The organism is Ramlibacter sp. Leaf400 (assembly GCF_001424545.1).
GTDB lineage: Bacteria > Pseudomonadota > Gammaproteobacteria > Burkholderiales > Burkholderiaceae_C > Ramlibacter.
Genome location: NZ_LMQL01000015.1, coordinates 1 through 50,912 on the forward strand (window position 1 = coordinate 1; position 50,912 = coordinate 50,912).

61 protein-coding genes and 3 pseudogenes (1 of these 64 running past the window's edge) are annotated in these 50,912 nt (G+C 70.8%); 37 read left to right on the plus strand and 27 right to left on the minus strand.

Going from position 1 to position 50,912, the window contains the following annotated elements:
- Together ASG30_RS21050 and ASG30_RS21055 are read left to right on the plus strand one after the other, a co-directional pair.
- Positions 1 to 287, plus strand: a pseudogene (locus ASG30_RS21050) (ketol-acid reductoisomerase); the annotation flags it as partial.
- Between the two features lie 13 nt (positions 288 to 300).
- Entirely contained in the window at positions 301 to 1,095 is a 795-nt protein-coding gene (locus ASG30_RS21055; protein ID WP_055901783.1) for an SDR family NAD(P)-dependent oxidoreductase, read from the plus strand.
- 29 nt (positions 1,096 to 1,124) lie between these two features.
- Here the strand turns inward: ASG30_RS21055 and ASG30_RS21060 are convergent, their stop codons facing one another.
- Both ASG30_RS21060 and ASG30_RS21065 read right to left on the minus strand, forming a co-directional pair.
- Positions 1,125 to 1,442, minus strand: a complete 318-nt coding sequence (locus ASG30_RS21060) for a hypothetical protein (protein WP_055901787.1) — start codon at positions 1,440 to 1,442, stop codon at positions 1,125 to 1,127.
- 164 nt (positions 1,443 to 1,606) lie between these two features.
- On the minus strand, positions 1,607 to 2,398 hold the full coding sequence (locus tag ASG30_RS21065; protein WP_082522243.1) for a DUF2182 domain-containing protein: 792 nt from the start codon (positions 2,396 to 2,398) through the stop codon (positions 1,607 to 1,609).
- Positions 2,399 to 2,520: 122 nt separating this feature from the next.
- Here ASG30_RS21065 and ASG30_RS21070 point away from each other — a divergent pair, with 122 nt between their 5' ends.
- Positions 2,521 to 3,135: a DUF1326 domain-containing protein gene (locus tag ASG30_RS21070; protein ID WP_055901795.1), complete on the plus strand. Its 615-nt coding sequence runs from the start codon at positions 2,521 to 2,523 to the stop codon at positions 3,133 to 3,135.
- Positions 3,136 to 3,160: 25 nt separating this feature from the next.
- Here ASG30_RS21070 and ASG30_RS21075 read toward each other — a convergent pair whose 3' ends face one another.
- Positions 3,161 to 3,886: a S1 family peptidase gene (locus ASG30_RS21075; protein WP_055901798.1), complete on the minus strand. Its 726-nt coding sequence runs from the start codon at positions 3,884 to 3,886 to the stop codon at positions 3,161 to 3,163.
- A gap of 192 nt (positions 3,887 to 4,078) precedes the next feature.
- Here ASG30_RS21075 and ASG30_RS21080 point away from each other — a divergent pair, with 192 nt between their 5' ends.
- Both ASG30_RS21080 and ASG30_RS21085 read left to right on the plus strand, forming a co-directional pair.
- Positions 4,079 to 4,300 carry a hypothetical protein gene (locus tag ASG30_RS21080; protein ID WP_055901801.1) on the plus strand — a complete coding sequence of 74 codons (222 nt, stop codon included), beginning with the start codon at positions 4,079 to 4,081 and terminating at the stop codon, positions 4,298 to 4,300.
- A 214-nt stretch (positions 4,301 to 4,514) separates the two neighbouring features.
- Complete coding sequence (locus ASG30_RS21085; RefSeq protein ID WP_055901804.1) at positions 4,515 to 4,817, plus strand: hypothetical protein; 303 nt, start codon at positions 4,515 to 4,517, stop codon at positions 4,815 to 4,817.
- Positions 4,818 to 4,874: 57 nt separating this feature from the next.
- On the opposite strand, the gene ASG30_RS21090 is transcribed toward ASG30_RS21085, so the two are convergent.
- Entirely contained in the window at positions 4,875 to 6,002 is a 1,128-nt protein-coding gene (locus ASG30_RS21090) for an extracellular catalytic domain type 1 short-chain-length polyhydroxyalkanoate depolymerase (protein WP_055901807.1), read from the minus strand.
- A complete protein-coding gene (locus tag ASG30_RS21095) occupies positions 5,999 to 6,238 on the minus strand; it encodes a hypothetical protein (RefSeq protein ID WP_055901810.1) in 240 nt (79 codons plus the stop codon). Before ASG30_RS21095 ends, ASG30_RS21090 begins: the two co-directional genes overlap by 4 nt.
- Before the next feature lie 146 nt (positions 6,239 to 6,384).
- Here ASG30_RS21095 and ASG30_RS21100 point away from each other — a divergent pair, with 146 nt between their 5' ends.
- Entirely contained in the window at positions 6,385 to 7,029 is a 645-nt protein-coding gene (locus ASG30_RS21100) for an MEDS domain-containing protein (RefSeq protein ID WP_055901812.1), read from the plus strand.
- Positions 7,030 to 7,172: 143 nt separating this feature from the next.
- Positions 7,173 to 8,003, plus strand: a complete 831-nt coding sequence (locus ASG30_RS21105; protein ID WP_055901815.1) for an SGNH/GDSL hydrolase family protein — start codon at positions 7,173 to 7,175, stop codon at positions 8,001 to 8,003.
- A 21-nt stretch (positions 8,004 to 8,024) separates the two neighbouring features.
- Here the strand turns inward: ASG30_RS21105 and ASG30_RS21110 are convergent, their stop codons facing one another.
- Positions 8,025 to 9,536, minus strand: a complete 1,512-nt coding sequence (locus tag ASG30_RS21110; RefSeq protein ID WP_082522244.1) for a glycine betaine ABC transporter substrate-binding protein — start codon at positions 9,534 to 9,536, stop codon at positions 8,025 to 8,027.
- A gap of 110 nt (positions 9,537 to 9,646) precedes the next feature.
- On the opposite strand from ASG30_RS21110, the gene ASG30_RS21115 reads away from it, so the two are divergent.
- Positions 9,647 to 10,867 (plus strand): M20 aminoacylase family protein, encoded by a 1,221-nt coding sequence (locus ASG30_RS21115; RefSeq protein WP_055901818.1) that lies wholly within the window; start codon positions 9,647 to 9,649, stop codon positions 10,865 to 10,867.
- On the plus strand, positions 10,864 to 11,844 hold the full coding sequence (locus ASG30_RS21120) for a Bug family tripartite tricarboxylate transporter substrate binding protein (protein WP_055901821.1): 981 nt from the start codon (positions 10,864 to 10,866) through the stop codon (positions 11,842 to 11,844). Before ASG30_RS21115 ends, ASG30_RS21120 begins: the two co-directional genes overlap by 4 nt.
- Positions 11,845 to 11,874: 30 nt before the next feature.
- Here the strand turns inward: ASG30_RS21120 and ASG30_RS21125 are convergent, their stop codons facing one another.
- The 6 genes from ASG30_RS21125 to ASG30_RS23165 all read right to left on the minus strand — a co-directional run bounded on the left by ASG30_RS21125 (position 11,875) and on the right by ASG30_RS23165 (position 15,546).
- The gene (locus ASG30_RS21125; protein ID WP_055901825.1) at positions 11,875 to 12,663 is read right to left on the minus strand and encodes an SDR family NAD(P)-dependent oxidoreductase; all 789 of its coding nucleotides are present in this window, start codon (positions 12,661 to 12,663) and stop codon (positions 11,875 to 11,877) included.
- A gap of 47 nt (positions 12,664 to 12,710) precedes the next feature.
- Positions 12,711 to 13,379 (minus strand): maleylacetoacetate isomerase, encoded by a 669-nt coding sequence (gene maiA, locus ASG30_RS21130; protein WP_055901829.1) that lies wholly within the window; start codon positions 13,377 to 13,379, stop codon positions 12,711 to 12,713.
- 101 nt (positions 13,380 to 13,480) lie between these two features.
- On the minus strand, positions 13,481 to 13,648 hold the full coding sequence (locus tag ASG30_RS22895; RefSeq protein WP_156385646.1) for a hypothetical protein: 168 nt from the start codon (positions 13,646 to 13,648) through the stop codon (positions 13,481 to 13,483).
- A 136-nt stretch (positions 13,649 to 13,784) separates the two neighbouring features.
- Entirely contained in the window at positions 13,785 to 14,795 is a 1,011-nt protein-coding gene (locus tag ASG30_RS21135; RefSeq protein WP_082522245.1) for a M23 family metallopeptidase, read from the minus strand.
- 2 nt (positions 14,796 to 14,797) lie between these two features.
- A complete protein-coding gene (locus ASG30_RS21140; protein ID WP_055901832.1) occupies positions 14,798 to 15,286 on the minus strand; it encodes an acyl-CoA thioesterase in 489 nt (162 codons plus the stop codon).
- 137 nt (positions 15,287 to 15,423) lie between these two features.
- Positions 15,424 to 15,546 carry a hypothetical protein gene (locus tag ASG30_RS23165; protein WP_327212941.1) on the minus strand — a complete coding sequence of 41 codons (123 nt, stop codon included), beginning with the start codon at positions 15,544 to 15,546 and terminating at the stop codon, positions 15,424 to 15,426.
- On the opposite strand from ASG30_RS23165, the pseudogene ASG30_RS23170 reads away from it, so the two are divergent.
- Both ASG30_RS23170 and ASG30_RS23175 read left to right on the plus strand, forming a co-directional pair.
- Positions 15,527 to 15,616, plus strand: a pseudogene (locus ASG30_RS23170) (DUF899 domain-containing protein); the annotation flags it as partial. The gene ASG30_RS23165 and the pseudogene ASG30_RS23170 sit on opposite strands and share 20 nt — an antisense overlap.
- Positions 15,617 to 15,686: 70 nt before the next feature.
- Positions 15,687 to 16,115 (plus strand): DUF899 family protein, encoded by a 429-nt coding sequence (locus ASG30_RS23175; protein WP_327212942.1) that lies wholly within the window; start codon positions 15,687 to 15,689, stop codon positions 16,113 to 16,115.
- A gap of 9 nt (positions 16,116 to 16,124) precedes the next feature.
- Here the strand turns inward: ASG30_RS23175 and ASG30_RS21150 are convergent, their stop codons facing one another.
- On the minus strand, positions 16,125 to 16,571 hold the full coding sequence (locus ASG30_RS21150) for an SRPBCC family protein (RefSeq protein WP_055901835.1): 447 nt from the start codon (positions 16,569 to 16,571) through the stop codon (positions 16,125 to 16,127).
- Between the two features lie 136 nt (positions 16,572 to 16,707).
- Between ASG30_RS21150 and ASG30_RS21155 the strand changes: the two genes are divergently transcribed.
- A complete protein-coding gene (locus ASG30_RS21155; RefSeq protein ID WP_055901837.1) occupies positions 16,708 to 17,034 on the plus strand; it encodes a hypothetical protein in 327 nt (108 codons plus the stop codon).
- Positions 17,035 to 17,073: 39 nt separating this feature from the next.
- On the opposite strand, the gene ASG30_RS21160 is transcribed toward ASG30_RS21155, so the two are convergent.
- The gene (locus tag ASG30_RS21160; protein WP_055901843.1) at positions 17,074 to 17,904 is read right to left on the minus strand and encodes an isocitrate lyase/PEP mutase family protein; all 831 of its coding nucleotides are present in this window, start codon (positions 17,902 to 17,904) and stop codon (positions 17,074 to 17,076) included.
- A 69-nt stretch (positions 17,905 to 17,973) separates the two neighbouring features.
- Here ASG30_RS21160 and ASG30_RS21165 point away from each other — a divergent pair, with 69 nt between their 5' ends.
- Positions 17,974 to 18,819 (plus strand): 5'-3' exonuclease, encoded by an 846-nt coding sequence (locus ASG30_RS21165; protein WP_055901846.1) that lies wholly within the window; start codon positions 17,974 to 17,976, stop codon positions 18,817 to 18,819.
- Between the two features lie 25 nt (positions 18,820 to 18,844).
- Here ASG30_RS21165 and ASG30_RS21170 read toward each other — a convergent pair whose 3' ends face one another.
- Positions 18,845 to 19,738 (minus strand): LysR family transcriptional regulator, encoded by an 894-nt coding sequence (locus ASG30_RS21170; protein ID WP_055901850.1) that lies wholly within the window; start codon positions 19,736 to 19,738, stop codon positions 18,845 to 18,847.
- Positions 19,739 to 19,839: 101 nt separating this feature from the next.
- Between ASG30_RS21170 and ASG30_RS21175 the strand changes: the two genes are divergently transcribed.
- Positions 19,840 to 20,259 (plus strand): cupin domain-containing protein, encoded by a 420-nt coding sequence (locus tag ASG30_RS21175; RefSeq protein WP_156385647.1) that lies wholly within the window; start codon positions 19,840 to 19,842, stop codon positions 20,257 to 20,259.
- Here ASG30_RS21175 and ASG30_RS21180 read toward each other — a convergent pair.
- Positions 20,219 to 21,184 carry a LysR family transcriptional regulator gene (locus ASG30_RS21180; RefSeq protein WP_055901856.1) on the minus strand — a complete coding sequence of 322 codons (966 nt, stop codon included), beginning with the start codon at positions 21,182 to 21,184 and terminating at the stop codon, positions 20,219 to 20,221. The genes ASG30_RS21175 and ASG30_RS21180 overlap by 41 nt on opposite strands.
- 116 nt (positions 21,185 to 21,300) lie before the next feature.
- Between ASG30_RS21180 and ASG30_RS21185 the strand changes: the two genes are divergently transcribed.
- The 4 genes from ASG30_RS21185 to ASG30_RS21200 are packed head-to-tail and all read left to right on the plus strand — an operon-like array spanning position 21,301 to position 24,594.
- Complete coding sequence (locus ASG30_RS21185) at positions 21,301 to 22,281, plus strand: Bug family tripartite tricarboxylate transporter substrate binding protein (protein WP_055901859.1); 981 nt, start codon at positions 21,301 to 21,303, stop codon at positions 22,279 to 22,281.
- A 10-nt stretch (positions 22,282 to 22,291) separates the two neighbouring features.
- Entirely contained in the window at positions 22,292 to 23,095 is an 804-nt protein-coding gene (locus tag ASG30_RS21190) for an alpha/beta fold hydrolase (protein WP_055901864.1), read from the plus strand.
- A 57-nt stretch (positions 23,096 to 23,152) separates the two neighbouring features.
- On the plus strand, positions 23,153 to 23,581 hold the full coding sequence (locus ASG30_RS21195; RefSeq protein ID WP_055901866.1) for a VOC family protein: 429 nt from the start codon (positions 23,153 to 23,155) through the stop codon (positions 23,579 to 23,581).
- A 29-nt stretch (positions 23,582 to 23,610) separates the two neighbouring features.
- Positions 23,611 to 24,594, plus strand: coding sequence for a Bug family tripartite tricarboxylate transporter substrate binding protein (locus ASG30_RS21200; protein WP_055901869.1), 984 nt, complete (start codon positions 23,611 to 23,613; stop codon positions 24,592 to 24,594).
- Positions 24,595 to 24,870: 276 nt separating this feature from the next.
- Here ASG30_RS21200 and ASG30_RS21205 read toward each other — a convergent pair whose 3' ends face one another.
- Complete coding sequence (locus tag ASG30_RS21205; RefSeq protein WP_055901872.1) at positions 24,871 to 25,314, minus strand: hemerythrin domain-containing protein; 444 nt, start codon at positions 25,312 to 25,314, stop codon at positions 24,871 to 24,873.
- Positions 25,315 to 25,459: 145 nt separating this feature from the next.
- Between ASG30_RS21205 and ASG30_RS21210 the strand changes: the two genes are divergently transcribed.
- The 8 genes from ASG30_RS21210 (at position 25,460) to ASG30_RS21245 (ending at position 33,255) form a co-directional block, all read left to right on the plus strand.
- The gene (locus ASG30_RS21210; protein WP_055901875.1) at positions 25,460 to 25,753 is read left to right on the plus strand and encodes a KTSC domain-containing protein; all 294 of its coding nucleotides are present in this window, start codon (positions 25,460 to 25,462) and stop codon (positions 25,751 to 25,753) included.
- 94 nt (positions 25,754 to 25,847) lie between these two features.
- Positions 25,848 to 26,690: an ABC transporter ATP-binding protein gene (locus ASG30_RS21215; protein ID WP_082522247.1), complete on the plus strand. Its 843-nt coding sequence runs from the start codon at positions 25,848 to 25,850 to the stop codon at positions 26,688 to 26,690.
- Between the two features lies 1 nt (position 26,691).
- Positions 26,692 to 27,582 carry a branched-chain amino acid ABC transporter permease gene (locus ASG30_RS21220; protein ID WP_055901880.1) on the plus strand — a complete coding sequence of 297 codons (891 nt, stop codon included), beginning with the start codon at positions 26,692 to 26,694 and terminating at the stop codon, positions 27,580 to 27,582.
- Positions 27,582 to 28,622: a branched-chain amino acid ABC transporter permease gene (locus ASG30_RS21225; protein WP_055901883.1), complete on the plus strand. Its 1,041-nt coding sequence runs from the start codon at positions 27,582 to 27,584 to the stop codon at positions 28,620 to 28,622. The genes ASG30_RS21220 and ASG30_RS21225 overlap by 1 nt, the downstream gene beginning before the upstream one ends.
- A gap of 39 nt (positions 28,623 to 28,661) precedes the next feature.
- Positions 28,662 to 29,846 (plus strand): ABC transporter substrate-binding protein, encoded by a 1,185-nt coding sequence (locus ASG30_RS21230; protein ID WP_055901886.1) that lies wholly within the window; start codon positions 28,662 to 28,664, stop codon positions 29,844 to 29,846.
- Positions 29,846 to 30,670, plus strand: a complete 825-nt coding sequence (locus ASG30_RS21235) for an ABC transporter ATP-binding protein (protein ID WP_055901888.1) — start codon at positions 29,846 to 29,848, stop codon at positions 30,668 to 30,670. The genes ASG30_RS21230 and ASG30_RS21235 overlap by 1 nt, the downstream gene beginning before the upstream one ends.
- Before the next feature lie 25 nt (positions 30,671 to 30,695).
- Positions 30,696 to 32,498, plus strand: coding sequence for an AMP-dependent synthetase/ligase (locus tag ASG30_RS21240; RefSeq protein ID WP_055901890.1), 1,803 nt, complete (start codon positions 30,696 to 30,698; stop codon positions 32,496 to 32,498).
- Entirely contained in the window at positions 32,467 to 33,255 is a 789-nt protein-coding gene (locus ASG30_RS21245) for a TetR/AcrR family transcriptional regulator (protein WP_082522248.1), read from the plus strand. Before ASG30_RS21240 ends, ASG30_RS21245 begins: the two co-directional genes overlap by 32 nt.
- Here ASG30_RS21245 and infA read toward each other — a convergent pair.
- From infA to ASG30_RS21260, 3 genes and pseudogenes are all read right to left on the minus strand, one after another.
- Positions 33,194 to 33,430 (minus strand): translation initiation factor IF-1, encoded by a 237-nt coding sequence (gene infA / locus ASG30_RS21250; protein ID WP_235579871.1) that lies wholly within the window; start codon positions 33,428 to 33,430, stop codon positions 33,194 to 33,196. The genes ASG30_RS21245 and infA overlap by 62 nt on opposite strands.
- 152 nt (positions 33,431 to 33,582) lie before the next feature.
- Positions 33,583 to 33,888 (minus strand): annotated as a pseudogene (locus tag ASG30_RS21255) (RNA recognition motif domain-containing protein); the annotation flags it as partial.
- Between the two features lie 190 nt (positions 33,889 to 34,078).
- Positions 34,079 to 34,330: a hypothetical protein gene (locus ASG30_RS21260; protein ID WP_055901901.1), complete on the minus strand. Its 252-nt coding sequence runs from the start codon at positions 34,328 to 34,330 to the stop codon at positions 34,079 to 34,081.
- 170 nt (positions 34,331 to 34,500) lie between these two features.
- Between ASG30_RS21260 and ASG30_RS21265 the strand changes: the two genes are divergently transcribed.
- A complete protein-coding gene (locus ASG30_RS21265; RefSeq protein WP_156385648.1) occupies positions 34,501 to 34,875 on the plus strand; it encodes a response regulator in 375 nt (124 codons plus the stop codon).
- A 10-nt stretch (positions 34,876 to 34,885) separates the two neighbouring features.
- Here the strand turns inward: ASG30_RS21265 and ASG30_RS21270 are convergent, their stop codons facing one another.
- The 3 genes from ASG30_RS21270 to ASG30_RS21280 all read right to left on the minus strand — a co-directional run bounded on the left by ASG30_RS21270 (position 34,886) and on the right by ASG30_RS21280 (position 36,829).
- Entirely contained in the window at positions 34,886 to 35,566 is a 681-nt protein-coding gene (locus tag ASG30_RS21270) for an SRPBCC family protein (RefSeq protein WP_235579864.1), read from the minus strand.
- 104 nt (positions 35,567 to 35,670) lie between these two features.
- Positions 35,671 to 35,877, minus strand: a complete 207-nt coding sequence (locus ASG30_RS21275; RefSeq protein WP_055901910.1) for a hypothetical protein — start codon at positions 35,875 to 35,877, stop codon at positions 35,671 to 35,673.
- Between the two features lie 112 nt (positions 35,878 to 35,989).
- Positions 35,990 to 36,829 (minus strand): MipA/OmpV family protein, encoded by an 840-nt coding sequence (locus ASG30_RS21280; protein ID WP_055901914.1) that lies wholly within the window; start codon positions 36,827 to 36,829, stop codon positions 35,990 to 35,992.
- A 148-nt stretch (positions 36,830 to 36,977) separates the two neighbouring features.
- Here ASG30_RS21280 and ASG30_RS21285 point away from each other — a divergent pair, with 148 nt between their 5' ends.
- Both ASG30_RS21285 and ASG30_RS21290 read left to right on the plus strand, forming a co-directional pair.
- Complete coding sequence (locus ASG30_RS21285) at positions 36,978 to 37,538, plus strand: histidine phosphatase family protein (protein ID WP_055901917.1); 561 nt, start codon at positions 36,978 to 36,980, stop codon at positions 37,536 to 37,538.
- A complete protein-coding gene (locus ASG30_RS21290; protein ID WP_055901922.1) occupies positions 37,538 to 38,779 on the plus strand; it encodes an MFS transporter in 1,242 nt (413 codons plus the stop codon). Before ASG30_RS21285 ends, ASG30_RS21290 begins: the two co-directional genes overlap by 1 nt.
- Positions 38,780 to 38,782: 3 nt before the next feature.
- On the opposite strand, the gene ASG30_RS21295 is transcribed toward ASG30_RS21290, so the two are convergent.
- Positions 38,783 to 40,045, minus strand: coding sequence for a phospholipase D-like domain-containing protein (locus ASG30_RS21295; protein ID WP_055901926.1), 1,263 nt, complete (start codon positions 40,043 to 40,045; stop codon positions 38,783 to 38,785).
- A 273-nt stretch (positions 40,046 to 40,318) separates the two neighbouring features.
- Between ASG30_RS21295 and ASG30_RS21300 the strand changes: the two genes are divergently transcribed.
- The 4 genes from ASG30_RS21300 to ASG30_RS21315 all read left to right on the plus strand — a co-directional run bounded on the left by ASG30_RS21300 (position 40,319) and on the right by ASG30_RS21315 (position 42,506).
- A complete protein-coding gene (locus ASG30_RS21300; RefSeq protein WP_082522250.1) occupies positions 40,319 to 40,939 on the plus strand; it encodes a DedA family protein in 621 nt (206 codons plus the stop codon).
- A gap of 89 nt (positions 40,940 to 41,028) precedes the next feature.
- Positions 41,029 to 41,298, plus strand: coding sequence for a hypothetical protein (locus ASG30_RS21305; RefSeq protein ID WP_156385649.1), 270 nt, complete (start codon positions 41,029 to 41,031; stop codon positions 41,296 to 41,298).
- Between the two features lie 172 nt (positions 41,299 to 41,470).
- Positions 41,471 to 41,905 (plus strand): helix-turn-helix domain-containing protein, encoded by a 435-nt coding sequence (locus ASG30_RS21310; protein WP_055901935.1) that lies wholly within the window; start codon positions 41,471 to 41,473, stop codon positions 41,903 to 41,905.
- 4 nt (positions 41,906 to 41,909) lie between these two features.
- A complete protein-coding gene (locus ASG30_RS21315) occupies positions 41,910 to 42,506 on the plus strand; it encodes a DUF2889 domain-containing protein (protein ID WP_055901938.1) in 597 nt (198 codons plus the stop codon).
- Here ASG30_RS21315 and ASG30_RS21320 read toward each other — a convergent pair.
- Positions 42,472 to 43,134, minus strand: a complete 663-nt coding sequence (locus ASG30_RS21320; protein WP_156385650.1) for a class I SAM-dependent methyltransferase — start codon at positions 43,132 to 43,134, stop codon at positions 42,472 to 42,474. The genes ASG30_RS21315 and ASG30_RS21320 overlap by 35 nt on opposite strands.
- A 122-nt stretch (positions 43,135 to 43,256) precedes the next feature.
- Here ASG30_RS21320 and ASG30_RS21325 point away from each other — a divergent pair, with 122 nt between their 5' ends.
- Positions 43,257 to 45,284 (plus strand): penicillin-binding protein 1A, encoded by a 2,028-nt coding sequence (locus tag ASG30_RS21325; RefSeq protein ID WP_055901941.1) that lies wholly within the window; start codon positions 43,257 to 43,259, stop codon positions 45,282 to 45,284.
- 182 nt (positions 45,285 to 45,466) lie between these two features.
- Here the strand turns inward: ASG30_RS21325 and ASG30_RS23140 are convergent, their stop codons facing one another.
- The gene (locus tag ASG30_RS23140) at positions 45,467 to 47,065 is read right to left on the minus strand and encodes a WD40/YVTN/BNR-like repeat-containing protein (RefSeq protein WP_156385651.1); all 1,599 of its coding nucleotides are present in this window, start codon (positions 47,063 to 47,065) and stop codon (positions 45,467 to 45,469) included.
- Between the two features lie 225 nt (positions 47,066 to 47,290).
- Positions 47,291 to 48,430 (minus strand): WD40/YVTN/BNR-like repeat-containing protein, encoded by a 1,140-nt coding sequence (locus ASG30_RS21335; RefSeq protein ID WP_235579866.1) that lies wholly within the window; start codon positions 48,428 to 48,430, stop codon positions 47,291 to 47,293.
- Positions 48,431 to 48,783: 353 nt separating this feature from the next.
- Here ASG30_RS21335 and ASG30_RS21340 point away from each other — a divergent pair, with 353 nt between their 5' ends.
- The 3 genes in view from ASG30_RS21340 to ASG30_RS21350 are tightly spaced (at most 60 nt apart) and all read left to right on the plus strand, a layout consistent with a single transcriptional unit that may run on beyond the window.
- Positions 48,784 to 49,608, plus strand: a complete 825-nt coding sequence (locus ASG30_RS21340) for a hypothetical protein (RefSeq protein WP_055901950.1) — start codon at positions 48,784 to 48,786, stop codon at positions 49,606 to 49,608.
- A gap of 60 nt (positions 49,609 to 49,668) precedes the next feature.
- Entirely contained in the window at positions 49,669 to 50,121 is a 453-nt protein-coding gene (gene trxC, locus ASG30_RS21345; RefSeq protein ID WP_055901952.1) for a thioredoxin TrxC, read from the plus strand.
- Between the two features lie 24 nt (positions 50,122 to 50,145).
- Positions 50,146 to 50,912, plus strand: the 5' portion of a protein-coding gene (locus ASG30_RS21350; protein ID WP_055901955.1) for an aldo/keto reductase. The gene runs 235 nt beyond the window's last position; only the first 767 of its 1,002 coding nucleotides appear in the window; the start codon lies at positions 50,146 to 50,148; its stop codon lies off the right edge, out of view.

The window sequence follows — 50,912 nt, forward strand, 5'->3', positions numbered from 1 at the left end:
CGAACATGAACTACTCGATCTCCAACAACGCGGAGTACGGCGAGTACGTCACGGGCCCGAGGATCGTGGACGAGCGCACCAAGGACGTGATGCGCCAGTGCCTCAAGGACATCCAGACCGGCGAATACGCCAAGAACTTCATCCTGGAAAACCGCGCCGGCGCGCCGACGCTGCAGTCGCGCCGCCGCCTGATGGCCGAGCACCAGATCGAGGTGGTGGGCGAGAAGCTGCGCGCGATGATGCCCTGGATCAAGGCGAACAAGCTGGTCGACAAGGCCCGCAACTGAGAAGGGGACGGCCATGCCTGGGGAAGTGATCCGCGTCGCCGTCGTCACCGGCGCCGCGCGTGGCATCGGGCTGGCGATCGCCCGGATGTTCCTGGACCGCGGCGACGCGGTGGCGCTGCTGGACATCGATGCCCCCGCGCTGGCGAGCGCGGCCGCCGAACTCGCCGCCGACCACGGGGATCGCGTGCTGCAGATCCCCTGCGATGTCTCCAACCCCGAGCAGGTGCGCAACGCCGTCGCGCAGGCCGAGCAGAAGTTCTCGCGCATCGACGCGCTGGTGAACAACGCCGGCGTGGCGGTCTTCAAGCCGCTGACCGAGACCAGCTTCGAGGAGTGGCGCCACGTGATGGCCACCAACCTGGACGGCGTCTTCCTCTGCAGCCAGGCCTGCGTTGCCGCCATGCGCAAGGTGGGGGGCGGCAGCATCGTCAACATCGCTTCCATCTCCGGCCTGCGCGCCAGCACGCTGCGCGTGGCCTACGGCACGAGCAAGGCCGCGATCGTGCATTTCACCAAGCAGCAGGCCGTGGAACTCGCGATGCATGGGATCCGGGCCAACGCGGTGGCGCCCGGACCGGTGGAGACAGCGATGGCCAAAAAGGTGCACTCCGCGGCCATCCGCAAGGACTACCACGACAGCGTCCCCCTGGCGCGCTATGGCACGGAGGAGGAGATCGCGGCGGCCGTGGTGTTCCTGTGCTCCGCGCAGGCCAGCTACGTCACGGGGCAGGTGCTGGCCGTCGACGGCGGCTTCGACGCCGCGGGGGTCGGACTGCCGACGTTGCGAAGGCAGTCCGGCCTGGAGTGAAGCGCGGCCGGGGCCGCGCGGCTTTTGCTCTAGTTGCGGTCGGCGCGCGCCGGTCTTTCGGCGTCCGCGGCCGGTCCGGCACCGGAGCGGCGCGTGTCGTTGTCGCCGGGGTTGCGGCGCGTGTTGCGGGCATCCACGTCGACGCCCGGCACGCCGGCGCGGGCGCCCCGGTCACGCGTGCCGACGTCCACATCCACGCCCGGCACGCCGCGGCGCACTTCCTGGTCGCTGCTCGCCGACCCGGTACCGCCACGGGTGGTGGGCCCGGTCTGCGCGGAGGCGAGGCCCGACGCGGCCAGCAGCATCAGGGCGGCGGCCGGTGCGATAAAACGTTTCGTGGCTTGCATGACTTGCTCCTTTCGACTTCGAGGAGACCATGCTGGACCGACGGGGGAGGCCCCCCCGTGGGATCAGGCCGTCCGCGGCTGTGGGAACGCGCACCGCTTTGCGATGGGGCTTGCGCCGACGGCCCTGAAGGCGCGCGCCGGACCGCCGTCGACTCCGCTGCGGCTCAGATGCCGCCCACGATCAACTTGACCGTGGCCGCGACGATCAGGCCCACGCCCAGCGCGGTCGCGACGCGCTCGCCGCCAGGCGCGAGCTTCTCGATCGCCACGGCGATGGCCAGCGCCGCCACCCAGGACAAGTTCATCATCCCGCCGATGAAGAGCAGCCCCATCAGCGCCCAGCAGCAGCCCAGGCACAGCATGCCGTGCCGCAGCCCCATGGAGAACGCGCCGCGCACGCCGGGCCGCCAGTGGCCAAGCAGGAAGCCCAGTGGCGTCCGGCAGGACCGCAGGCAGGCCCGCTTGAGCGGCGAGAACTGGTAGACGCCGGCCAGGAGCAGCAGGAGCACGGTGAGCCCCGTGGACCGGCTCACCGCCATCGGATCGACCAGGCCCGACCGCTGCAGCAGCCATTGCGCCACCGTCCCTGCCGTTGCGAAGCCGAGCCACACGAGGCCGTAGGCGGCCACGAAGGCCCGGGCGCGGCCGTGCTCGCCATTGCGCCGGGCGACCTGCACGAACGTCAGGACCATGGGCAGCGCCGACGGCAGCATCATCGCCACCATCATCACGCACCACATCGCCCACACCGCGAGAAGGTTGGCCGAAGTCCAGGCGCGCGACGTCGGCATCGCCAGCTGCGCGAGCGGCGTCTCCATGTCGATGGCGAGCCAGGCGACGAACAGCCAGCAAGCCACGCTGGTGCCGAGCAGCGCCAAAGCTGTCCCGCGGTGGGCCCGCATCAGCGGACCGGGTCCTGGCGCCGGGTCGGCCGGCGAGGGAGAGCCCTGCAGCATGGTGCCCAAGATGATCCGCCCCAGCCCTGCGGTCAATCCGCCGCGGGTTACAAGTTGCATTTGCAGCCGGGGGCCGCAGGGCCTACCTTGGAGGCGGCGTTCACCACACAAGGAGCACAGCCATGGCCGGCTTCAGCATCAAGGGGCAGTACATGGAGACCTGCAACTGCACACTCCTGTGCCCCTGCATCTGGTCCAACCTCACCGCGCGGCCGACCGAAGGCGCGTGCGATGCGGCGGTGGCGATGCGGATCGACGAAGGGCAGAAGGACGGCGTGAAGCTGGATGGCCTGGCCTTCGTGGTCATGCTGCATTCGCCCGGGCCCATGGGGCAGGGCAACCTCACCGTGGGCCTGATCGTCGACGAGGCCGCCAACGACCAGCAGGTCGAAGCGATCCGCACCATCGCCACCGGCGAGGCCGGCGGCCCGATGGCCGCGCTGGCGCCGCTGGTGGGCAAGATCGCGGGCATCGAGAAGCGGCCGATCCGCTTCACTCAGCAGGGGCTGAACTTCACGCTCACGGCGGGCGAGCTGGTGGACCAGGCCTGCGAAGGGCTGGAAAGCGCGGTCAAGCCCGGCGAGGCGATCAGCATCGACAACGTCGCGCATCCCGTGAACTCCCGCCTGTCGCTGGCCCGGGCGACCCGCAGCAAGTTCCACGCTTTCGGCATCGACTGGGAGGACCTGACGGGGACCCGCAACGGGCACTTCGCGCCGTTCTCCTGGCAGGCCTGACCGCAGCGGGCGGCCGGCGAGCGGATCACCCGCTCGTGAGCGTCATCAGGATGTCGGCGTACCAGGCGCAGTTGAGCCCCAGCGATTCGTCGTGGACCGAGTCGCGCCCGCCCATGTCCATGCGCGAGGAGTGCACGCCCAGGAGCTTCCAGGGCATGTCGCCGTCCGCGGCGCATTTCATCAGCACCGGGCTGCCACTCGATCCCCGGTGGGCGCGCCCGTCGGTCAGGAAGTAGCCCTGGCGCTGGAACCGCACGCCGAAGGCCGAGGCGATGATCGCGTGCCGCGCCACCGGAAGGTGGTGCACGGTGTCGTGGAAACCGAGCGGATAACCCAGGAGCACCAGCGGGGCGCCGATTTCGGCCGAACGCAGTTCCTGCAGCAGGTGCCCGGGCGTGAACCACCGGAGGTGCACGTCCGCCGGCAGCGTCGACTGGTCGATCTCCAGGGCCGCGACGTCGATCGCCCCCGCCGAGTCCTGCCCCTGGTGCCAGTTGGCCGTGCCGTTGTTGAACAGCAGGCAGGAGTGCACCGAGAACCGGGTCAGGTCCTCCCGGTCCGTGTGCATCAGCAGCTCGACGCGATCGGGAAAATGCCGGCTCGCCTCGTCCGACAGGACGTGCCGGCTGGTCACCACATAGAGCCGCCCATCGCGCTTGAAGAAGAAGCCGCTCGCACGGGTGAGGAGGACGTTGCCCGAGAACGTCGAGACCTGCGTGGCCGTGAGCAGCAGGGGTTCCACTTCCACCATTTGCACCTCCTGGAACGCGGCGTCAGGAAGAGCCACTTCGAAAAGCCAGTCTACTTGCATCGGCACGGTCGTGCCCTGTTACGTGCCGCGTAGCGGCCCCGGGGAGGCGCCGGGCGCATGATGGGTCAGGAGGTCTTCCATGAAGCCACCGCACAAGCCCCCGCGACCCCCCCAGGGCCGGGGGCAGTTCCCGTGAAGGCGAACGCACTGCGCACCGTCCGCAAGCTGGCCATGACCGACATCCTGCAGTTCGCGAACGATCCCCACCTCTATCGCGTGGTGGCCCTGGAGCAAATGCTGGGCGGACGCTGGAAGGTGATGCTGCGGTCCCTGGACGAGGCCGCCACCCTGATGCTCGTCCGGTCGGGGACCGACCAGGTGTTCGTGGTCCCGGGTGGTGCCCTGATGCATTGATTCGGTGCCTGCGCACCACAGCACAATGAGTTGCCAAACAGGCTTTGGCACGCGCTGACGGCAAGCGCAACATGGTCTGGGAGGTCTTCGCCATGAAGACGAAGGGGGCCGCGAATGCGCAGGCCCTTGCGCCACCCGCCGGCGCATTTCCCATCCCAGCAGCAGCCTCATACCGGGCTGACTCGGACCGAGGACCACCTAGAAGGAGTCCGTCATGACCTACCGCATCCTTGCCATCGCCGCACTGGCCTGGGGCCCCGCGCTCGCGCAGGCGCCTGCGCAGCCCGAGCCGATGCCCCTCTCGCCGAGCGCGGCACCGGCCAAGGCCGTGCGCAGTTCGGCGTCGGGCGAACCGGGGACTTCGGAGCGGCAGGTCGGCGGCCCGCCTGCCACCAGCATCATGGGCGCGGGCCCGGCCCGGCCGATGGAAGACAGCGCGAACCGGGCACCGGTCCAGGCGGTGCCGCTGCGGCTGCCCTCACCCTTCAACGAGACCCCCAACGGCGGTCCCAACTGAAGCTGCCGCCAGGGCCGCCCTCCGGGCGGTCTTTCCGTGGGGGAGACACCCAGGGGATCACGCCTTTCGCGGGTGTTCGAGGAAGAAGCGCAGCATCTCGGCACTGGCATCCGGCCCCGTGGGGTCCGTGTAGCTGCCGCGGGCGCTGCCGCCCGACCACGCATGGGGCGAGCCGTGCACCGACCAGTGCTCCATCGTCACGGCCCCCGTCGCATCTCGCTGGATCTGCCGCGTCGCCTTGCGCCGGCCGTTCGCCTGCACTTCATCGGATTGCGCGCGGCCTCCTGCCGGGCCGGCCGATTCGAAGACCTGCCGGCCGTTGACCGGGTGCACGGTGGTGTCGGCATCGCCGTGGAACACGATGGTCGGCACGCCGGGCGCGCGCGGCTTGCGCTCGCCCCCCTTCTTCATCGCCTCGAGCGCGGACGGGACGTCGTGCGCGACGCCCGGCGCCAGGCCGGAATGGACGCCCGCGGCAGCGAAGAGCTCCGGATAGGCCTCCGCCACGATGGCCGCCATCGCGCCCCCCGCGGACAGGCCCGCCACGTACACCCGGTCCGCGTCGATCGAATGGCGGGCCATGACCTCGCGCACCATGCCGGCGAACAGCGCCGGCTCGCCTCGCCCGCGCCCCTGGTGGTTGGACTTGAACCAGTTCCAGCAGCGCTGCGGGTTGGCGCGCTGCGACTGGCTGGGGTAGAGGACGAAGAAGCCCTGGGCCGCGGCCAGCTCGTTCATGCGGGTTCCCGCGGCGAAGTCGTCCGGGTCCTGGGTGCAGCCGTGCAGCATCAGCACCAGGGGCATGGGGCGGCTGCCGGCGCCGGGCGGGACGTACAGCTTGTAGTCGCGGCCCGCCAGGCCGGCGGCACCATGGCGCCCCCGCACGAAAGCGCCCGGCGCTTCAGGCTGCGCCGCGGCCGGGCCAGGGCCCCATTCGGTCGACTTCGATGCCGGCTTGCTGGCGGGGGAAGGCTGCCAATCCCCTGCGGGCGGCAGCGCGGGGCGGTCGGCATCGGGCACCTCACGGGCCTCCACGTCGATCACGTCGCCATCGCCATCGCCGTCGGCATCGGCGCCTCCCGTGGGGCGCAGGGCCTGCTGGATGGCACGGGTGGCGGCCTGCAGATCACCCAGGCGGGTGAGGTGGGTCGCTTCCTGGAGGAGGTGCTGGAAGTCGGGATTCATGTTCTTTCGCGGCAAAGGGCGCGCCCGGAGCGGGCGGCGAGAACCGCAGGTGGGCCCGGCCCGGGGACGCTCAAGGCGCGCAGAAGAAACAATCGGTGTGCCGCGGCGAAGGCGGCGTGCGCGGCAGGCGGAGGACGCAGAACCGAAATCCTGATGTCGGCGCGGGTGCGGGCGAACTCGACCCCCTGGGCGACGAGGAGGTCCGCCTGGTGCTCCATGAAATCGGAGATGCTCATCGCCCTTCCAGCTCGACGCCACGCCTGGCTCGTCCACGCCCCCCTGCAAGGACCAACGAGGAAGGCTCGGCACTTTTGCAATCGGCTCGCCGGCCTACACCGGGCTGCGGCGCCTGGTGACATCCTCGCAACTCATACCGCTTTCCATGAAGCTCATCCAAGACGGCTGCCGCACTCCCCGAACCTTCTGGGGCGAGGTCGCACCGTGTGACCACCTGGTCCAGATCTACGAGGACGAGGCCGTCTTCCTGGACACGCTGGGACGGTTCATCGCCGCCGGGCTTGAGTCGGAAGAAGCCGTGGTCGTCATCGCCACGGAGCCGCACCGCCGGGCGCTCGAACGCATGCTGCAGGAGTATGGATTCGATCTCGCGGCCGCCCGCGAGTCGAATCGATTCGTCGCACTCGATGCCGTGGAGACCCTGGGGCGGTTCATGGTGGGGGGCTGGCCGGACGATGTCCTGTTCAGGGAAACCGTCGGCGGCCTGCTCAAGCGTGCCGGCAGCCAGACGCGCCTGGTGCGGGCCTTCGGCGAGATGGTGGCGCTGCTCTGGGCGCAGGGCCATTGCGCGGCCACCGTGCGGCTCGAACACCTGTGGCACCGGTTCTGCGCGGAGGAAGGCTTCTCCCTGCTGTGCGCCTATCCGAAGAGCGGCTTCACCGGCAGTGCGGCGGAGTCGATCCGGCAGATCTGCGACGCGCACTCCCACGTCGTGGAGAAAGCCGGCGTCGTCTCCCGCGGCGTGAACTCCATGCGCGAGCTGTCCAAGAGGATCGACACGCTGGCCTGAACAGCGTTGCGGGCCCTCGGGTTCCACCTGAACGCATCAATGCGCGCTGCTTGACGGCTTCGCGCGGCGAAGGGTAGAACGCGGCAGGCATCGGTGAGGCGTCCTCCACGTCGGCGGCGCTCCGTGTCGCAGGAGCCGCAAGAATGAGCATCAAGGCCCGCCGCATCGCTCCGTGGGAACAGGACCAGGTCGACACCGCCAGCTTCGCGTGGCGGATGCTGGCGGAAGGCGACTCCTGGTTCTCCTTCGGCTCCTTCTTCGGCAACAGCCTGCTGGACGCGCTGGAGTTCGACCAGAGGACCCTGATCATCCAGACGGCGATGCCGGGCGACACGCTCAGTCGCATGGCCGACTGGTGGAAGGACCTGAACTTCAACAACCTGCTCGCCGGCGCGGTGGCCACCCCGTTCGACGCGATCCTGATCAGCGGCGGCGGCAACGACCTGATCAACGCGCTCAGCACGCAATCGCCCGGCGGTGGCGTGCTGCGCCTGTTCAACCCCAACGAGCCGCCGATGAGCGCGCAGGACTGCATCGACGAAGAGGCGTGGGCGAAGTTCGAGACGTACCTCCATGCCAACTTCCGCGAGATCAGCAAGCGCGCCAAGGGCAGCCGCGCCAACTCCGGCACGCCGGTCTTCGTGCACACCTACGACTTCGCCACCCCGCGCGAGAGCGGCTTCGGCCTGGGGCGCGGCCCCTGGTTGTGCCGGGCCTTCCAGGCCCACAACATCCCCGAGATGCGGTGGGTGCCGCTGATGGAGGTGCTCTCCTCGCGGCTGCAGGCCCTCATCACCGGATTGAGCCTTCCCAACGTCCACGTGATCGACACGCTGGGCACGCTGCAGCGCGCGGAGACTTCGGACGAGGGCGAGAGCCTGCACTGGGTCAACGAGATCCATCCCAGCCGGGAGGGCTACCGCGAACTGGCCAAGGCGTGGAAGAAGGCGGTGGAGTCCGTCCTGGGCGACTGAACCCGGTCGTCCGCCGCGACGTCACCTGCCGCGACGAAGCGCCCAGCGCTCCAGCAGCTCGAACACCAGCTGCGTCAGCAGCGCCAGCGCCGCGGCCGGGATGGCACCGGCGAGAAGCGCGGTGCCGTCGTTGAGCGCCAGGCCTTGCGCGATGCGCTCGCCGTACCCGCCGGCGCCGATGAAAGCGGCGATCGTCGCGGTGCCCACCGTCAGGATGGCGGCCGTCTTGATCCCCGCCAGGATCGCGGGGACCGCCAGCGGGAAGTCCACGTACCGCCATCGCTGCGGCGCCGTCATGCCGAGCGCCAGGCCGGCCTGCTTCAGGCCCGCCGGCACCTGGTCCAGGCCGAGCGCCGTGTTGCGCACGATGGGCAGCAGCGCGTAGAGCGACAGCGCCACGATGGCCGGGACCGTGCCGATGCGCCCGAGCAGGGGGATCAGCGCCGCCAGCAGGGCCAGCGAGGGGATCGTCTGCAGCACGCCCACGGCCGCCAGGATGGGCTGGCTCAGCTGCCGGCTGGCGGCCGCGGCCGCGCCCAGCGGCACGCCCAGGAGCACCCCGATCCCGACCGAGGCCGCCACCAGGCCCACGTGCTGGCGGGTGAGCCGGCCCAGGTCGTCGCTGAACACGCGGCCCCACAGCCCGGGCTTGCGCGCCGGAGCGCCCGCGGTGGAGTCCGCCGTGCGGCCCGCCATGAAGTCCTCGGCGATGGCCGCGAAGGTGCGGCCGCGCAGTTCCGCGTCGCCGTTCATGCGGATCATGCGGCTGCCATCGATGCGGCCTTCGAGTTCGCGGATCGCCTTCCAGGCCAGCGGCGCGCGCTGGGGCAGGTCGATGCGGTACAGCAGCACGGCGTCATAGCGGGGGAAGTAGCCCGCGTCGTCCTCCAGCACCGTGAGGCCCAGCTCGGCGATCTTGGCGTCGGTGGTGTAGATGTCCGTCACCGCGATGCGGCCGCCGGCCAGCGCTTCGTACGCGATGCCGTGGTCGATCCCCGTCGGCCGCTGCGGCAGGCCGTAGCGGGCGGCCAGCCCGGGCCAGCCGTCCGCGCGGCCCAGGAACTCCTGCGAGACCGCGATCGGGAGCTGGGGATGCCGCCGCAGGTCGCCCACGGTGCGCAGCGACCGTTCGCGCGCGACCTGCGCCGTCGTCGCCAGCGCGTAGCCGTTGGAGAAGCCCAGGGGCACGGCGAAGGCCAGACCGGCCTTGCGCAGCTCCTGCTGCAGCGTCTCCGGCTTGCTGCCCGCGGGGAGCTTGAGGATCTCCTTCTCGATGGTGCCCAGGTACTCGGGATAGACGTCGATCGAGCCCAGCTTCAAGGCCTCCAGCACGACGGCGGTGCTGCCCAGGCCGGGCCGGTGGACGGCCTGCGCGCCCGATTGCTGCGCGGTGCGGGCGATGATCTCGCCGAGGATGTAGCTCTCGGTGAAGCGCTTGGAGCCGACCGCCAGCTGCTCGGCGGCGTTCGCCCCGCCCCAGCAGGCCGCAAGGCCCATCGCGAGCGCCGGAAGCAGGTGTCGGCAGGTCAGCATCGAGGGCAGGGGGGTGCAGCTCGGGCGATCGTACTCCGGCCGTTCTCGCGCTGCCGAGCGGCTAAGATGGTTCCGCCCCGCAGCGCCACCCCGCGCGGCCGTTCCCGCGAATGCAAGCACCCCCGGACATCACGCCCTACATCGGCAAGCTCGTCAGCTTCCGACGCGACCTGCACGCCCATCCCGAGCTCAAGTTCGAGGAGTCGCGCACGTCCGGCCAGGTGGCGGCCTGGCTGCAGGCGCTGGGGCTGCCGGTGCAGCGCGGCCTCGGCGGCACCGGCCTGGTGGCGACGCTGCGCGGCAAGGGACCGGACGCCGCCGATCCGGCGCGCGCCATCGGCATTCGCGCGGACATGGATGCGTTGCCGGTGCAGGAGCTCAACGCCTTCGGGCACGCCAGCGTCCACGCCGGCCGCATGCACGCCTGCGGCCATGACGGCCACACCACGATGCTGCTGGGCGGCGCGACGCTGCTCGCGCAGCGGCCCGACTTCAACGGCACGGTCCACTTCATCTTCCAGCCCGGCGAGGAGGGCGGCGCCGGCGCGCGCCGCATGATGGAGGACGGCCTGTTCGAGCGGTTCCCGATGCAGGCGGTGTTCGCGCTGCACAACTGGCCCGCGCTGCCGGCCGGGCAGATGGGCGTGCGGGTGGGGCCGATCATGGCCGCCACCAACCGGTTCGAGATCCGCGTGCGGGGGCAGGGCGGCCACGCGGCGCAGCCGCACACCACGGTGGACCCGATCCCGATCGCCTGCGCCATCGTCGGGCAGCTGCAGACACTGGTCTCGCGCGGCGTCGATCCGCTCGACAGCGCGGTGCTCACCATCGGCAGGATCGAGTCGGGCACGGTCGAGAACATCATCCCGGACGAGGCCTTCATCTACGGCACCTGCCGCACGCTGGGCATCGCGACGCAGGACCAGCTGGTGGAGGGCCTGAAGCGCATCAGCAGCCACGTCGCGCAGGCCCACCGCGCGAGCGCGGAAGTGATCATCAAGCCCGGCTACCCGAGCACGGTCAACCATGCGCGCGAGGCCCGCTTCATGGCGCAGGTGATGGGCTCGGTGGTGGGCCCGGACAACGTGCACGCCGACGTGCCGCCCGCGATGACCGCGGAGGACTTCGGCTTCATGCTGGAGAAGGTGCCCGGCGCCTACGGCTTCATCGGCAACGGGCCGGGGGGCCGGCCGGGGATCAACCTGCACAACGCGGCGTACGACTTCAACGACGACCTGCTGGGCCCGGGCGCGAGCTTCTGGGACCGGCTGGCACGCCACTGGTTCGAACAAGGGCAACAGGAACAGCCTGGGAAGGAAGTGCGTTCATGACATCTCGCCGGAGCGCCATCGCGCTGGGCCTGGGTTCGCTGGCGGCGGCGGTGCTGCCGCTGCCCGCGCGCGCACAGGCCGCATGGCCCAGCCGCCCGCTGCGGATCATCGTCCCGTACCCGGCGGGCGGCGTGAACGACGTCGTCGCCCGCCTGCTCGGCGAGCGCCTGCGGCCGCTGCTCGGGCAGCCGGTGGTGGTGGACAACCGCGCGGGGGCCGGCGGCACGATCGGCATGGATGCCGTCGCCAAGGCCGGCGACGAGCACACGCTGGCCTTCGCCGCCATCAGCCCGCTGACGCTGAACCCGCACATCATGAAGGTGCAGTACGACCCGCTGAAGGACCTGGTGGCGGTCGCGTCGGTGATGTACTCGCCGGTGTACGTGCTGGCCACGTCGCGCTTCCGGGGCGCGCGCTTCGAGGACGTGGTCGCCAGCGCGAAGGCCGAGCCCGGCAAGGTGAGCATCGCCAGTTCCGGCTACGGCACGCTCGGCCACATCATGATCGAGCAGATCCGCCGCAAGTCGGGTGCGGACCTCACGCACGTTCCCTACAAGGGCGGCACCCAGCTCGTCACCGACGCGGCGGGCGCGCAGTTCGACCTGCTGGTCGCCAACCCGTTCGCGCCCCTCAACGCGCTGATCGACGAGGGCCGGCTGCGCGTGCTGGCCGTCACCGGCCCGCGGCGCCTGCCCAACCTGCCGCAGGTGCCGACGCTCGCGGAGCTGGGCCACCCGGACGCCAACCTCACCTCGCTGTTCGGCTTCTACGCCCCCGCATCGATGCCGGCCGACGCGGTGCGGCGCCTCAATGCCGAGATCAACAAGGTGCTGGGCGAGCCGGAAGTGCAGGCGCAGCTGCGCAAGCTGGACAACGTGGTGAGCCCCGCCACGCCCCAGCAGTTCGCGGCCGTCATCGAGAGGGAACACGCCGCCAACGCGCGGATCGTGAAAGAGGCCAACATCAAGGCCGAGTGACGGCGGGCAGGAAGGACAGGCCCGGGCCGCTCACACGACCATCGGGGTGGCGGCGCCATCCATCGAGACGACGGCACCCGAGACGTAGCCCGCGCGTGCCGAGGCCAGGAAGACCACCACGTTGGCGATCTCCTCCGGCGTGGCCAGCCGGCCGAGCGGCGCCCGTGCGATCGCCTGCGTCAGGACTTCCTCCGCTTGCAGGCCCTTCAACCGGGCGTCGGCGGCCAGGCCTTCCGCCATGCGGTCGGTCAGCGTCAGCCCCGGATTCACCGCGTTGACGCGAACGCCGCGCGGCCCCCACGCCGCGGCGAGGCCCGCGGTGGCCAGCATCAGCGCGGCGTTGGCGGCGCCGCCGGCCAGGTGGGTGGGGGTGGCGACCTTGCCGCCCATGCCGATCACGTTGACGATCACGCCCCGCCCGCGCTCGCCCATGCGCCGCACCACCGGGTCCATCACGTGGACGTAGCTGAAGAACTTGGCATCCATCGCGGCGCGCCAGGCGTCGGGCGTGAGTTCCGTGAAGGGCGTGCGGCGGGCGGCGCCGGCCGAGTTCACCAGCACGTCCACCGGCCCCTGAAGCTCCGCCGCGTCCACGGCCTGCAGCGCGGCCTTCGCATCCTGCAGGTCGGCCGCGAGGCAGGCGACCCGGCCGGGGGCGCGGGCTTCCAGGTGCGCGCGGGCTTCGTCCAGGTGGGCCTGGGTGCGCCCGACCAGGGTGACGCGGGCGCCTTCCTGCAGGAACAGGTGGGCGCAGGCCAGGCCGATGCCGCGGCTGCCGCCGGTGATGAGGACGTGCAGGCCGCCGAGTTCGAGGTCCATGGGGGTGTCGGTCGTCGTGGAGTGATGTCTGAAGAATCGAGCCGGGCTCAGCTCGCGGGCGCGCCCGGCTGCAGGTGCGGCGCGGCGAGGCGGAAGGCCTCGATCGCGTCGCAGCGCGCCATGATGCGGTCGACGGTGGGCGTGCCTTCGGTGTCGATCTTGAACACGCGCATCACCGCGATGATGCTGGCCAGGCAGATGTCCGCGAAGGTCACCGAATCGCCGTGGCAGAAGGTGCCGGTCTGCGGCTCGTTCGCCAGGCGCTGTTCCAGGGCCGCGAGCCCGGTGCCGAACCAGCGCACCTGCCATTGCCGCCACTGCGCGTCGCTGAACCCGGCCTCGCCCTGCAGGTACTTGCGCACGCGCGGCGTGATCAGCGGATGCGTGTCGGCCGCCAGCATGCCGGCCAGCGACCGCACGCGCGCGCGGCCATGCAGGTCCGGCGGCAGCAGGGGCGGTTGCGGCTGCATCTCCTCGAGGAACTCCAGGATGGCCAGCGACTGCGTCATCGGCGGATGGCCCGCCTGCACCAGCGCCGGGATGGCGCCCATGGGGTTGAGCCGCAGGAAGGCCTCGCCGCGGTGCTCGCCCGCGTCGACGTCGACGAAGCGCTCCTGGGCCTGCAGCCGCTTGAGGGCCATCGCGACGCGCACGCGGAAGGTGGCCGAGGTGCGCCAGTAGCCGTAGAGCTCGAATTCGGGAGGTGGGGAGGCCATGCTTGTCTCCTGCTGGGGGTGCGCAGGAGGGAAGTATGGCCGCAGGACGATGGGCGGGGATGCGGCCGGCAGGCGGCGCGGGGCACCGCCCGGTCCGTGCTTCAGCAGTTGCCCTTCTTGGCCTGCCCGGGCGGGCAGAAGCCGCCGCGCGCCGCCGGTGCGTGCGAGCCCGCCGGATCCACGACGACCGCCACGCCCGGCGTGTAAACCGCACAACCTCCCAGGGTGGAGAACAGGCAGATGCAGAAGGCGACGCGCAGGAACTTCATTCGGTGGACCTCGTGGATGGGCACTGCCCGGGGGCAGCTGTGCGGGACTGTACGGGCCTCGCACGGGCAGTCCGCCGCTGCGCCGGGGGAAGTCGACGGGCGGACGCCCCGGCCCTCCGAGCGGCGGGGGACCGCCTCAGAGGCGGGTCTCGAAGCTGCGGCTCAGGACCACCTGCCCGCCCTGGCGCACCACGTACTCGCCGACGTAGCGGCCGCGCACCCAGCCCCCGGCGGGGCGAGCCGCGCCGGTGAAGACCATGTTCTGCGCCTGGTCGCGGGGCAGGGGCGGGGTGGTGTTCGCGGCGAGCAACGCGCCGTCCGGTCCCTTGAGGGTGACGGTCTGCACGTCGCCGGCCTTCAGGCCGATCCCCCTCGCGTAGGCGAGCAGGGCCGGAGCGTCGGGAGTGGGCGCGTCCGGTCCTTCCTCGATGGCCGCCATGGTCAGCGGCGCCTGCGCGGCGAAGCCGGCATTCAGCACGATGCGCGCCTTGTAGGCGAGCGCCTCCTGCAGCTCGGGCCGCCAGAGGCTACGTCCGCCCTGGCAACTGCCCTCCGGCGCGCCGTAGGCGAAGGGGTCGACCAGGGCCTGGCCGCTGCGCACGGTGAAGTGCAGGTGCGGGTACTCGGTGCGCCCGGAGAGCCCGACCCGCCCCAGCACGTGGCCCGCCTTCACCTCGTCGTCCGGCTTCACGGCGATGCTGCCGTTGGCCAAGTGGCAGTACTGCGTGGTGAAACCGCCTTCGTGGAGGAGCAGCACGCCGTTGCCGCAGTCGCGCCCCTCCAGCGCCTCGCGCCCGGTGATGCGCACCGAGATGTCGGCCACGCCGTCGCGCAGGCGCAGGACCCGGCCGTCGGCGGCCGCGAGCACGGCGACGCCCTGCCTTTGCCGCGCCAGGGTCGGCACGCGGAAGTCGATGCCGGTGTGGGCCTGGTAGGTGCGCGAGCCGCACTGGTAGTCGAGGACGCCCGGGCCGGGATCGCGGTCGACGTAGTTCTGGATCTCGCAGTCGACGCCGGGCCGGCACTGGATCGGCAGCGCCAGGCTCGGGGGCGTGACCTGCGCCGCCGCCGGCGCCGCCGCGAGCCAGCCGCCCGCGAGCGCCGCGAGGGCAAGGGGCAGGCGTATGGAGGCCCAGGCGTTGCGCATGCTCACCCCGGGGGATGGGCGGAATGCGTCGCCAGCCGGGCCCGCACCTCTTCGCGCAACTGCTTGCGCAGCTTGGCCGCTTCGCAGCGCCGCTTCTCGTCGGGCGTGAAGGGGCGCAGGGGCGGCACCGCCACCGGCTTGCGCTCGTCGTCCACCGCCACCATGGTGAAAAAGCAGCTGTTGACGTGCCGCACGCCCTGGCTGCGGATGTCCTGGGCCATCACCTTGATCCCGATCTCCATAGAGCTGCTGCCGGTGTGGTTGACGCTGGCCAGGAAGGTGACCAGCTCGCCCACGAAGATCGGTTCGCGGAAGGTGACCTGGTCGACCGACACCGTCACCACGTAGCGCCCGGCGTAGCGGCTGGCGCAGGCATAGGCCACCTGGTCGAGCCACTTCAGGAGGTGGCCGCCGTGCACGTTGCCGGCGAAGTTCGCCGTGTCGGGCGTCATCAGCACGGTCATGGTGAGCTGGTGGGCGGGCAAGTCCATCGTTCGGTCTCCTGGCAAGGCCCCCGAGTGTCGCCGACCCGCTCCACGGTCGAGCCGCAACGCACGGTAGCGGACTCGGGCGTGCGCTTTCCGTACGATGTTCCGTCGGTCGCACGCGCAGGAGCCCCCATGACAGATCAGCTGAAGTCCGCCGCGGAACTGGCGGCCAGGGCGAAGACGCCGTTCCCGGGCGCGTCGCGCGAGTACGAGGCGGCCCGCCAGGTCCTGCTGGCCGAGGAGATCGAGTTCCGCCGCCGCATGACGCGGCTGGTCGAGCAGCGCCGCGCGCTCCCGCGTGGGCCGGTGATCGCCAAGGACTACCGCTTCCGCGACAACGAGGGCGCCGAGGTCGGGCTGCGCGAGCTCTTCGGCGACAAGGACACGCTGGTGACCTTTCTGGATGTACGGACCGCAGCGTGCGCGGCCCTGCCCGATGTGCACCAACTGGCTGGGCGCCGTCAACGGCAATGCGGCCGACATCAAGCAGCGGGTGGCGCTCAAGATCCTCGGCCGCTCCACCGTGGAGCGGCAGAACGCCTTCGCCGTGGAGCGCGGCTGGCGCGACCTGGACTTCGTGCAGACGGTCGGCGACGACTACGCCAACGACCTCGGGCTGCTGACGCCCGATGGCCTGGAATACCCCGCGCTGACGGTCTTCCAGCGCGACGGCGACCAGGTCCGGCTGTTCTGGGCCAGCGAGATGACGCTCGAGATGGCCGATCCGGGGCAGGACCCGCGCGAGGCGCCGGACATCGCTTCGCTGTGGTCGGTGCTGGACCTCACGCCGCAGGGGCGGGGCACGGACTGGTACCCGAAGCTGTCCTACTGACCGCGCGAATCAGCCGGGAATTTCCGGCTCGACCAGCTGCGCCAGCGACAGCAGCGACTCCTGCCAGCCCAGGTAGCACATCTCCACCGGGATCACGGAAGGGATGCCGTCCTGGACCACGCTCATGTCGGTGCCGCAGGACACCCGGGCGAGCGTGACGGTGGTGGTCATGCGGCCGGGCAGGTTCGGGTCGTCGAACGCGGCGTCGTAGACCACGCGCTGGCCGGGCACCAGTTCCAGGTAGCGCCCGCCGAAGGAATGGGCGTGCCCCGTGCCGAAGTTGGTGAACGACATCCGCCATTCGCCGCCGACCACGGCGTTCATGGCGTGCACCTTGCCGATGAAGCCGAACGGCGGCAGCCATCGCTCGAAGGCGCCGGGTTCGACGAAGGCGCGGTAGAGCCGCTCGGGCGGGGCGCGCAGCACGCGGTGGTGGCGGACGGTGGAGGTGGACATGGAGTTCTCCAGGTTGTGAGAGGACGGCCCTCTGCGTGCATGACGAACGAAGGGAGCGGGGATCGACACGGCGACAGCGAGTCCGAAGGGTTTCTGGGCTTTGGACAAAGCTGAACATTTGTCCAGAATCTCGGGGATGGACGTCGAGCCGCACGGAAAACTCCTGGCCAGTCACGCGAGGGAACTGCAGCAGCAGATCGAACAGGATCGATTGACGGCGCACCGGCGCATCGGGATGGAATTGCTGGGCCGGGAGGAGCGCAGGAACCACTTGCTGGAATCGGCCAGGCGCGAGGTGCGCCGCTGGGCGGAGCAAGGCCTGTGCAGCCAGGACTACATCGACCGATGGAGCGAATGGCTCTCATTGCCGGTCGGGGAACTGGTCGAGCGCATGTGTTCCGACGCGCAAGGGTGGGGCAGGGCCATGAGGCAGAACTCCCCGTTCGGCACCGCGTCGGAATGATCCCTGGAGAGCGCAACAGCACGGAGAGGCCCCGGCTTTCTACTCCGAGCGAAAGATCGCGTTCAGCTCCGCCCCCGTCGCCGCCCCCGCCAACCCATCGAACGTCCCCGTCGACGCGATCCCCTGCGCGGCCCGCATGAAGCCGCCCCAGGCCGCGCGGGCCAGGGCGCCGCCGACGCTGATGCGGCGCACGCCGAGGGCCTCGATGTCGCGCACGGTGAGGTCGGTGGTGCCGCCGACCAGCAGGTTCACCGGCTTGGGCGCCACGGCCGCCACCACGGCGGCGATCTCCGCGCGCGTCTTGATGCCGGGCGCATAGAGGCAGTCCGCGCCGGCGTCGGCGTAGGCCTTCAGGCGGCGGAGGGTGTCGTCGAGGTCGGGGCGGCCGACGATGAAGTTCTCGGCGCGGCCGACCAGCAGGGTCTCGCCGCCGGTTTCGTCGATGGCCGCGCGGGCGGCGCGCACGCGCTCCACGGCGGTGGCGATGTCGCGCAGCGGCGCATCGGGGTCGCCGGTGGCGTCCTCGATCGAGAGGCCGGCCACGCCCGTTTCCACCGCCAGGCGCACGTTGCGGGCCACGCCGGCCGCATCGGCCGCGTAGCCGGCTTCGAAGTCCGCGTTCACCGGCAGGCTCGTGGCCGCGACCATCTCGCGCAGGTGGACCAGCACCTCCTCCAGCGTCATCTGGCCGTCCGCCTTGCCATGCCGCCACGCCACGCCCGAGCTGGTGGTGGCCAGGGCCTGGTAGCCCAGCTTCTCGAGGTATTTCGCGCTGCCGGGATCCCACGGGTTCGGGATCACGAAGCAGCCCGAGGCGTGAAGCTGGCGGAAGGCGCGCCGGCGGGCGAACGCGTCCTGCGGTGGGAACATGGAACCTCCGGGGTGGGGAGGCCGCTATTCTGCGGCGTCCACGTCCCCGCACGTTTCGCTGCGGACCTCATGATCATCGACCTCATCGACCTCATCGACGGCACCTACGAGCTGTTCCGGCACTTCTACGGCCTGCGCCGCTTCACCAAGGGCGAAGACCGTCCTTTCGGCGCGGTGGTCGGCGTGCTCAACGGCGTGCTGGAGATGCTGGAGAGCCGGACCACGCACGTGGGCGTGGCGACCGACCACGTGATCGAATCCTTCCGCAACCAGCTGTGGCCGGGCTACAAGACCGGCGAGGGCATCGAGCCGGCCCTGCGCGCGCAGTTCCATCCCCTGGAGCAAGGGCTCGCGGCGATCGGCGTGGCGGTCTGGCCGATGGTCGAGCTGGAGGCGGACGACGCGCTGGCCTCGGCGGCCCGGCTGGCCGATGAAGACGCCCGGGTGGAGAAAGTGCTCATCTGGACGCCCGACAAGGACCTGGCGCAGTGCGTGCGCGGCGACCGCGTGCTCCAGGTCGACCGCAAGGCGAAGGCGGTCCGCGACGCGGAGGCTGTTCGCAAGAAGTTCGGCGTGGCGCCGGCCCTGATCCCGGACTTCCTGGCGCTGGTGGGCGATGCCGCCGATGGCTACCCCGGGATCACCGGCATCGGGGCCGTGGGGGCCGCGCGCCTGCTGAACCGCCACGGGCCGATCGAATCCTTTCCGCCGAGCCTGCTGGGCGACCAGCTCGAGGCGGCGCTGCTGTTCAAGCGGCTGGCGACGCTGGATGCCACGGCGAAACTGTTCCGCGACGTGGACGAGCTGCGCTGGAAGGGGCCCACCCCGAAGTTCGCGGCGTGGACCGAGCGGATCGGTGCGCCGCAGCTGCTGCAGCGCAGCCTGGAAGCGAAAGCCACGATCGCGCAACGGTGAGGGTGAGGTCCGCGTGCCGCGGACCTCACCCCGTGAGGATGGGCCGCAGCGTCGCGGTCTCCTGCGCCATGAACTCGAAGAACGACGCCACGCGGGGCGTGCGGCGCAGCGGCCGGGTGGTGAGGATGCGCCAGATGCGCGTGAGCTCCGGTACGGGGCCGAACTGGCGCACCAGGTCCGGCTCGGCGTCGCCCAGCGCCGTGGGCAGCGCCGCCAGGCCCATGTTGGCCTTGGCCGAGTGCACCATGCCCAGCACGCTGCCGGTGGTGACCGCGACGTGGGCTTCGGGCGCGACCTGCCGCAGCCATTGCGTGGCGCGGTGCTGCGGCATCGATGCGTCCAGCATGATCCAGTCGCGGCCGGCGCCCTCCTGCACGCTAGCGACCTCGCCATGCCGGCGAACGTAGTCGCGTCCCGCGTAGACGGCCCACAGCGACTCTCCGACCTTGCGGCCGACCAGGTGCGGGTCGACCGTGTCGCCGGAGCGCAGCGCCACGTCGGCTTCGCCCTGGGTGAGGTCGACGTAGTGGTCGGTGGTGACGAACTCCACGCGCAGGCCGGGGTGGCGGGCCTGCAGGCGGTCGAGCAGGGGCGAGCGGGTGATGCGCGGCACCAGTGGCTCGGGGCAGGTCAGCCGCAGCAGGCCGTTCACCTCGCGTGCCGATTGCCGGATCCTCAGTTCCAGCGCGGCCACTTCGCGCTCGACGGCCTGGGCCATCGGCAGCAGCGACTCGCCGTACCAGGTCAGGCGGTAGCCGCTGGGATGGCGCTGCACCAGGGGCTGGCCGATGCGCCGCTCCAGCTCGCCCAGGCGCCGCTGCACGGTGGACTGGTCGACGCCCAGGGCGCGCGCGGCGGCGGTGGTGCTGCCGTGCCGCGCCACGGCCAGGAATGGTCTGAGGTCGTCCCAGTCGAACATGCAGCCCCCGCGATCGTGCGGCCCCATTATGCGAACGCGCGGCTGTCGCGGCGGGCCCCCGCCTCCTAGACTGGCCAGGTCCCATTGCCAGGAGCGCCACCATGCCCTCTGCCGTCTTGCGTGCCCTTGCAGCGATGCTGCTGCCGTCGGTCATCGTGCCCGTCCTGGCCCAGGCCCCGCACCATGGCCTGGCGAAACCGCACGAGGTGCTGTCCCAGGTGGTGGAGCAGATGCCGCGGGGGGAGCGCCAGCGGCTGCGGGTGCTCACGGCCAGCTTCCAGCCGGGGGACCGGACAGTGCTCCACACCCACCGCTCGCCGGTGACGGTCTACGTGCTCGAGGGCGAATTCACGCTCGAGCTGGACGGCCGGCCGCCGGTCGTGGTGGGCCCGGGCCAGGCCTATGTCGAGCCGCCGCACGTGAAGATGGTGGGCTACAACCGCAAGGCGGCCGAGCCATTGAAGGTGCTGATCTTCTACGTCAGCGAACCGGACGCGCCGTTCCTCGACCCTTCGCATTGAAGCGCTGCAGGAACTCCGAAAGCTTCATCGCGGCGTCGCCCTGGGCGCCCCTGGGCTGCAGAACGCCGATCGGCTCCATCGCCACGGGCGTGCCCAGGCGCAGCTCCTTGAGCTCGCCGCGCTCGATGAGCGGTCGGGCCAGGTTGAGCGGCACCAGGGCCAGCAGGTCCTGGCTGAGCACCAGGGTCCAGAGCATCGGCAGGGCGCGGGTGACCACCGGGTGGCTGCGGGGCGGCTCGGGCAGCTGGGCGCACAGCTCGTCGAACCGCGTGCGAGCCGCCAGGCCCGCCGGCAGCAGCGCCCAGGTCTGGCCGGCCAGGTCCTCCCACCGCAGTCGCCGCGCCTGGGCCAGGGCGTTGTCCGCGCGGCAGACGATGACGAGGCGGTCTTCCAGCACCGGATGGAACTCCCAGCCTTCCGGGGCCACCGGCGGTCTGCGGCACGCGACCAGGTCCACTTCGCCGCGCGCTACCGCCAGCAGCTGGTCCTCGCCTTCGGCTTCGAGCAGGTGGACCTGGATGCCGGGGTGGCGTTCGCTGAAGGCCGGCAGGGCGTTGAGCAGCAGGCCGTTGACGGCCGAGGCCGAGCCGATCATGCGCACCACGCCTTCGCCCTGGTTCTGGCGCGCCACGATGATCTCGGCGCCGTCCGCCACGCCCATCATCAGCTGGCGGGCCACGGGCAGCAGGTCGGCGCAGGCGGAGGTGGGGCGCACGCCGCGCGCATGCCGCTCGAAGAGGCGCACGTCCAGCAGCTGCTCCATGTAGGCCAGCGTCTGCGTGACGGACGACTGCGTCATGCCGATGGCATCGGCCGTGCGCTGCACGCTGCCCAGCTCGGCCAGCTGCAGCAGCACCTGCATGTGGCGGAACTTGCCGCGCGCCAGCAGGCGGTTGAGCAGGGCGGAGGCGGAGTGCTGCGGCAAGGTATCGGAAAGTCTAATGGCGTGGCGCCAAATTTAATTTGGCACCGATGGCTGCTCACCGGAAGATCAGGCCGTAGAACACCGAGGCGGCAGGCCGCTTCCATCAGGAGACAACGTTGAAATCCCTTTCCCGCACCCTGGCGCTGGCCGCGGCCGCCGGCTTTGCCGCCCTCTCGCCCACGGTCCACGCGCAACCGGCCGACTGGCCGGCGCGGCCGGTCCGCATCATCGTCCCCGCACCGGCCGGCGGGCCCTTCGACCGGACCATCCGACCGATCGCCCAGCACATGGCGCAGACGCTCAAGCAGCCGGTGGTGGTGGAGAACCGGCCGAGCGCCGGCAACATCGTCGGCACCCAGGCCGGCGCCACCGCGGCGCCCGACGGCTACACGCTGACCATGACGGGCATGCTCAACACCATCGCGCAGGGCCTGTACGAGAACGTGCCGTTCGACATCGTGAAGGACTTCGAGCACGTCGGCGCCATCGGCGAAGGCGCGCAGTGGCTGGTGGTGCGCAGCGATGCGGGCATCCAGAGCTTCCAGGACCTGGTCGACAAGGCCCGGCGCGAGCCCGGCAGGATCAACTACGCCAGCTCGGGCGCGGGCAGCACCGGCCACCTGGTGATGGAGCTGCTGCAGCGCGCCGCCGGCGTGCAGTTCACGCATGTCCCTTACAAGGGCGGAGCGCCCGCGATGCAGGACGTGCTCGCTGGCGTCGTCCCCGTCACCGTGATCCCGTCGAGCGCCGCCCTGGCCAACGTGCAGAACGGCAAGCTCAAGGTGCTGGCCGTGTCCAGCGCGCAGCGCAGCCCGCAGGCGCCGCAGGTGCCCACCTTCGCCGAGCTGGGCCACAAGCAGCTGACGGTGAGTTCCTGGATCGGCCTGTCCGCGCCCAAGGCCACGCCCGCGCCCATCGTGCGCAAGGTCAACGGCGCGCTGCAGGCGGCCCTGAAGGACGGCCCCTTGCTCAAGCAGCTGGAAACCGAGGGCCTGACGGCGATGCCCAACTCGCCGGAGCAGTACGCGCAGATGGTGCGCAGCGACACCGAGCGCTGGGGCCAGCTGGTGCGCAGCCTCAACCTCAAGGCCAACTGAGGACAGCACCATGCCCTTCGTGCAATCCCGCGGCCGCGGCATCTACTACGAGCGCCATGGCGAAGGCCCCGCCGTCCTCTTCTGCCACGGCGCCGGCTCGAACGCGGCCACCTGGTGGCAGCAGCTGCCGGTGTTCGGCCAGCGACACACCTGCCTGACGATGGACATCCGCTGCTTCGGCCGCTCGGTGGCGCCGGTGGAGGAGTTCTCGCTGGAGGGCTTCGTCGACGACGTGCTCGCCATCCTGGACCGCGAGGGCATCGACCGCGTCACGCTGGTCGGGCAATCGCTGGGCGGCATGATCGGCCTGCAGCTCGCGCTGCGGCACCCGCAGCGCGTGGCCGCCTTCGTCGGCTGCGACACCTCGCTGGCCATCGACCATCCGGTGCTGCTGGAGATCCTGGGCAAGCGCCAGATCACCCACAAGGCGGTGACGATCGAGCAGCGGTCGCTGGGGCGGTGGTTCCTGGAGCACCACCCCGACAAGGCCGCGCTCTACGCCCAGATCAACCACTTCAACCCCAGCGCCTACGCGATCCCGGGCGAGGCCTGGGGCAGGGCGCTGGGCGCCATCCTGCAGCCCGGCCGGCTGGTGCCGATGGCGGCCCTGCGCGACGTGCGCTGCCCGACGCTGCTGCTGGTGGGCAGCGAGGACCCGATCGTCCCGGTGCCGGTCATGCAGGAAGTCGCGGCGCTGGTGCCCGAGAGCGAGCTGCTGGTGGTCGACGACGCCGGCCACTCCACCTACTTCGAGAAACCGGAAGAGTTCAACCGCGGCGTGCTCGACTTCATCGCGCGGCGGGCGGTCTACTGAACGGCCCGGCGCCGTGGACAATCGTGGCTCCCACCCCGTTCCCGGAAGGAGCACACGATGGAGACGCAGGAGCTGTACCGCGGCCGGCTGATCGACCACATCCAGCTGGTCGTGCGGGACCTTCCCGCTTCGCGGGTGTTCTACGAGGCGGTCCTCGAGGTCCTGGGCATCCCCATCGGCGGCACCGGCGAGGGCTTCCTCTGGGCCGATGAGCTGGTGCTCTCCACGCGGGACAGCCCGGCCGCGCTGGGCGCGCTGACCGGGCGCCACCACCTGGCCTTCCAGGCGAAGGACGCGGCCATGGTCGATGCCTTCCACAAGGCGGCGCTGGCCCATGGCGGGCGTGACAACGGCGCGCCGGGCCAGCGCCCCTACCACCCCGGCTACTACGCCGCCTTCGTGCTGGACCCCGATGGCAACAACATCGAGGCCGTCTTCCACGGCGAGGCCGAGCGCAGCGCTCCGTCCGTCAAGATCACGTTCTGAAAAAAATGAAAAGCGAAGGAGACAAGGACATGACGCATCCCGCACGACGCCGCACGCTGCTGGCCTGGGCCGGCGCGCTGGCCACGGCCCTCGGCTGCGACCTGGCGGCCGCCCAGGGCTTTCCCACGAAGAGCATCACCCTGGTCGTGCCCAATCCGCCCGGCGGGCTGGTGGACGGCTCCGCGCGCCTGCTGAGCGAGCCGCTCGCGCGCGTGCTGGGCCAGCCGGTGGTGGTCGACAACCGCGGCGGTGGCAGCGGCAACGTGGCCTACGGTGCCGTCGCGCGCGCGGCCCCCGACGGCTACACGCTGCTGGCCTCGTACTCGGCCTACCACGTGGGCAACCCGTCGCTGTGGCCCAAGCTGCCCTGGGCGCAGAAGGACCTGGCACCGGTGGCGCTGATCACCGCGGCCACCAACGTGATCGCGGTCCATCCTTCGGTGCCGGCCAACACGCTGCCGGAGTTCATCGCCTACCTCAAGCAGAACCCGGGGCGCCAGAGCTACGCGTCGCAGGGCAACGGCTCGCTGTCGCACGTCGGCACCGAGATGTTCAAGATGCAGACCGGCACCAGCATGGTCCACATCCCTTACCGCGGCTCCGGTCCCGCCATCTCGGACGTGCTTTCGGGCCAGGTGCAGGTGTTCATGACCACGCCGCCTTCGGTGATGGGGCACATCCAGGCCGGCAAGCTCAAGGGGCTGGCCGTGACGAGCAAGGCGCGCCATCCGGCCCTGCCGCAGGTGCCCACCACCGCCGAGGCGGGGCTGAAGGGCTTCGAGCTGGAGGCGTGGGTGGCCATCTTCGCGCCGGCCGGAACGCCCCCGGACGTCGTCAACAAGCTCACCACGGCCATCAAGCAGTCGCTGGAGCTGCCCGAGACGCGGACGCGCGCGACCAACGCCGGCATCGACCTGCGCTACCTGCCGCCCGCCGAGCTGGCTGCGCTGGTGGACCGGGAGACGGCGTTCTGGGCCAAGACCATCCAGTCGGCCAAGATCACCGCTGAGTGAGCCCCGCCGGCGCGACGCTTCAATAGCACGAAAGAGCCAAGCGGGACCATTCGCGCGCGCCCAGAATGGGGGCACACCATGTGGCATCTCCACTGCCACCAGGAGTTCCGCCATGCTCAAGATCTGGCCCCGCATCGCCCCCATCGTGATGGAGATCGAGCCCCTCGCCGCGGGCATCGCGGGCGTGCTGTTGCTGGTGCTGATCGTGATCTTCGCGCTCTGAGGATCCGGCCGCGCCGCAAGCTCCGGCCCGGACGTCCGGGCCGGTGAGGATCGTCAGGCCGCGTGCGGGGCCAGCAGTTCCGCCTTGCGCTGCTCCAGCTGGTCGGCCAGCGCGAAAAGGTCCAGGTTCCTGGCCTTGCGCGCCTGCGGGAACATCTTCTCGCGCTCGTCGTTCACGTGGTGGAGGATCGCGTCCTCCAGCTCCAGCATCGTGCGGTCGTCGGGCGTGGCGGCGCCTTCGAGCTGCGCGATCAGGCGTCGCGCCTCCTGGTGCTCGCGCTCCGATTCCTGCACGACGTCCTCGTCGCCGGTCGCCTTGCGGAAGGCCGGGTAGAAGATCTCTTCCTCGATGCGGGTGTGCACCGTCAGTTCCTGGCAGATCTGCTGGGCCAGCAGCCGCTTGTGGTGGGGCTGGGGCGCGGCCTTGAACTGCTGGAACAGCCGGGCCACCTTGTTGTGGTCCTCGTCTAGCAGCGTGCAGGCGTCCTGTTGGGCCATGGTGGGTTCTCCTGTGGGGGTGTCGGGTCAGGCGACACCGTAGGCCGCTGCGGCCGCGCAGGCGAGGTGGTCGCTTCGCGCATTGGCGTAGTCGCGTGCCTACGCTCCGTACACTGACGCATCCGGCCCCTGACCTGCCCGCGCCATGACCGTTCGAACCTTCACCACCGGCCGCCTGCGCAAGGCGGACTACGACCCGGCCTCGCGCCAGCTGGACCTGCATTTCGATGGCGGCACCGTGCTGGCCTATGCGCACGTGCCGGAAGAAGTGTTCCGGCGGCTGTGCACCGCGCCCAACGCGGCCACCTACTGGGAGGACCGCATCGCCGAGGAGTACCCGAAGGCGCGGCCGCGCAAGCCGGGGGCCGAGGGGGCGGGGGGCAAGACCTTGCGCGACCTGTTCGGTGGGGAGGACGAGCCGGGCACGGGAAATCCCTAGGCCTGCGCCGCGCCGTACCTACTTGTAATTCGGCAGGTTACCGGCGAGTCGAAAAACGTCCTCCAGGACGGGGCGCCGGTGCAAGGAGACGACCCTGCAGCCTGCCGCGGCCCCCCTGGCCCCCCTGCTCGAGGTGCACGGCCTCACGCTCGCCTTCGGCGGCGTGAAGGCCCTCAACGACGTCGCCTTCTCGGTGGCGCCGGGCTCCATCACCTCGGTGATCGGTCCCAACGGCGCGGGCAAGACCTCGGTGTTCAACACCATCTCCGGCTTCTACAAGCCGGCCACCGGATACATCCGGTTCGAAGGCCAGGACATCACGCGGCTGGCGCCACCCAGGCGCGCCGCCAGGGGCCTGGCGCGCACCTTCCAGAACATCGCGCTGTTCCGCGGCCTCACGGTGCTGGACAACATCAAGCTCGGTCGCCACTGCCACCTGAAGACCGGGCCGCTGGGCGCGCTGTTCTATTCGCCCGCCGTGCGGCGCGAGGAGGAGGCGCTGCGCACCGAGATCGAGGAACGCATCATCGATTTCCTGGAGATCGACCACATCCGCAAGGCGCCCGTGGGCGCGCTGTCGTACGGGCTGCAGAAGCGGGTGGAGCTGGCGCGCGCGCTGGCGATGAAGCCGAAGCTGCTGCTGCTGGACGAGCCGGTCGCCGGCATGAACCGCGAGGAGACCGAGGACATGGCGCGCTTCATCCTGGAGGTGCGGCGCGACTGGGGCGTGACGGTGCTGATGGTGGAGCACGACATGGGCATGGTGATGGACCTGTCCGACCACGTGGTGGTGCTCAACTTCGGCCAGGTGATCGCGCGCGGGCTGCCGCAGGAGGTGCAGCGCAACCCGGAGGTGGTGAAGGCCTACCTTGGCTCGGGGAACGTGGCGCAGTTGCGAGAGCGTTTCCAGCGCTACCGCCGCAAGGAGGTGGCCTGACATGGCCGGCGGCATCGACTGGTGGCTGCTCTTCGAGATCGTGCTTTCGGGGCTGGGGGCGGGCGGGCTGTACGCGCTGACCGGGCTGGCCTTCGTCACCATCTACAAGGCTACGCGCGTGGTCAACATCGCCATCGGCGAGATGCTGATGGTGGGCGCCTACCTGTTCTTCGCCTTCAGCGCGGGCATGAAGCTGCCGATCTGGCTGGCCATCCCCGCGGCGATGCTGGCTTCGGGCGTGTTCGGCGCGGTGGTCGAGCGCGTGATGATCCGCCCGATGCTGGGCGAGTCGCCGATCTCGTCCTTCATGGTCACCGTCGGCCTGGGCTCCATCCTGGTGGGCGCGGTGGAGCTGATCTGGACCGCCGACCAGCAGCGCCTGCCGGAGTTCTTCCCCTCGGCGCCGGTGAAGATCGGCGAGGCGCTGCTCTCGGCCAAGGTGTTCTGGGGCTTCGTGGTGGCGGTGCTGCTGATCGGCGCGGTGCTGCTGGCGTTCCGCTATTGGCGCGGCGGCGTCGCGCTGCGCGCCACGGCTTCGGACCAGCAGGCCGCGTACTCCATGGGCATCGACGTGCCGCGCGTGTTCTCGCTGGCCTGGGTGGCCGCGGCCATGATCGCCTGCGTGGCCGGCATCGTGGTGGGCTCCATCGGCGGCATCTCGTCGGTCATGGGCGTCTTCGGCCTGTCGGTGCTGGTCGTGGTGATCTTCGGTGGCCTGGACAGCGTGCTGGGCGCGCTGGTGGGCGGCCTGGTGGTCGGCGTGGTCGAGGCCATGGCCGGCTTCTACCTGGGCGGCGAGTACCGGCTGATCGCCACCTTCCTGCTGCTGGTGCTGGTGCTGCTGGTGCGGCCCTACGGCCTGTTCGGCACCCACGAGATCGAGAGACTCTGATGCGCATCGGTGCCGCCAAGCAGACCTACGCCGCCGACGCGGCCCTGTTCGAGACGCCCACGCAGCGCTTCTGGTTGGCCCTGCTGGCGGTCGCCCTCGCGGGCCTTCCCTTCGTCGCGTCCGAATACTGGCTGTACCTGGCCTGCCTGGTGGCCATCCACATCATCAGCGCCGCGGGCCTGAACATCCTCACCGGCTCCACCGGGCTGGTGAGCCTGGGGCAGGCGGCCTTCATGGGCGTGGGCGCGTACACGGTGGCCATCCTGCAGTCGCGCTGGGGCGTGCCGGCACTGGTCAGCCTGCCCCTGGCCGGCTTCGTGGCGCTGCTGTGCGGGGTGGTGGTGGGCCTGCCGTCGCTGCGGGTCAAGGGGCTGTACCTGGCCATCGCCACCATCGCCGCCGGCGTGCTGGCGCACTTCATCTTCTCGCACTTCACCTCGCTCACCGGCGGCTCGGCCGGGCTGTCGGTGCGGCCGGCCAACGTGTTCGGGCTGGCGCTGGACAACTCGTTCCGCTTCTACTGGCTGGTGCTGCCGCTCACCGCGCTGGCGCTGCTGGGCGCGGCCAACCTGCTGCGCACCCGCATCGGCCGCGCCTTCATCGCCATCCGCGACCGCGACATCTCGGCCGAGGTGCTGGGCATCCCGCTGCTGCGCTACAAGCTGCTGGCTTTTGCGATCTCGTCGTTCTACGCCGGCGTGGCGGGCGGGCTGTACGCGCTGTTCTTCCGCGCCGTGACGCCCGAGACCTTCCCGCTGGTGATGTCCATCTTCTTCCTCGCCGCCGTGATCGTGGGCGGGCTGGGCACGGTGCTGGGCAGCGTGCTGGGCGCCGTGTTCATGACGCTGGTGCCCGAGGTGCTGCGGATGGTGATGGGCTGGCTGCCGTTGTCGGGCAACGCGGCGCTGTACCTGTCGCCGGTGCGCACCATCGTCTTCGGCGCGCTGATCGTCCTGTTCCTCGTCTTCGAGCCGCTGGGCCTGGCCGAAGCCTGGCGCCGCGTGCGCCGCACCTTCCACCTGTGGCCCTTCCGCACCTGAGAGCCGGCCTTTTCGTTTTCGTCCAACCAGGAGACAGCCATGACCACCAAGCGAAAGTTCCTCACCACCGCCGCCGCGGCCGCCGCGGCTTCCGCCCTGCCGGCGGCCGTCCGGGCCCAGGCGCGCCCGGCCGCGCAGGAGGACATCGTCTTCGGCGCGTCGGTGCCGCTCACCGGCGTGTTCGCCTTCGCCGGCATCGGCATCGACGCGGGCATCAAGGACTACCTGCAGATCCTCAACGAGGGCGGCGGCGTGAAGGGCCGCAAGGTGCGCTACGTGGCCGAGGACACGGGCTACAAGGTCGACCAGTCGATGGCGGTGTTCAAGAAGATCACCGGGCAGAACAAGGTCAACCTGTACTACGCCGACTCCACCGGCTTCGTGAAGGCGGTCAATCCGGAGCTGGACCGCCTGGGCTCCATGCTCATGACGGGCGCCTCGTTCGCGCGCGAGATCAGCAACGCGCAGAAGTACCCGCTGCAGTTCATGGTGGGCCCCGACTACAGCGAGATGGTGGGCATCCTGCTGCAGTACATCGCCAAGGCCAAGCCGGGCGCCAAGGTGGCGCTGGTGTACTCCGACACCGAGTTCGGCAAGGACCCGGTGGAGGCCGCCCGCGCCGACACCAAGAAGCTGGGCCTGAACCTGGTGCAGGAGATCGTCACGCCGCCGGGCAGCGTGGACGTGTCCACCGAGGTGATCAAGCTGCGCCGCGCCGACCCCGACTACACCATCTTCCACGGCTACGTGTCGGCGCCGATCCCGGAGTTCATCAACCAGGCGCGCGCGCAGGGCCTCAAGACGCAGTTCATGGGCACCTTCTGGACCATGGACAACTCCACCGTGATGCGCATGGGCGCCAACGCCGACGGCTTCCTGGGCGTGATGCCCTACCGCTACCACTACGACACCGAAGGCAAGGCGCCCATGCTCGACCGCATCCGCAAGATGCGCCCCGAGTACCAGAGCACGGCCTACATGCAGGGCTTCCTGGCGGCGATGCTGCTGACCGAGGCGGCGCGCCGCTGCCTCGAAGCGGGCAACGAGCTGAACGGCCGCAACCTGAAGACGGCGCTCAGCTCGATCCGCAACTTCGACACCGGCGGCCTCATCGGCGTGCCGCTGTCGATCAAGGGCAACTCCATCCCGATCGGACGCATCTACAAGGCGGACTTCAAGCAGCAGAAGATGCTGCCGGTGTCCGACTGGATCAGCCTGCAGTGATGGAGCAGCCCCCGGGCGACTTGCCGCCGATCCTGGCCGTCAACAACATCGAGGTGGTCTACAACCGCGCGGTGCAGGTGCTGCGCGGCCTCTCGCTGGCCGTGCCGCGCGGGCAGGTGGTGGCCCTGCTGGGCAGCAACGGGGCGGGCAAGTCCACCACGCTCAAGGCGATCTCGCGCCTGCTGGAGCTGCAGAACGGCGAGGTCACGCGCGGCGAGATCCGCTTCGAGGGCGAGCCCGTGTCGCACCGGGCGCCGCACTCGCTGGTGCGCGCGGGGCTGTTCCACGTGATGGAGGGGCGGCACGTCTTCGAGGACCTGACGGTGCAGGAGAACCTGGTCGCGGCCACCTACGCGCTCACCGGCGCGGCGGCGAAACAGGCCGATTTCGAGCTGGTCTACGAGTATTTCCCGCGCCTGGCCGAGCGGCGCCGGGGGCTCGCGGGCTACCTGTCCGGCGGCGAGCAGCAGATGCTGGCCATCGGCCGTGCGCTGCTGGCCAGTCCGCGGCTGATGCTGCTGGACGAGCCTTCGCTGGGCCTGTCGCCGGTGCTGGTGGAGGAGATCTTCGAGATCATCGCGCGCATCAATGCCGAGCGCGGCGTGTCCATGCTGCTGGTGGAGCAGAACGCCTCGATCGCGCTGGCGGTGGCGCACTACGGCTACATCATGGAGACGGGCAAGGTGGTGATCGACAACACCGCCGAGAAACTGGCCGCCGACCCGGACGTGCGGGAGTTCTACCTGGGCGTGGGCAGCGAGGGGGCGAGCAGGAGCTTCCGGGAGCTGAAGCATTACCGCAGGAGGAAGCGGTGGTTGTCGTGAACTGCTCCGGGGCGAGGGCGGCTGCATGAGCGCGCCGTTCACGCTCACCCTGCCGCAGGCCCTGCGCCACCAGGCGCAGCACGCGCCCACCCGGGTGGCGATCCGGCAGAAGCGCTTCGGCATCTGGAAGCCGCTCACCTGGGCACGGTTCAACGAGCGCGCGATCGACGTGGGCCTGGGCCTGGCCGCGCTCGGGGTCGAGCGCGGCGCCCACGTGGGCGTGCTGTCGGAAAACCGCATCGAGTGGGTGCTCGCGCAACTCGGCGCGGGCATGGTGGGCGCCATCACCGTCGGCGTCTACCCGACCAGCCCCGCCAACGAGGTGGCCTACGTGCTCGGCCACGCCGACGCCCAGGTGGTCGTGTGCGAGGACCAGGAACAGGCCGACAAGGTGCTGGACGCGCGCGACCAGCTGCCGGCGCTGCGGGCCGTGGTCGTGATGGAGGCCAAGGGCCTGGGCGACGTGAAGGCGCGTGCGCCCGGGCTGGTGGTCGGCTTCCAGGAACTCGAAGAACGCGGCCGCGCTTCGGCCGACCGCGCCCGCGTCGACGCCGTGCTCGCTTCGCAGCAGCTGTCGGACACGGGCCTGCTGATCTACACCTCCGGCTCCACCGGCAAGCCCAAGGGCGCGATGATCAGCTACGGCAACATCGCGGCCATGGCGCCGGGCGTGATCGAACGGCTGGGTCTGGACGCCCACACCTCGCACCTGTCGTACCTGCCCCTGTGCCACGTGGCCGAGCAGATGCTGACCTGCTTCGTGCCGATGTACCTGGGCTCGCGGGTGGATTTCGGCGAGTCGATCCGCACCGTGCAGGACGACCTGCGCGAGGTGGCGCCCACCATGTTCCTGGGCGTGCCGCGCATCTGGGAAAAGCTGCACTCGTCGATCTCGATCAAGATGCAGGAGACCGGCGCCTGGCGCCGCTGGCTGTACGCCAGGGCGATGGCCGCCTGCGAGCCCTTCGCGCACAAGTCGGCCGCGCAGCGCAGCGTGGGCGAGCGCCTTCGCTTTGCGCTCTGGTACGCACTGGTGTTCCGCGCGCTGCAGAACTTCATCGGCCTGCGCCGCGTGAAGGTGGCGCTCACGGGCGCGGCGCCGATCTCGCCGCTGATCCTGCGCTACTTCCGCACGCTGGGCGTGCCGCTGGTCGAGGTGTACGGCATGACGGAGTCCAGCGGCATGGTGCTGGGCCAGCGCCGCGACGACATCCGCTGGGGCACGGTGGGCGCGCCCACGGTGGGCGTCGAGGCGCGGGTGTCGCCCCAGGGCGAGCTGCAGGTGCGCGGCGGCGTGGTGTTCCAGGGCTACTACAAGAACCCCGAGGCCACGGCCGCGACCATCGTCGACGGCTGGCTGCACACCGGCGACGTGGTGCAGGCGCAGGACGGGCACCTGCGCATCGTCGACCGGCTCAAGGACGTGATGATCACCGCCGGCGGCAAGAACCTCACGCCCTCGGAGATCGAGAACACGATGAAGGCCAGTCCCTTCATCAAGGAATGCGTGATCGTGGCCGAGGCGCGCCGCTTCGTCGCGGCGCTGGTGCAGATCGATTTCGAGACGGTGGGCAAGTGGGCCGAGAACCAGCGGCTGGCCTTCACCCATTTCCGCTCGCTGGCGCAGCTGCCGCAGGTGCGCGAGCTGGTGCACCAGGAGATCGAGCGCGGCAACGGCACCCTGGCCGAGGTGGCGCGGGTGCGGCGCTTCCACCTGCTCACCAAGGAGCTGGACCATGACGACGGCGAGGTGACGGCCACGATGAAGGTGCGCCGCGCCAGCATCTACAAGACGTATGGCGACGAGATCGAAGCGCTCTACCGCTGAACCGCCGCTCGCCGCGGCGGCCAGGCCGCCGGCGCCCGAGCCGCTGGAGTCGCCCTGGACGCCCGGGGCCGACCGCGACCGGCTGCGCGCCAGCAAGCGCCAGGCGGTGCTGCGCACGGCCGCGCGCGTGTTCAACGAGAAGGGCTTCCATGCCACCTCGCTGGACGAGCTGGCCGAGCGGCTGCACATCACCAAGCCGACGCTGTACTACTACGTCAAGAACAAGGACGAGATCCTGTTCGACTGCGTGAGCATCGGGTTGCAGATGCTGGAGGACGCGATCCAGGCCGAACGGGCCCGCGGCGGACGCGCCGTCGACCAGCTGGTGGCCGCGATGCGCAGTTACGTGGAGATCGTCACCGCCGACTTCGGCATGTGCGTGATCCGCGTGGGGGAGGACCCGCTGCCGCCGGACAGCCAGCGCGCGCTGCGCGCCTTCAAGGCCAAGCTGGATGCGCACTTCCGGGAGCTGGTGCGGCGGGGCATCGAGGAGGGCTCGATCCGTCCCTGCGATCCCAAGATCGCTGCCTTCACCCTGGCGGGGGCGCTGAGCTGGATAGGGCGCTGGTACCGCCCCGAGGGGCCATTGCCTCCCGAGGAGATCGCACGCCAGTGCATCGGCCTGCTCACGTCGGGCCTGTGCACGACCCGGGGACGCTCGCGCCTGCGGACGCTGGCCGGGCCTGGTGATGCCGTCAGCGGCGGTGGGGAGGGCGGGGGGCGCCGTCCCTGCGCTCCGGCAGGTGGCGGAACATGATTCGGCCCTTGCTCAGGTCGTAGGGCGACATCTCTAGCGTCACGTCGTCACCCGCGATGATGCGGATGCGGTGCTTCTTCATCTTGCCGCCGGTGTAGGCGACCAGTTCGTGTCCGTTGTTCAGGATGACGCGGCAGCGCGAGTCCGGGAGGATCTCGGCCACGCGGCCGCGCATTTCAATGAGGTCTTCTTTCGCCAATGGATTCCTTCGGCATGCCCGTGGGCACGCATTCGGCGTTTGCTGGTTGGCGGCCGCGGGCTGCGGCCGCCAAAGGCGAAGCGGAGGCGGCGGCGCCGTTGCGCCGCCTCACGTGCCGGGGATCAGTAGCCGCGCGAGCCGCCGTAGCCGCCGCCACCACCGCCGCCGGTGCGCGGGGCACGCGGCTCCATCGGGCGGGCTTCGTTGACGACCAGGCCGCGGCCGCCGAGCTGGTGGCCATTCATGCCGTCGATGGCCGCCTTGGCTTCGGCCGGGCTGGACATCTCGACGAAGCCGAAGCCCTTGGAGCGGCCGCTGTCGCGGTCGGTGACGATCTTGGCACTGTTGACGGCGCCGAACTGGCTGAAAGCCTGTTCCATGTCGCTGTCGCTGAAAGAGTAGGGCAGGTTGCCCACGTAAAGTTTGTTGCCCATCAGGACTCCAGGAGAAGTGAACGATCCACGATGGAGCCGGGATGCAATCACAAACTCAAGGAATCGGTTCGGGAAGGCGAGGCAGACTGAACACCGCAGGGAAAGCCTCGAGCGAGGCACCCGCGATTATGGGGCAGCGCGCCTTCCCGCGGCGCCCGCCTGTCGTAAAGACACCCGCAGCGAGGGGGCTTCAGGGCTTGCGCGGCTGATCGTCCGGACGCGCGTCCATCACCTGGGCCCAGCGGCCCCAGGCCGCGTCAGTGTCGGCGCGGGCGGTCATCCAGGCGGTGAACTCGGGCGTCTCCACCGTCCGGGCGGCTTCACCGCGGGCATCGGCCTCGTCGTGGACGGTGTCGAAACGCTGTTCCGCCACGCGCTCCAGGGCCTCGATCCGCAGGGCGGCGGCTTCCACCAGCGCCAGTTCCTCTGACCAGAATTTCATCGGGGCCTCCGTGCACAAAGCCAGCGAGTATGGCGCATGGGGCAATACCCCTCCTGCTCACCCAGCGCCGGGCTTAGGCAATCGGCCTAGCACGGCCGCGCCTTCCACGGCCCCGGCTTCTTCGATGATCGCCGTCCCCGACGAACGAAAGAAAGAAAGGACAGCCACCCGTGAGATCGGTGCTCATCGTGGAGGACAACCGCGACCTTGCAAAGACGCTGATGACCGGCCTGGACCCGCTGGACGTCGACGTGCGCCTCGCATTCGATGGCCGCGAAGCCGTGCGGCAGGCCAGCGAGCGCCTGCCGGACGTGGCCGTGCTCGACATCGGCCTGCCGGTGATGGACGGCTACGAGGTGTGCCGGCGCATCCGCGCGCTGCCCGGCGGCGACCGCATCCGCGTGGTCGCGCTCACCACCTGGGGCACGGTGCAGGACCGGCGCTCCGGCGCCGACGCCGGCTTCGACGAGCACTGGACCAAGCCGCTGGGGCTGGACCTCTTCGTCGACCTCACGCGCCGCCAGCTGCTCGCGACGGTGGACTGAAAAAACGCGTTCAGTGCTGGGTGACGGTGCCGCGCCAGGCCCCCGTCGCCTGCCCGCGGGCCTCCACCAGCTTCTTGAAGCGCTTGAGGTTGCCCTTGGTGGTGAACCGCACGCCGCCCAACGTGTCGCCGACCACCTCGGCCGTCGTCTCGGGCCGGTAGTCCATCTGCAGCATCACGCGGCTGCGGCGGTCGTCGATGCGGTGGAAGGTGACCACGCCCGCGTTGGTCGCGCCGCCGGTGCTGCGCCAGGCGATGCGCTGGTCGGGGATCTGCTCGGTGATCTCCGAGTCCCATTCCTTGGTCCGGCCCGCCACCACGGCGCGCCAGTGCAGGTGGGTGTCGTCCACCTGCCGGACCTGCTCCACGCTGGCCATGAAGCGCGGGAACTCCTCGAACTGGGTCCACTGGTTGTAGGCGGTGCTCACCGGGACGTTCAGGTCGATCGATTCCTCCACCGTCGACATCCCGCTGCCGTCGCGGCGCGCGTGCAGGTATCTCGTGACGACCACGCCGCCGGCGACGAAGCCCGCCGCGGCCAGCGCGATCGTGGCCAGCGGCAGTTCGGTGCCGGTGTCCGCTTCGAATTCGTAGTCGATTTCGTCTCGGTACGACGGCCTGCCGCGCAGCATGTGCGACAGGAAGAGCCCGCCGGCGACGTACGCGGCGATTCGGGGGAAGTTGGCTTGCATGGGGTGCGCGTCCTTGTTCGCTGGGGAGCGCGAATGCTGGCAAGCCGCCGCCCTGCACGGGGCTACAGAGTGCTACAAGGGGATTCGCCGGCCCGCGGCCGGCTTCACTCGAGCGGCGCGGGCCGGCTGTTGCGGCCCTGCTCGAGGTAGGGCGCGAGGCTCTCGGTGCCTTCGCCGCTGCGCTGGCCGGCCGGGGGAAGCTCGTTCAGCTGGCGCCGCCGCAGCCCGTCCAGCAACCGGCGCACCAGGCCGCTGGGCGGCGATGCGGGCTCCTCCTTGGGCGGCTGCGGGACATGGCGTTTCTTCTTCATGCGTCGGTTGCCTGACGGGCTCAGTCCAGGAATGGCTCAGCTTGACGGCCGGCGAGACCGTTTTCAATCGCGGCGGTGAAACAGCGGTAACTCAGCCGTAACGCTGTCGAGTTCAGTCGATCGCGGGGCGGCTGGAGCGCATCCAGGTCCACGACACGCCCACGCCCACCGTGCCGCCGTTGGTCCGGCGCACCAGCGGGCTGTCGCGGTTGGTGGCGCCCGCCACCGAGTCGATGCGGGCGAAGCCGAACACCGTCCAGTCGCGCGTGAGGTCGCGCGACAGCGAGGCGCCCAAGCGCCACGCCAGCAGGCCGGCATCGGCCTCGTAGGCGGGCCGGGTCGGCGTGGCGAACACCGGCGCCACCTCGTAGAAGGTGCTGGCCAGGCGGCTGTCGGCGATCACGGCGCTCACGCTGCTGGAGACGGTCCAGCCCGGCGCCGGGCGCAGCTGCCAGATCACGCCGGGCTGGAACACCATGCCTCGGTAGTTGAGGCTGTCGCTGAGGTCGAACACGCCGCGAAGGGGCAGGTCCAGGCGCCAGCGGCCGGTCTGCGCCGAACCGCCCAGGTGCCACTTGAGCCGCGGCCCGAACTCCACCAGCGTGCCCAGGTTGGGCATGCCGCGGCGCACCGGGTCCTGGTCGGCGTCGGAGCCGAAGGACCAGCCCGCGCTGACGTCGAACTCGTAGGTGGGGGTGCGGACCGCGCGCACGCCGACGCCGTCGCTGTCGGCGCGCAGGAACTGCCCGCGGTAGATGAAGTAGGGCAGGGCCACGCCGCGCCGCACTCGCTGGTCCGAGCCGGGATACGCCTGCTGCGAGACACCCACGGCCACGCCGCCGATCTCCCACAGGGGGCGGGCCGGCGCGTCCTGCGCCTGCGCGGCGGCGGTGCACGAGAGGCAGGCGAGGGCGGCGCCGGAGAGGACGGAGCGCGAGGCGGTCAGGTTCATGGATGGACTGTCGGGCAAAGCCGCCGTTTCTAGCGCATCTGCAGGCGGGGCGGCGTCCGTTGCATGCAAACGTTTTTTCTGGAAAGTCGCCATTGTGGAGCTCCCGCTCCATTCGACACGCGACGCCGGCTCTTGCTATGGTGGGGCCATGCGCCCTGTCACCCGCCTGTTGTCCGCCGCCTGCATCGCGCTGGCCGCCGGGGTCGCCGCAGCAGCGGATGCCTGGAGCGAACTCGCGAAACCCGGCGCCATCGTGCTGTTCCGCCATGCGACCGCGCCCGGCGTGGGCGACCCGCCCAACTTCCGGCCGAACGAGTGCGCCACCCAGCGCAACCTCAGCGAGCAGGGCCGGGCGCAAGCGCGGCGGCTCGGCGAGCAGTTCCGCCAGCGCGGCATCGCGGTCGGCGCCGTGCTGACCTCCGAGTGGTGCCGCACGCGCGAGACGGCGCGCCTGGCCTTCGGCGACAAGATTCGCGACGAGCCGGCCTTCAACTCCTTCTTCGGCCAGGGCGCGCAGGAGCGCGACGCGCAGACCGAGCGCGCCCGCCGCGTCCTGCGCGAGTGGAAGGGCCCGGGCGTGCTGGTGGTGGTGACGCACCAGGTCAACATCTCGGCGCTCACCGGCCATGGCGCGATGTCCGCCGAAGGCGTGGTGGTGCAGCCGACCGCCGAGGGCCCGCTGCGCATCCTCGCCAACGTGCAGCCCTGATGGACTCCGCCCGGCCCGCGGTCGACGCGCTCGAGGCGCAGCGGGCGGCCGAAGCGGCGCCACCGCGCCGCATCCTGCCGGTGATCGTGGGCGCGCAGTTCGCCGGCACCTCGCTCTGGTTCGCGGTCAACGCCGTCATGCCCGACCTGCAGGGCGCCTGGGGCCTGCCGCCGGCCGCCGTGGGCACGCTGTCCTCGGCCGTGCAACTGGGCTTCGTGGCCGGCACGCTGGTGTTCGCGCTGGCGATGGTGGCCGACCGGTTCCCGCCGACGCGCGTGTTCCTTGCGTGCTCGCTGCTCGGGGCCGCGGTGAATGCGGCCATGCTGCTGGCCGACGGCAGCCTGCCGCTGCTGGTCGCGCTGCGCTTCGCCGTCGGCTTCCTGCTGGCGGGCATCTACCCGGTGGGCATGAAGATCGCGGCCGCGTGGTTCCGCGAGCGGCTGGGGGCCGTGCTGGGCGTCCTGATCGGCGCGCTGGTGCTGGGCACGGCGCTGCCGCACGGGCTGCGCGCGCTCGCCACGCTCGGTGCCGACGGGCAGGTGCCCTGGCAGGCGGTGGTGCTGGCCGTCTCGGCGCTGGCGGCGCTGGGCGGCATCGCCACGGCCTGGTGGGTGCCGGACCGCCCGGCGGTGCCCGGCGCTCGCATCACGCCGCGGGCGCTCGGGGCGATCTGGAGCGACCGGCGCCTGCGCGCCTCGGTGTTCGGCTACTTCGGCCACATGTGGGAGCTGTACGCCTTCATCGTGCTGGTGCCGGCCATGGCCGCGAGCCGCGTCGCCGGCACCGGCGCGGTGAGCGCGCTCTCGTTCTGGGCGATCGCCGCCGGCTTCGTGGGCTGCGTCGGCGGCGGCCTGGCCGTGCGCCGCTGGGGCAGCGCGTGGGTGGCGCAGGCCCAGCTGTCCACCAGCGCGGCCTGCTGCCTGCTGGCGCCGCTGATGCTGTCGGCGCCGATGCCGCTGTTCGTCGCGTGGCTGCTACTGTGGGGCGCCACGGTCGCGGGCGATTCGCCGCAGTTCTCCGCGCTGACCGGGCGCAACGCGCCGCCGGCCGTGGTGGGCAGCGTGCTCACCTTCACCAACTGCATCGGCTTCGCGATCTCGGTGGTGAGCATCGAGCTGTTCGTCGCCGCCGCGCAGGCGCGGCCGCTGGCGCAGGTGCTGCCCTGGCTGGCGCTGGGGCCGGCGGCGGGGCTGTGGATGATGCGGCCGCTGCTGCGGCGGCGCACCGACGCACCGGCCTGAAGCTCAGAACACTTCGTTGAGCAGGTAGAGCGCGTTGTCGCGCAGCTTGGGCCACCACCCCCGGCGGCGCCAGGCTTCCAGCTGGACCTCCTGGGCGCGGGCCGCGTAGTGCTCGAAATGCGCGTCCAGCTCTTTCGCCAGCGGCGGGTGCAGGAAGCCCAGCGTGATCTCGTCGTTGGTGTCGAAGGAACGGTCGTCGAAGTTGGTCGAGCCCACCGCGCACCACTTGCCGTCCACCGTCATGGCCTTCTGGTGCAGCAGCGTGTGCGGGTACTCGAAGAGCCGCACGCCACAGCGCAGGATCTTTTCGAAGTTGCGGTGGGCGATGTGCTGCACCAGGGGGTTGTCGCTGCCTTCGGTGGACGGCATGAGCACGCGCACGTCGACGCCGCGCCTGACCGCCGCACCCAGGGCGTCGATGGCTTCCGGCTCGGGGATGAAGTAGGGGTTCTGGATCCAGATGCGCTCGCGCGCCATGCACAGCACGGCGTGGTGCAGGATCTTCACCGCCGGCGCCGAGTTCTCCGGCTTGATGAAGGCCGCGTGGACCAGCACGTCGCCGGCGGGCTCCAGCGCCGGGAAGACGCCGTCGCCCACGAACAGCTCGCCGGTGTCGCCCGCCCAGTTCTCGCTGAAGGCCGACTGGATGGTGTGCACGATGGGGCCGTGCAGGTGCACGCTGAGGTCGGCAAAGTGCTTGTGGTCCTCGGCGTCGCCCAGCCACTCGTCGGTGATGCAGTGGCCGCCCAGGAAGGCCTCGCGGCCGTCGATCACCACGATCTTGCGGTGGTCGCGGTCGGTCATCACGCCCAGGTTGTAGATCGAGTGCGGATGGAAGAAGCGCACGCGCGCGCCGGCTTCTTCCATCAGGCGGCGCTCGCCGTCGCCGATCTCGCGGCAGCCGGTGGCGTCGAGCAGCACGCGCACCTTCAGCCCCGCGCGGGCGCGCTCGGCCAGGGCGGCGGCCATGCGGCGCCCGAGCTCGCCCTCCTTCCAGAGGAAAGTCTCGAAGTGCACCGTCTCGCGCGCCTGGGCGATGCGGTCGATCACGACGTCGAAATAGTGGCCGTTCTTCAGCAGTTCCACCGAATTGCCGGCGATGGGCGTGCCCAGCGACAGGCCGGCCAGCGAGCGCACCAGCTGCTCGACCGGCGCGTCGCATTCCATCTTCAGGTGCGGGCTGCGGTGGCGGCGCGACGACCACAGCACCAGCACGAGCAGGATGACGGCGCCGGCCAGCAGGCCGATCCAGAACGTCGCGCTCATGGCGCCGCGGCCGCGCGGGCGGCGGGGAAGGGTGAAGGGGTGTCCATCCCCTGACGATAGGCAAGCCCAGCCTTTGGGCTTGTAAGGCAACCCCGACACCTGAGGTTGGCGAAGGGCGTCCATCCGGCGCGGGGCACCGGGGTGCGGTAGAGCTGCAGGGGAGCCTGCCGGCGCCGGCACGGGTGAAGCAGAATCGGCAGCGATTGTTTCGGGATTGGGACGGATGGCGATCGATAGCGTCGTGCGGGCGCGGGCCCAGGGCGGGGCCGGTCCATGAGCTTCATGGAATCCATGCTGGCCATGCTGCAGGCGCTGCAGGGCTGGCCGGCCTACCTGCTGGTGTTCGGCCTGCTGGTGGGCAGCGGCTTCGGCCTGCCGATCAACGAGGACATCCTGCTGCTGGTGGCCGCCGCGCTCACCCTGCGCGGCGTGATGGAGCCGGTGCCGCTGGTGGCCGTCGCCTGGTGCGGCGTGCTGTGCGCGGACGGGCTCATCTTCCACTGGGGGCGGCGCTTCGGCACGCAGTTGCTGCGGCACCGCCTCGCGGCGCGGGCGCTGCCGGCGGCGCGGCTGCACACCATGGAAAGGGCGATGCAGCGCTGGGGCCCCGGCGTCATCTTCGTCGTGCGCTTCGTGCCTGGCCTGCGCACGGCGCTGCTCTTCGCCGCCGGCTCGATGAAGATCCGCTACCGGCACCTCTTCATCTTCGACGGCGCCGCCGCCCTGATCGAGTTGCCGCTGCTGGTGTGGGGCGTGCGGTACGTGGGGGGGCGCTGGCAGGACATCGTGGCCTCGCTCCAGCAGTGGCAGGGCTGGCTGCTGCCGGCGCTGGCCGCGGCCGCCGTCGCGGTGGCGGCCGCGGTCTGGTGGCGCCGGCGCGCGCGGGCCCGTTGAACGGCCGCGCTGCAATACGGCTGAAATAATGCTGTGCAACTGTCCGGTCGCGGCCTAAGATGGCCTTGCACAACGGGACGGAGGCCAGGATGAATGCACCCCAGCGTGTTCCCACGACAGCCGTGCGCGAGCCGGCCCCCCAGGAGACGCAGCTCCTGCGCCAGCTCGTCTCCGTGCAGGGCCGCGACCCCGGCGGCTTCTCCGCCGCGCTGCTGCCCAGCGGCTCCATTTCGGTGCGTTCGCCGGCGGCCGCCGCCTTCTATCCCCTGGACGGCTGGACCCACCGCTTCGTGCGGCACCTGCACCAGGGCTATTTCGATCCCAGGGCGCTCGCCCAACCCACGCCGCGCGCCAACTGAGCGCGCCGGTTCTTCATATCGGTGTATCCATCGTGCCTTGCGCATGGATGGGAAGGTGCAAAGTTCCCGCGGCCGTGCCCGCTAAGATGCGGCCTCTGGGAGCGGAACAGCCCGGCAGCGAAACACGGCCTTCGACCGTGGCGACGCCGACAACCGAGGTATAGAAACCAACATGCCCAATATCGGCACCGTCCTGAAGCAGGAAATCGCCCGGGTCGCGCGCAAGGAGATGCGCGGTGAACTGCAGCAACTGAAGAAGACCGTCACGCAGTACCGCAGCCAGATCGCCCAGCTCAAGCGCCGCCTGCAGGCGCTGGAGCAGCAGGTGCGCCGGCAGGGGCGCGGCGGCGGCCGGGCGGCCCCGGCGGTGGCGGTGGACGACGAGGACGAGGGACCGCAGCTGCGCTTTTCCGCCAAGGGCCTGGCGGCCCAGCGCAAGCGCCTGGGCCTGTCGGCGGCCTCGGTCGCCAGGATCCTGGGCGTGTCGGCGCTGTCGGTCTACAAGTGGGAAAGCGGCAAGACCCGCCCGCGCGCCCGCCAGCTGGAAGCGATCTCGTCGCTGCGCAAGATGGGCAAGCGCGAAGCCCTGGCCAAGCTGGCCGCCTGAGAGCATGCCCCTGCCCGAACCCGCCGCGCGCCGGCACCTGCACACGCGGGCCGTGACGTACCGCGGCTTCCTGCGCGACGATGGCCTGTGGGACATCGAAGGCGAGATGTCGGACGTCAAGACCTATGCCTTCCAGCGCTCGGACGGGCGCGACATGCCGCCCGGCGCGCCCATCCACAACATGCTGATCCGCCTCACGGTGGACGAGGGCATGGTGATCCGCGCCGTGGCCAGCTCGATGGACGCCACGCCGTACGGCGAATGCGGGCAGGGCAACGATCCCATGCAGCGGATGGTGGGCGTGCGGCTGGGCCCGGGTTGGCGGCAGGCGATCGAGAAGGCGCTGGGCGGGGTGCTCGGCTGCACGCACCTGCGCGAGCTGCTGTTCAACATGGCCACCGCGGCCTACCAGACCATCTTTCCGTGGCGCGAGGGCCAGAGGCGCCAGTCCGGCCTCACGTTGCAGCAGACCGCCGAGCCGCCTTACCACCTGGGCCGCTGCATCGCCTGGGACCCCAGCGGCCCGCTGGTGCAGCGCGTCTACCCGCAGTTCTTCGGACAGCCCCTCAGGCGACCGCTTGCGAAGGATCCGAAGGCTTGACCCAGGTGAACACCCGCACCGGCGGGATGTTCACCAGCTCCCAGCGCTTGTCCGGCGTGCCGAGGTAGGGCGCCGCATACGAGGCCACGTGCGCGCGGACCTGGTAGGCGACGAAGCGCCCGCCCGGCCGCAGCACCTGCGCGACGATGGCGGCGATGCGGTCCGACACCTGCGCCGGCATGGTGGAAAAAGGGATGCCCGAGACGATCGCGTCCGGCGCCGGCAGGCGGCGGGCGGCCAGGAACTCCGCCAGCTTCTCGGCGCTGCCCAGCTCCAGCAGGAGACGGGGATCGCGCAGCTGCTGCTGCAGGTGCTGGTGGAAGGCCGGATCGAGCTCGACGGCGAGCAGCCGGGCCGTGGGCGGCATCGCCAGCAGCATGGCCGCGGTGGTGCCGCCGGTGCCGGGGCCCAGCTCGACCACGGTGCGCGCCTGCGCGATCGCGGCACTGCGCACCAGCCGCTGCTCGAGCCGGTGCGAACTGGGCACCACGGAGCCGACCTGGGCCGGGTGGCGCAGAAACCCCCTCAGGAACTCGAAGCGGTCCCGCAGGGGGCCGGAGGTGAGGGAGGCGGGCGGCAGGACGTTCTCGCCGGCGCCTTGGCCGGCGCGGGGGTCTTGGAGCGCCATGGAGTGTTGGGATTGTTGTGGATGTGCGGCGATTCTGGTGGCGCGACGCACAGATGCGTGTCGGACGGGGTCGACAAGCCGGCCCCAGGCCGACCGAAGGGAAGGACACTATTTCGATGCGGATGAACCCAACCATGGGCCGGTTCCTGGACGCGATCCGGGCCGGATGGACACGACTGTGGGGCGCGGTGCGCCGCCACCCCTGGCGCACCGCGCTGGTCCCGCCGGGACTCGTGCTGCTGTACGTGCTGGCGCTGCTGCCCTTCACGCCCGGCATCGGCAACCTGCGCAAGGCCAAGGTGGAAGCGCCGGCCGTGCTGGTGTCGGCCGACAACGTGGTGCTGGCCAGCTACAAGCGCGTGAACCGCGAATGGGTGCCGCTGGACAAGGTCGCGCCCGCGGTCGTGCAGGCGCTCATCCACACCGAGGACCACCGGTTCTGGGACCACCACGGCATCGACTGGTACCGCACCGCGGCGTCGGCCTGGCACACGCTGAAGGGGCGGCGGCAAGGCGGCTCCACGCTCACGCAGCAGCTGGCCCGCAACCTGTACCCCGAGGAGATCGGCCGCTCGCCGACCGTGCACCGCAAGGTCAAGGAAGCGATCACCGCGCTGAAGATCGAGGCGGTCTACAGCAAGAAGGAGATCCTGGAGACGTACCTGAACACGGTGCCCTTCCTCTACAACGCCTTCGGCATCGAGATGGCCGCCCGCACCTACTTCGACAAGCCGGCCAGCGAACTGGACGTGCTGGAAAGCGCCACCCTGATCGGCATGCTCAAGGGCACCAGCTACTACAACCCGGTGCTCAATCCCGAGCGCGCGCGCGAGCGGCGCAACGTGGTGCTGGACCAGATGGCCAAGCACGGCTCGCTGCCGGCCGAGCGCGCCGAGCAGCTGGCGAAGCGGCCGCTGAAGATCGACTTCGAGCGCCAGCAGGAGCCGCTGGGCCCGGCGCCGCACGTGGCGCAGCACGTGCGCAAGTGGCTGATCGCCTGGGCCGACCGCAACGGCTACGACATCCACTCCGACGGCCTGGTGGTGCGCAGCACGCTGGACACCCGGCTGCAGCGCGCGGCCAACGAGTCGGTGACCCGGCAGCTGTCGCAACTTCAGCCGCTGGCCGACCGCCGGCGCAAGGCCGGGCAGGACCCGGCCCTGCTGCAGGCCGGCTTCCTGGCGCTGGACCCGCGCAACGGCCACGTGCTGGCCTGGGTGGGCAGCAGCGACTTCGCGCGTGACCAGTTCGACCACGTGAGCCAGGCGCGGCGCCAGCCGGGCTCGACCTTCAAGCCCTTCGTCTACGGCGCGGCCTTCCTCGACGGCTTCGGCCCGAACGACACCCTGATCGACCAGCCGGTGGTCCTGCGCGGTGCGAACGGGGAGACCTGGAGCCCGCGCGACTCGACGCCGCCCACCAACGCCCCCTGGACGCTGCGCGCGGGACTGGTGTTCTCGCGCAACTCGATCACGGCCCAGCTCATGGAACGCGTCGGGCCGCAGAAGGTCGCCAAGCTGGCGCAGGCCATGGGCGTGCGCGAGAGCCGGCTCGATGCCGTGCCTTCGCTCGCGCTGGGCACCAGCCCGGTCACGCTGCGCGAGATGGTCTCGGCCTACGGCACGCTGGCCAACAACGGCCGCTGGGTGGAGCCGCTGCTCGTGCTGCGCATCGAGGACTCGGAAGGCAAGGTGCTGGACGCCTTCGTGCCGCCGCGCTCGGCCGAGGCCATGCCCAAGGCCAAGGCGCTGATGCTGGTCAACGCCATGCGCGGCGTGGTGGACGAGGGCACGGGCGCGGCGATCCGCAGCCGCTACGGCATCCAGGCCGACGTGGCCGGCAAGACCGGCACCACCCAGGACAACGCCGATGGCTGGTTCATCCTGATGCACCCGCACATGGTGGCGGGCGCCTGGGTCGGCTTCAACGACCCCTCGATCACCATGCCCGATGCCTGGGGGCCGGGCGCCCGCAGCGCGCTGCCCATCGTGGGCGACTACTTCCAGCAGTCGGTGCGCAACCGCTGGGTGGACACCAAGGCCGAATGGGACATCCCACGCCCGCGGCCCAAGCCCAAGCAGCCCGAGGGCGATCCGCTGGAGCGGCTGGTCAACGACGTGATCGACCGGCTGTTCAAGATCCTGCAGTAGCGAAAAAAAGCCGGGCACATGGCCCGGCTCAAGCTCCCTTTCGCTTCCCTGATCTCTTCGGCATTCCCACCTTCATCCGTCATTCCCGCCTTCATCCGTCATTCCCGCGAAGGCGGGAATCCAGTGCTTCCCTGGGCATCCCTGGATCCCCGCCTGCGCGGGGATGACGGGCGATGTGACAGCTATCGAATCGTGAACGCGCCCCCCTCGTGGTGCGTGACCGTGAACCGGCCATTGCCCTGGTAGGTCAGCTGCAGCACCTGCCCCTGGCCGCCGCCGATCGAGCCCAGGGTGCCGCCGGAGGTGCGGTTGCCCTGCGAGGTGTAGAGGCGCCCGCCCGAGCCGTTGGCGCCGGTGTCGCCGACCACGATCCAGTTCCCGTCGAAGGACAGGCTGACGCCGCGGTACCAGCGGTTCTCGCCGTGCCAGTTCCAGTCGGTGCCGCCGTCGGTGCTGACAAAGGTGTAGCCGGTGTAGGCGTAGGTGTCGTCGCGAGGCTCGAGCGCGCTGACCACCTGGCCGTTGCCCGAAACCGCCAGCCCCGACCAGTTGCTGAAGCCGAACCGCATCGTCCAGGTGACGCCGCCGTCGTCGCTGATCCAGGGGTTGCCGCCGTTGTCGATGGCCGCCATGCGCCCCCCATCGGCACTGGCGGCCGCGAAAGCCCAGTTGCCGTTGCCCTGGCGGCGCGTCCAGGTGGCGCCGCCGTCGGTCGACACGTGGATGCCCTGCAGCGAGGGCGCCTGCGAGTAGAAGGACGCGACGGCCACCAGGCGCTGCCCGTCGCGCGAGCCCGCCACGGCGCGCCAGTCGCCGCCGGCCGTGCCGGGCACGACGCTGAAGCTGGCGCCGCCGTCGACCGACCGGTGGATCGCGCCGCCGACGGCCGTGGCCACGATGCGCTGGCCATCCCCGGAGATGTGCACGCCGCTCCACGGCTGGGCCGTGCTGTTGGCGGCGGTCCAGGTCTGCCCGTGGTCGGACGAAACGTGGATGGCGCCGCCCGTGGCCACGGCGGCCAGGCGGCTGCCTTCCTCGTTCATCGCCACCCAGGTCCAGTTGGCCGTGGGGGCGCTGCTGCGCGTCCAGCTGGCGCCGCCGTCCTGCGACAGGTAGAGCCCGCCCGGGCTGGCCACCGCGGCGATGCGGTTGCCGCTGGCCGACGAGGCGGTGGCGACCCAGTTCTGCAGGGGCGCGGCCGCATCGACCGTGCGCGGCGTCCACACCGTGCCGGGCGTGACGTTGCCGGGCACCCCGACCGTCTCGACCCACTGCAACGGGTTCTGCGCCAGGCGCCAGGCGGCGCCGCTCTGTCCGCTGACCCGGATGCGGTCACCGGCTTGGAGGCATTCGTTGGCCGGCAGCGTGATGGCCACGCTGGCCGAGCTGGACGTCACCGTGTACTCGCCGTTCGCTGCGGCCTGGAGGGCCGCGCCCGCGACGCTGCCGCTGTTGGGTGCCGCGCAGGTGGCGGGTGAGGGCGCGGGCGCCGGGGAGGGGGCCGGCGCAGGCGCAGGCGGGGCAGGCGGTTGAGGTTCCGGAGCGGGGGACGGTGCGGTCGATGGCGCGGGGGCATCGGGCCGCGTTTCGGGCTCCGGGGCGGGCGTCAGCGCGCCGGCGCTTGCGGAAGCCGAGACCGGGGTGGCGCCGGGGGTGGCCGCGGCCGTATCGCCGCCTCCACCACCGCCACCGCCACCGCATGCACTCAGCCACAAGGCCGCCATCGCGGACAGGGCGGCCACTCGGGTCTTCTTGCCGCTGTCCGTACTCGTTTCGGTCATCTCTCGTTTTCTCCCGGGCGACATCGCCTGGGAACGATTCTTCGGCCCCGCTGCAGAGCCTGGCGTGCGCCGACTGAGCCATTGCGCGTAGGCGCCCGAAGCTCGTCCGTGTCGGGCTTGCGCCGACCCCGTTGGAGCTATTGCCGGGGCCCAAACGAAAAAGCCGGGCCTTTCGGCCCGGCTTGTCTCCCTCCCTGGGAGCGCGACAGCGTTATTTCGACTCGATCACGGGGCCGTGACGGACCCGCTGGACGTGTAGAGCTGGCCCGTGGCGCCGAAGAAGGTGCCGGCAGCCAGCAGCAGTCGGGCTGCGTCGCCGCTGATGGACACGGCGCGCCAGTTGGTCTCGACCGGGGGCAGCGTGGCCAGCGGGGCGAAGCTGGTGCCACCGTTGGTGGACAGCAGCACGGTGCCGGCGCCGGACATCGTGGCGACCATGATGCCGCCGTCGGCGGTCATGTCGATGCTGGTGTAGGCGCCGCTCGTCGCGTTGCCCTGCACCCAGGTGGCGCCACGGTCGCGGGACGTGTACAGGCCGGTGCTGGTGCCTGCGAAGTCGGTGTTCCCGGCGACGGCGATGGTGTTGCCGTCCTCGGACACCGCCACGCGGTACCAGCCGTCGGCGATCGCGCCGGCGCCGATGTTGACGGGCAGGGCCGCGAAGGTCAGGCCGCCGTCGGTCGACAGGTGCACGTTGCCGTCCTGCGCGGCGGCGACCACGACCGAACCATCGGCCGAGCTGTCCACGGCGCGCCAGGGCGCGGGTGCGGCGGCGCTGCCACCGGCGACCGTGAAGGTCGCGCCACCGTCCTGCGAGACGTAGACGAGCCCGTTGGCCGGGTTCGCCCCGACGCCCGTGTCGACCATGGTGACCGCGACGATGCGCTGGCCGTTCTGGGACATGGTCACGGATTCGTAGGCCAGGTTGCCGCCGGCATCGCCGACCTGCGGCGGGTTCACCGCGCCGTCGATCTTGGTCCAGCTTGCGCCACTGTCAGTCGACCGGTACATCCCACCGCCGAAGCCCACCGCGACCATCGTCGTGCCGTCGAGGCTCATGTCCGCCGAAATCCAGTTGTCGACGGGCAGGGTGCTGTCCACGAAGGTCGCGCCGCTGTCGCGGGACACGAAGACGTTGCCCGGGATGGACGTGGCGAGCTGGACGGTGCCGCTCGGGTTCATGGTCACCCAGTGCCAGGTGTTGGCGGCCAGGGACGTCGCCGTCCAGGCCAGCGGTTGTGCCGGGGGCGCCGGCACCGGGGCCGGTGCGGGTGCGCCTACCGGTGCAGGTGCCGGGCTCGGTGCTGCCGCGACATCGTCGCCACCACCACCTCCTCCGCACGCCGTGAGCCAGAGTGCGGCCACGGTAGCCGTCACGCAGACCCTGCTCTTTGTCGTTGCTGCTTTGAACATTCGGTGCCTCCAAGTTGCGATTGATGACGCGGTCGATACACGTCGCAACGGATGGTCGGTTCTCCCATTGATCGGCGCTTTCCCATTTGGCGCGCCTGCTTGTAGGAGAACGCCGTTCGAGCAGCTCTACCGATTGCAAGTTGTGTTTTTGCATGGCCCGACTGAGCCATTGAACAACGACAAGCACTGCTGAGGCCGTTCGCGCGCAGTACCTCACGCGGGCGGCGGCGAAGTTGAAACAAGGTTCGAAAAGCCGTCCATGTCGCGTTGCGCTGATGATTTCATGTCGGCGGACCGATGAACCCATGAGGCACTCCTACTTACTTCTTTACGCCGCGGGCGCGCTGCTGGTGCTGGTGCTCGAAGCGCTGGCGCTGGCCGGCTGGCAGGGCTGGCTGCCGCGCCGGCCGGTCGAGCAGGTTTCGCAGGCTCATCCGATGCCGGCACCTCAACCGGCGACACAGCCGCAGACCCCGCCGGTCCAGGTGTCCGAGCGGCCCATCGAAGGCTACTTCCGCGAGCTGCGGGCCCAGCTGCGCTACGTGCCCGCGCGCCTGGGCAGCGAGCTGCTGACGCTCGACATCCCTTCGCGCATGCTGCTGGCCAAGTCGGCGGCGCGTCAGGCGAACCTCGACGAGGTGGGCCTCGGCTTCGCCGACGTCTACGGGATCATCAACGCCGAATCGTCCTGGCTGCCGCGCGACGGCAGCAGCCGCGACGGCACGCCCAACCTGGGCATCGCGCAGTTCGAGCCGGACACGGCCACCGCGCTGGGCGTGCGCGATCCGCACGACGTGGTGGAAGCGGTGCACGCGGCCGCCGAGCACATGCGCGAGGCCGCACTGTGGAGCGCTTCGCGCATCGCCGGGCTGAAGCTGAGCAAGCCGGAACGCGCCAGGCTGCTGCGCGAGGGCGTCTCGGTCTACTACAACCTCTCCAGCCGCGGCCGCGCGCTCTGGGATGGCCGCGACGCCTCGCGGCTTCCCGCGGCCACGCACGCACACATCCGCAATGCACAGCTGGGCGCGCAGGAGGCGGCCTGGCTCGAGATCCGCGGCGGTGCAGCGGAACTGGCGGACCGCGCGCGTGCGGGCTCGGTGCTCACCGCCGCGGCCGGGGGTGCGCCCTAGCGGGTCGAACGGCTCGGCTTGCGATCCGGCGGCGAACCTCCATCCTTCATGCACAGCACCATGAGCGAACCCCTGCACGTCGTCTGTCCGGCCTGCCGCACCACCAACCGGCTGCAGAGCACGCAGCTGGGGAGCGATCCCCACTGCGGCCAGTGCAGGCAGCCGCTGTTCCAGGGCCGGCCGGCCGAGCTGGACGAGGCCGGCTTCGACAAGCAGGTGGCCCGCAGCGCGCTGCCGGTGCTGGTCGATTTCTGGGCGCCGTGGTGCGGGCCCTGCCGCGCGATGGCGCCGGCCTACGAGCAGGCCGCCCACACGCTGGAGCCCCACGTGCGCGTCGCCAAGGTCAACACCGAGGAGGCGCAGGCGCTGGCGGCCCGCCTGAACATCCGCAGCATCCCCACGCTGGCGCTGTTCATGGACGGGGCCGAAGTCGCCCGGCAACCCGGTGCGCTGACGCGGCCGGAGGACATCGTCCGCTGGGCGCGAGCGCAGCTGGCCGCCCACGCCACCTGAAGCCTGCCGCGTTAAGCTCCACGAATGCTCTATCGCAACCTCGGCCGCAGCCAGCTGCGGGTCTCTGCCCTGTGCCTCGGCACGATGATGTTCGGCGACCAGACCGATGCGCGCGAGGCCGGCGCCATCCTCGCCGACGCCCGCGAACGCGGCATCAACTTCCTGGACACCGCCGACGTCTACAGCAAGGGCGGCTCGGAAACCCTGCTGGGCAGCCTGCTTGGCGAGGGCCGCGACGACTGGGTCATCGCCAGCAAGCTGGGCAACCCGATGGGCGACGGCCAGAACCAGTCGCGCTATTCGCGCACCTGGATGCTGCGCGAGGTGGAGGCGAGCCTGCGGCGCCTGCGCACCGACCGCCTGGACATCCTCTACCTGCACCGCGATTACGAAGGCATGGACCTGGAGGAGCCGCTGCGCGCGCTGGACACGCTCATCCGGGACGGCAAGGTGCGCTACTGGGGCCTGTCCAACTTCCGGGGCTGGCGCATCGCCGAGGCGGTTCGCATCGCGCGCGAGCTGGGCATGCCGGGCCCGTCCGCCTGCCAGCCCTACTACAACCTGCTCAACCGCATGCCCGAGGTCGAGGTGCTGCCGGCCTGCCGGCACCACGGCATCGGTGTCGTGCCCTACAGCCCGATCGCCCGGGGCGTCCTGTCCGGCAAGTACGCGCCCGGGCAGGCGCCGGCCGCGGACAGCCGGGCGGGGCGGGGCGACAAGCGCATCCACCAGACCGAGTTCCGCGAGGAGTCGCTGCGCATCGCCCAGCAGCTGCAGGCGCACGTGGCGGG

Excerpts from the sequence above, each read along its gene's own strand:
- ASG30_RS21055 (WP_055901783.1), top strand. The coding sequence starts at position 301 with ATGCCTGGGGAAGTGATCCGCGTCGCCGTCGTCACCGGCGCCGCGCGT.
- ASG30_RS21060 (WP_055901787.1), bottom strand. The coding sequence starts at position 1,442 with ATGCAAGCCACGAAACGTTTTATCGCACCGGCCGCCGCCCTGATGCTG.
- ASG30_RS21065 (WP_082522243.1), bottom strand. The coding sequence starts at position 2,398 with ATGCTGCAGGGCTCTCCCTCGCCGGCCGACCCGGCGCCAGGACCCGGT.
- ASG30_RS21070 (WP_055901795.1), top strand. The coding sequence starts at position 2,521 with ATGGCCGGCTTCAGCATCAAGGGGCAGTACATGGAGACCTGCAACTGC.
- ASG30_RS21075 (WP_055901798.1), bottom strand. The coding sequence starts at position 3,886 with ATGGTGGAAGTGGAACCCCTGCTGCTCACGGCCACGCAGGTCTCGACG.
- ASG30_RS21085 (WP_055901804.1), top strand. The coding sequence starts at position 4,515 with ATGACCTACCGCATCCTTGCCATCGCCGCACTGGCCTGGGGCCCCGCG.
- ASG30_RS21090 (WP_055901807.1), bottom strand. The coding sequence starts at position 6,002 with ATGAATCCCGACTTCCAGCACCTCCTCCAGGAAGCGACCCACCTCACC.
- ASG30_RS21095 (WP_055901810.1), bottom strand. The coding sequence starts at position 6,238 with ATGAGCATCTCCGATTTCATGGAGCACCAGGCGGACCTCCTCGTCGCC.
- ASG30_RS21100 (WP_055901812.1), top strand. The coding sequence starts at position 6,385 with ATGAAGCTCATCCAAGACGGCTGCCGCACTCCCCGAACCTTCTGGGGC.
- ASG30_RS21105 (WP_055901815.1), top strand. The coding sequence starts at position 7,173 with ATGAGCATCAAGGCCCGCCGCATCGCTCCGTGGGAACAGGACCAGGTC.
- ASG30_RS21110 (WP_082522244.1), bottom strand. The coding sequence starts at position 9,536 with ATGCTGACCTGCCGACACCTGCTTCCGGCGCTCGCGATGGGCCTTGCG.
- ASG30_RS21115 (WP_055901818.1), top strand. The coding sequence starts at position 9,647 with ATGCAAGCACCCCCGGACATCACGCCCTACATCGGCAAGCTCGTCAGC.
- ASG30_RS21120 (WP_055901821.1), top strand. The coding sequence starts at position 10,864 with ATGACATCTCGCCGGAGCGCCATCGCGCTGGGCCTGGGTTCGCTGGCG.
- ASG30_RS21125 (WP_055901825.1), bottom strand. The coding sequence starts at position 12,663 with ATGGACCTCGAACTCGGCGGCCTGCACGTCCTCATCACCGGCGGCAGC.
- maiA (WP_055901829.1), bottom strand. The coding sequence starts at position 13,379 with ATGGCCTCCCCACCTCCCGAATTCGAGCTCTACGGCTACTGGCGCACC.
- ASG30_RS22895 (WP_156385646.1), bottom strand. The coding sequence starts at position 13,648 with ATGAAGTTCCTGCGCGTCGCCTTCTGCATCTGCCTGTTCTCCACCCTG.
- ASG30_RS21135 (WP_082522245.1), bottom strand. The coding sequence starts at position 14,795 with ATGCGCAACGCCTGGGCCTCCATACGCCTGCCCCTTGCCCTCGCGGCG.
- ASG30_RS21140 (WP_055901832.1), bottom strand. The coding sequence starts at position 15,286 with ATGGACTTGCCCGCCCACCAGCTCACCATGACCGTGCTGATGACGCCC.
- ASG30_RS23165 (WP_327212941.1), bottom strand. The coding sequence starts at position 15,546 with ATGCGGCGGCGGAACTCGATCTCCTCGGCCAGCAGGACCTGGCGGGCC.
- ASG30_RS23175 (WP_327212942.1), top strand. The coding sequence starts at position 15,687 with ATGTACGGACCGCAGCGTGCGCGGCCCTGCCCGATGTGCACCAACTGG.
- ASG30_RS21150 (WP_055901835.1), bottom strand. The coding sequence starts at position 16,571 with ATGTCCACCTCCACCGTCCGCCACCACCGCGTGCTGCGCGCCCCGCCC.
- ASG30_RS21155 (WP_055901837.1), top strand. The coding sequence starts at position 16,708 with ATGGACGTCGAGCCGCACGGAAAACTCCTGGCCAGTCACGCGAGGGAA.
- ASG30_RS21160 (WP_055901843.1), bottom strand. The coding sequence starts at position 17,904 with ATGTTCCCACCGCAGGACGCGTTCGCCCGCCGGCGCGCCTTCCGCCAG.
- ASG30_RS21165 (WP_055901846.1), top strand. The coding sequence starts at position 17,974 with ATGATCATCGACCTCATCGACCTCATCGACGGCACCTACGAGCTGTTC.
- ASG30_RS21170 (WP_055901850.1), bottom strand. The coding sequence starts at position 19,738 with ATGTTCGACTGGGACGACCTCAGACCATTCCTGGCCGTGGCGCGGCAC.
- ASG30_RS21175 (WP_156385647.1), top strand. The coding sequence starts at position 19,840 with ATGCCCTCTGCCGTCTTGCGTGCCCTTGCAGCGATGCTGCTGCCGTCG.
- ASG30_RS21190 (WP_055901864.1), top strand. The coding sequence starts at position 22,292 with ATGCCCTTCGTGCAATCCCGCGGCCGCGGCATCTACTACGAGCGCCAT.
- ASG30_RS21195 (WP_055901866.1), top strand. The coding sequence starts at position 23,153 with ATGGAGACGCAGGAGCTGTACCGCGGCCGGCTGATCGACCACATCCAG.
- ASG30_RS21200 (WP_055901869.1), top strand. The coding sequence starts at position 23,611 with ATGACGCATCCCGCACGACGCCGCACGCTGCTGGCCTGGGCCGGCGCG.
- ASG30_RS21205 (WP_055901872.1), bottom strand. The coding sequence starts at position 25,314 with ATGGCCCAACAGGACGCCTGCACGCTGCTAGACGAGGACCACAACAAG.
- ASG30_RS21210 (WP_055901875.1), top strand. The coding sequence starts at position 25,460 with ATGACCGTTCGAACCTTCACCACCGGCCGCCTGCGCAAGGCGGACTAC.
- ASG30_RS21220 (WP_055901880.1), top strand. The coding sequence starts at position 26,692 with ATGGCCGGCGGCATCGACTGGTGGCTGCTCTTCGAGATCGTGCTTTCG.
- ASG30_RS21225 (WP_055901883.1), top strand. The coding sequence starts at position 27,582 with ATGCGCATCGGTGCCGCCAAGCAGACCTACGCCGCCGACGCGGCCCTG.
- ASG30_RS21230 (WP_055901886.1), top strand. The coding sequence starts at position 28,662 with ATGACCACCAAGCGAAAGTTCCTCACCACCGCCGCCGCGGCCGCCGCG.
- ASG30_RS21235 (WP_055901888.1), top strand. The coding sequence starts at position 29,846 with ATGGAGCAGCCCCCGGGCGACTTGCCGCCGATCCTGGCCGTCAACAAC.
- ASG30_RS21240 (WP_055901890.1), top strand. The coding sequence starts at position 30,696 with ATGAGCGCGCCGTTCACGCTCACCCTGCCGCAGGCCCTGCGCCACCAG.
- ASG30_RS21245 (WP_082522248.1), top strand. The coding sequence starts at position 32,467 with ATGGCGACGAGATCGAAGCGCTCTACCGCTGAACCGCCGCTCGCCGCG.
- infA (WP_235579871.1), bottom strand. The coding sequence starts at position 33,430 with ATGCGCGGCCGCGTGGCCGAGATCCTCCCGGACTCGCGCTGCCGCGTC.
- ASG30_RS21260 (WP_055901901.1), bottom strand. The coding sequence starts at position 34,330 with ATGAAATTCTGGTCAGAGGAACTGGCGCTGGTGGAAGCCGCCGCCCTG.
- ASG30_RS21270 (WP_235579864.1), bottom strand. The coding sequence starts at position 35,566 with ATGCAAGCCAACTTCCCCCGAATCGCCGCGTACGTCGCCGGCGGGCTC.
- ASG30_RS21275 (WP_055901910.1), bottom strand. The coding sequence starts at position 35,877 with ATGAAGAAGAAACGCCATGTCCCGCAGCCGCCCAAGGAGGAGCCCGCA.
- ASG30_RS21280 (WP_055901914.1), bottom strand. The coding sequence starts at position 36,829 with ATGAACCTGACCGCCTCGCGCTCCGTCCTCTCCGGCGCCGCCCTCGCC.
- ASG30_RS21285 (WP_055901917.1), top strand. The coding sequence starts at position 36,978 with ATGCGCCCTGTCACCCGCCTGTTGTCCGCCGCCTGCATCGCGCTGGCC.
- ASG30_RS21290 (WP_055901922.1), top strand. The coding sequence starts at position 37,538 with ATGGACTCCGCCCGGCCCGCGGTCGACGCGCTCGAGGCGCAGCGGGCG.
- ASG30_RS21295 (WP_055901926.1), bottom strand. The coding sequence starts at position 40,045 with ATGAGCGCGACGTTCTGGATCGGCCTGCTGGCCGGCGCCGTCATCCTG.
- ASG30_RS21300 (WP_082522250.1), top strand. The coding sequence starts at position 40,319 with ATGAGCTTCATGGAATCCATGCTGGCCATGCTGCAGGCGCTGCAGGGC.
- ASG30_RS21305 (WP_156385649.1), top strand. The coding sequence starts at position 41,029 with ATGAATGCACCCCAGCGTGTTCCCACGACAGCCGTGCGCGAGCCGGCC.
- ASG30_RS21310 (WP_055901935.1), top strand. The coding sequence starts at position 41,471 with ATGCCCAATATCGGCACCGTCCTGAAGCAGGAAATCGCCCGGGTCGCG.
- ASG30_RS21315 (WP_055901938.1), top strand. The coding sequence starts at position 41,910 with ATGCCCCTGCCCGAACCCGCCGCGCGCCGGCACCTGCACACGCGGGCC.
- ASG30_RS21320 (WP_156385650.1), bottom strand. The coding sequence starts at position 43,134 with ATGGCGCTCCAAGACCCCCGCGCCGGCCAAGGCGCCGGCGAGAACGTC.
- ASG30_RS21325 (WP_055901941.1), top strand. The coding sequence starts at position 43,257 with ATGAACCCAACCATGGGCCGGTTCCTGGACGCGATCCGGGCCGGATGG.
- ASG30_RS23140 (WP_156385651.1), bottom strand. The coding sequence starts at position 47,065 with ATGACCGAAACGAGTACGGACAGCGGCAAGAAGACCCGAGTGGCCGCC.
- ASG30_RS21340 (WP_055901950.1), top strand. The coding sequence starts at position 48,784 with ATGAGGCACTCCTACTTACTTCTTTACGCCGCGGGCGCGCTGCTGGTG.
- trxC (WP_055901952.1), top strand. The coding sequence starts at position 49,669 with ATGAGCGAACCCCTGCACGTCGTCTGTCCGGCCTGCCGCACCACCAAC.